Source organism: Paraburkholderia sp. (genome assembly GCF_035948235.1).
Classification (GTDB): Bacteria; Pseudomonadota; Gammaproteobacteria; order Burkholderiales; family Burkholderiaceae; genus Paraburkholderia.
The window spans coordinates 1-57,671 of the sequence record NZ_DASZJJ010000341.1; the positions used below are offsets into that span (position 1 = coordinate 1).

At 63.8% G+C, this 57,671-nt stretch carries 44 protein-coding genes, 1 tRNA gene and 1 pseudogene (1 of these 46 running past the window's edge); 26 read left to right on the plus strand and 20 right to left on the minus strand.

The genetic code is table 11. From position 1 onward, the window contains the following. Nucleotide 1: 1 nt before the first annotated feature. The 7 genes from VG320_RS30020 to VG320_RS30050 form a co-directional block, all read right to left on the minus strand. On the minus strand, nt 2-1,042 hold the full coding sequence (locus VG320_RS30020) for an ABC transporter ATP-binding protein (protein WP_327203716.1): 1,041 nt from the start codon (nt 1,040-1,042) through the stop codon (nt 2-4). Next, entirely contained in the window at nt 1,039-1,962 is a 924-nt protein-coding gene (locus VG320_RS30025; protein WP_327203717.1) for an ABC transporter permease, read from the minus strand. The genes VG320_RS30020 and VG320_RS30025 overlap by 4 nt, the downstream gene beginning before the upstream one ends. Then, on the minus strand, nt 1,959-2,783 hold the full coding sequence (locus VG320_RS30030; RefSeq protein ID WP_327203718.1) for an ABC transporter permease: 825 nt from the start codon (nt 2,781-2,783) through the stop codon (nt 1,959-1,961). Before VG320_RS30030 ends, VG320_RS30025 begins: the two co-directional genes overlap by 4 nt. 37 nt (nt 2,784-2,820) lie before the next feature. After that, nucleotides 2,821-3,852: an ABC transporter substrate-binding protein gene (locus VG320_RS30035; RefSeq protein WP_414696168.1), complete on the minus strand. Its 1,032-nt coding sequence runs from the start codon at nt 3,850-3,852 to the stop codon at nt 2,821-2,823. An 84-nt stretch (nt 3,853-3,936) separates the two neighbouring features. Then, nucleotides 3,937-4,989 carry a substrate-binding domain-containing protein gene (locus VG320_RS30040; protein ID WP_327203719.1) on the minus strand — a complete coding sequence of 351 codons (1,053 nt, stop codon included), beginning with the start codon at nt 4,987-4,989 and terminating at the stop codon, nt 3,937-3,939. Nucleotides 4,990-6,061: 1,072 nt separating this feature from the next. Continuing rightward, nucleotides 6,062-6,358: a hypothetical protein gene (locus VG320_RS30045; RefSeq protein ID WP_327203720.1), complete on the minus strand. Its 297-nt coding sequence runs from the start codon at nt 6,356-6,358 to the stop codon at nt 6,062-6,064. A gap of 249 nt (nt 6,359-6,607) precedes the next feature. Next, a complete protein-coding gene (locus VG320_RS30050; RefSeq protein ID WP_327203721.1) occupies nt 6,608-6,856 on the minus strand; it encodes a hypothetical protein in 249 nt (82 codons plus the stop codon). A 483-nt stretch (nt 6,857-7,339) separates the two neighbouring features. Between VG320_RS30050 and VG320_RS30055 the strand changes: the two genes are divergently transcribed. The 5 genes from VG320_RS30055 (at nt 7,340) to VG320_RS30075 (ending at nt 10,942) form a co-directional block, all read left to right on the plus strand. Beyond that, nucleotides 7,340-7,954 (plus strand): glutathione S-transferase, encoded by a 615-nt coding sequence (locus tag VG320_RS30055; protein WP_327203722.1) that lies wholly within the window; start codon nt 7,340-7,342, stop codon nt 7,952-7,954. 190 nt (nt 7,955-8,144) lie between these two features. Then, nucleotides 8,145-8,354 (plus strand): hypothetical protein, encoded by a 210-nt coding sequence (locus VG320_RS30060; protein ID WP_027814986.1) that lies wholly within the window; start codon nt 8,145-8,147, stop codon nt 8,352-8,354. A 331-nt stretch (nt 8,355-8,685) separates the two neighbouring features. Beyond that, on the plus strand, nt 8,686-10,095 hold the full coding sequence (locus VG320_RS30065) for an FAD-containing oxidoreductase (protein WP_327203723.1): 1,410 nt from the start codon (nt 8,686-8,688) through the stop codon (nt 10,093-10,095). Continuing rightward, nucleotides 10,092-10,424: a cupin domain-containing protein gene (locus VG320_RS30070; RefSeq protein WP_327203724.1), complete on the plus strand. Its 333-nt coding sequence runs from the start codon at nt 10,092-10,094 to the stop codon at nt 10,422-10,424. Before VG320_RS30065 ends, VG320_RS30070 begins: the two co-directional genes overlap by 4 nt. A 41-nt stretch (nt 10,425-10,465) precedes the next feature. Then, nucleotides 10,466-10,942: a metallophosphoesterase family protein gene (locus VG320_RS30075; RefSeq protein WP_327203725.1), complete on the plus strand. Its 477-nt coding sequence runs from the start codon at nt 10,466-10,468 to the stop codon at nt 10,940-10,942. A 75-nt stretch (nt 10,943-11,017) separates the two neighbouring features. Here VG320_RS30075 and proP read toward each other — a convergent pair whose 3' ends face one another. From proP to argA, 3 genes are all read right to left on the minus strand, one after another. Beyond that, a complete protein-coding gene (proP, locus tag VG320_RS30080) occupies nt 11,018-12,472 on the minus strand; it encodes a glycine betaine/L-proline transporter ProP (protein WP_414696169.1) in 1,455 nt (484 codons plus the stop codon). Between the two features lie 665 nt (nt 12,473-13,137). Beyond that, nucleotides 13,138-13,413, minus strand: coding sequence for an oxidative damage protection protein (locus tag VG320_RS30085; RefSeq protein ID WP_183722845.1), 276 nt, complete (start codon nt 13,411-13,413; stop codon nt 13,138-13,140). A gap of 61 nt (nt 13,414-13,474) precedes the next feature. Continuing rightward, nucleotides 13,475-14,878: an amino-acid N-acetyltransferase gene (gene argA, locus VG320_RS30090; protein WP_327203727.1), complete on the minus strand. Its 1,404-nt coding sequence runs from the start codon at nt 14,876-14,878 to the stop codon at nt 13,475-13,477. Between the two features lie 23 nt (nt 14,879-14,901). Between argA and hrpA the strand changes: the two genes are divergently transcribed. From hrpA to VG320_RS30115, 5 genes are all read left to right on the plus strand, one after another. After that, nucleotides 14,902-19,608 (plus strand): ATP-dependent RNA helicase HrpA, encoded by a 4,707-nt coding sequence (hrpA, locus tag VG320_RS30095; protein WP_327203728.1) that lies wholly within the window; start codon nt 14,902-14,904, stop codon nt 19,606-19,608. Between the two features lie 163 nt (nt 19,609-19,771). Continuing rightward, complete coding sequence (locus tag VG320_RS30100; protein ID WP_327203729.1) at nt 19,772-20,812, plus strand: beta-propeller fold lactonase family protein; 1,041 nt, start codon at nt 19,772-19,774, stop codon at nt 20,810-20,812. Nucleotides 20,813-20,846: 34 nt separating this feature from the next. After that, entirely contained in the window at nt 20,847-21,875 is a 1,029-nt protein-coding gene (locus VG320_RS30105; RefSeq protein WP_327203730.1) for a sterol desaturase family protein, read from the plus strand. 144 nt (nt 21,876-22,019) lie between these two features. Beyond that, nucleotides 22,020-22,862: an EI24 domain-containing protein gene (locus VG320_RS30110; protein WP_327203731.1), complete on the plus strand. Its 843-nt coding sequence runs from the start codon at nt 22,020-22,022 to the stop codon at nt 22,860-22,862. 54 nt (nt 22,863-22,916) lie between these two features. Next, nucleotides 22,917-23,726, plus strand: coding sequence for a competence/damage-inducible protein A (locus VG320_RS30115; protein WP_327203732.1), 810 nt, complete (start codon nt 22,917-22,919; stop codon nt 23,724-23,726). Between the two features lie 127 nt (nt 23,727-23,853). On the opposite strand, the gene VG320_RS30120 is transcribed toward VG320_RS30115, so the two are convergent. Then, nucleotides 23,854-24,318: a rhodanese-like domain-containing protein gene (locus VG320_RS30120; protein ID WP_327203733.1), complete on the minus strand. Its 465-nt coding sequence runs from the start codon at nt 24,316-24,318 to the stop codon at nt 23,854-23,856. Between the two features lie 591 nt (nt 24,319-24,909). Here VG320_RS30120 and glnA point away from each other — a divergent pair. From glnA to VG320_RS30140, 4 genes are all read left to right on the plus strand, one after another. Then, nucleotides 24,910-26,325 (plus strand): type I glutamate--ammonia ligase, encoded by a 1,416-nt coding sequence (gene glnA / locus VG320_RS30125; RefSeq protein WP_103704033.1) that lies wholly within the window; start codon nt 24,910-24,912, stop codon nt 26,323-26,325. A 212-nt stretch (nt 26,326-26,537) separates the two neighbouring features. After that, nucleotides 26,538-27,680: a nitrogen regulation protein NR(II) gene (gene glnL / locus VG320_RS30130; protein WP_327203734.1), complete on the plus strand. Its 1,143-nt coding sequence runs from the start codon at nt 26,538-26,540 to the stop codon at nt 27,678-27,680. Nucleotides 27,681-27,764: 84 nt separating this feature from the next. Then, the gene (gene ntrC / locus VG320_RS30135) at nt 27,765-29,345 is read left to right on the plus strand and encodes a nitrogen regulation protein NR(I) (RefSeq protein WP_327203735.1); all 1,581 of its coding nucleotides are present in this window, start codon (nt 27,765-27,767) and stop codon (nt 29,343-29,345) included. Between the two features lie 117 nt (nt 29,346-29,462). Continuing rightward, complete coding sequence (locus VG320_RS30140; protein ID WP_327203736.1) at nt 29,463-31,544, plus strand: prolyl oligopeptidase family serine peptidase; 2,082 nt, start codon at nt 29,463-29,465, stop codon at nt 31,542-31,544. 70 nt (nt 31,545-31,614) lie between these two features. Here the strand turns inward: VG320_RS30140 and xth are convergent, their stop codons facing one another. Then, complete coding sequence (gene xth, locus VG320_RS30145; protein ID WP_327203737.1) at nt 31,615-32,400, minus strand: exodeoxyribonuclease III; 786 nt, start codon at nt 32,398-32,400, stop codon at nt 31,615-31,617. A gap of 228 nt (nt 32,401-32,628) precedes the next feature. Between xth and VG320_RS30150 the strand changes: the two genes are divergently transcribed. Further along, the gene (locus VG320_RS30150; RefSeq protein ID WP_327203738.1) at nt 32,629-33,240 is read left to right on the plus strand and encodes a 2-hydroxychromene-2-carboxylate isomerase; all 612 of its coding nucleotides are present in this window, start codon (nt 32,629-32,631) and stop codon (nt 33,238-33,240) included. Between the two features lie 45 nt (nt 33,241-33,285). Here VG320_RS30150 and VG320_RS30155 read toward each other — a convergent pair whose 3' ends face one another. Further along, on the minus strand, nt 33,286-34,257 hold the full coding sequence (locus VG320_RS30155; protein ID WP_327203739.1) for a nitronate monooxygenase family protein: 972 nt from the start codon (nt 34,255-34,257) through the stop codon (nt 33,286-33,288). A 185-nt stretch (nt 34,258-34,442) separates the two neighbouring features. Here VG320_RS30155 and VG320_RS30160 point away from each other — a divergent pair, with 185 nt between their 5' ends. Further along, nucleotides 34,443-34,985, plus strand: coding sequence for a PadR family transcriptional regulator (locus tag VG320_RS30160; RefSeq protein WP_327203740.1), 543 nt, complete (start codon nt 34,443-34,445; stop codon nt 34,983-34,985). 133 nt (nt 34,986-35,118) lie between these two features. Next, nucleotides 35,119-35,195 (plus strand) — tRNA-Met (locus VG320_RS30165). 254 nt (nt 35,196-35,449) lie between these two features. On the opposite strand, the gene VG320_RS30170 is transcribed toward VG320_RS30165, so the two are convergent. Beyond that, nucleotides 35,450-36,145 (minus strand): aspartate/glutamate racemase family protein, encoded by a 696-nt coding sequence (locus tag VG320_RS30170; RefSeq protein ID WP_327203741.1) that lies wholly within the window; start codon nt 36,143-36,145, stop codon nt 35,450-35,452. A gap of 202 nt (nt 36,146-36,347) precedes the next feature. Between VG320_RS30170 and VG320_RS30175 the strand changes: the two genes are divergently transcribed. Beyond that, on the plus strand, nt 36,348-37,634 hold the full coding sequence (locus VG320_RS30175) for an amidohydrolase family protein (RefSeq protein ID WP_327203742.1): 1,287 nt from the start codon (nt 36,348-36,350) through the stop codon (nt 37,632-37,634). Nucleotides 37,635-37,703: 69 nt separating this feature from the next. Here VG320_RS30175 and VG320_RS30180 read toward each other — a convergent pair whose 3' ends face one another. From VG320_RS30180 to fixL, 4 genes are all read right to left on the minus strand, one after another. After that, entirely contained in the window at nt 37,704-39,800 is a 2,097-nt protein-coding gene (locus tag VG320_RS30180; protein WP_327203743.1) for a M3 family metallopeptidase, read from the minus strand. 258 nt (nt 39,801-40,058) lie between these two features. Continuing rightward, nucleotides 40,059-40,913, minus strand: a complete 855-nt coding sequence (gene folD, locus VG320_RS30185; RefSeq protein WP_327203744.1) for a bifunctional methylenetetrahydrofolate dehydrogenase/methenyltetrahydrofolate cyclohydrolase FolD — start codon at nt 40,911-40,913, stop codon at nt 40,059-40,061. A gap of 318 nt (nt 40,914-41,231) precedes the next feature. Next, nucleotides 41,232-41,888, minus strand: coding sequence for an oxygen response regulator transcription factor FixJ (fixJ, locus tag VG320_RS30190; RefSeq protein WP_103704021.1), 657 nt, complete (start codon nt 41,886-41,888; stop codon nt 41,232-41,234). Then, on the minus strand, nt 41,885-44,401 hold the full coding sequence (gene fixL, locus VG320_RS30195) for an oxygen sensor histidine kinase FixL (RefSeq protein WP_327203745.1): 2,517 nt from the start codon (nt 44,399-44,401) through the stop codon (nt 41,885-41,887). Before fixL ends, fixJ begins: the two co-directional genes overlap by 4 nt. Nucleotides 44,402-44,695: 294 nt before the next feature. Between fixL and aceE the strand changes: the two genes are divergently transcribed. From aceE to lpdA, 3 genes are all read left to right on the plus strand, one after another. Beyond that, nucleotides 44,696-47,392 (plus strand): pyruvate dehydrogenase (acetyl-transferring), homodimeric type, encoded by a 2,697-nt coding sequence (aceE, locus tag VG320_RS30200; RefSeq protein ID WP_327203746.1) that lies wholly within the window; start codon nt 44,696-44,698, stop codon nt 47,390-47,392. A gap of 77 nt (nt 47,393-47,469) precedes the next feature. Continuing rightward, entirely contained in the window at nt 47,470-49,143 is a 1,674-nt protein-coding gene (aceF, locus tag VG320_RS30205; RefSeq protein ID WP_327203747.1) for a dihydrolipoyllysine-residue acetyltransferase, read from the plus strand. Nucleotides 49,144-49,231: 88 nt separating this feature from the next. After that, entirely contained in the window at nt 49,232-51,004 is a 1,773-nt protein-coding gene (gene lpdA / locus VG320_RS30210) for a dihydrolipoyl dehydrogenase (protein WP_327203748.1), read from the plus strand. 308 nt (nt 51,005-51,312) lie between these two features. On the opposite strand, the gene VG320_RS30215 is transcribed toward lpdA, so the two are convergent. Beyond that, nucleotides 51,313-51,885 carry a phasin family protein gene (locus VG320_RS30215; protein ID WP_327203749.1) on the minus strand — a complete coding sequence of 191 codons (573 nt, stop codon included), beginning with the start codon at nt 51,883-51,885 and terminating at the stop codon, nt 51,313-51,315. 762 nt (nt 51,886-52,647) lie between these two features. Between VG320_RS30215 and pbpG the strand changes: the two genes are divergently transcribed. The 3 genes and pseudogenes from pbpG to VG320_RS30230 all read left to right on the plus strand — a co-directional run bounded on the left by pbpG (nt 52,648) and on the right by VG320_RS30230 (nt 54,845). Then, nucleotides 52,648-53,823 carry a D-alanyl-D-alanine endopeptidase gene (pbpG, locus tag VG320_RS30220; protein ID WP_327203750.1) on the plus strand — a complete coding sequence of 392 codons (1,176 nt, stop codon included), beginning with the start codon at nt 52,648-52,650 and terminating at the stop codon, nt 53,821-53,823. Between the two features lie 234 nt (nt 53,824-54,057). Next, nucleotides 54,058-54,309: pseudogene (locus tag VG320_RS30225) on the plus strand (hypothetical protein). An 11-nt stretch (nt 54,310-54,320) separates the two neighbouring features. Further along, nucleotides 54,321-54,845, plus strand: coding sequence for a DNA-binding protein (locus VG320_RS30230; protein WP_327203751.1), 525 nt, complete (start codon nt 54,321-54,323; stop codon nt 54,843-54,845). Nucleotides 54,846-54,888: 43 nt separating this feature from the next. Here VG320_RS30230 and VG320_RS30235 read toward each other — a convergent pair whose 3' ends face one another. Further along, complete coding sequence (locus VG320_RS30235; RefSeq protein ID WP_027814948.1) at nt 54,889-55,689, minus strand: IclR family transcriptional regulator; 801 nt, start codon at nt 55,687-55,689, stop codon at nt 54,889-54,891. A gap of 202 nt (nt 55,690-55,891) precedes the next feature. On the opposite strand from VG320_RS30235, the gene VG320_RS30240 reads away from it, so the two are divergent. Continuing rightward, nucleotides 55,892-56,614 carry a (Fe-S)-binding protein gene (locus VG320_RS30240; protein ID WP_327203752.1) on the plus strand — a complete coding sequence of 241 codons (723 nt, stop codon included), beginning with the start codon at nt 55,892-55,894 and terminating at the stop codon, nt 56,612-56,614. Nucleotides 56,615-56,652: 38 nt separating this feature from the next. Further along, nucleotides 56,653-57,671 carry the 5' portion of a lactate utilization protein B gene (locus VG320_RS30245; RefSeq protein ID WP_327203753.1) on the plus strand. Its footprint extends 421 nt past the window's final position, so 1,019 of the gene's 1,440 nt are visible here — the first part of the coding sequence; it begins with the start codon at nt 56,653-56,655; the stop codon falls past the right edge of the window.

Consider the following 57,671-nt stretch of genomic DNA (forward strand, 5'->3'; position numbering starts at 1 on the left):
ATTACGCGAGCGCGATGAGCGCTTCTGGCGCGATGGCAAGGCCCACGGCGGTGCCGCGCGCAAGTTCGACGCGGCCTGCGACATCGACGAAGAGCGCATCGGGCGCCGCGCCGCCGATGGTCAGCCGCGTGCGCTCGCCAAGAAAGGTCGATTGTTCGATTACGCCGCGTAGCGGAGCGTGGGCTGGATCGGCGAGGGTGGCGTCCTCGGGGCGAAAGAAGAGTTCTGTGGTGTCAGCCGAATGCGCCGTGTGGGTGTCGAGCTTGCCGCCCGTGGTAACGAGCGCGCCGTCGCGCCATTGTCCCGCGATCCGGTTGAGCGTGCCGACGAACTGCGCGACCGCGCGGCTCGCGGGCCGGTAATAGATCTCGCGCGGCGTGCCGATCTGCTCGATGCGTCCGGCGCTCATGACGACGACGCGATCGCCCAGTTCCATCGCTTCGGCTTGATCGTGCGTGACGTACACGGTGGTTACGCCCAGTTCGCGCAGCAGCGTGTTCATTTCGCCCCGCAGCGTATCGCGCAGACGTGCATCGAGGGCCGTGAGCGGCTCGTCGAGCAGCAGCACACGCGGACGCCGCGCCAGCGCGCGGGCAAGCGCGACGCGCTGGCGCTGGCCGCCCGAAAGCTGGCCGATGGGTTTGTCGGCATGGGCTTCCAGACGCATCATCGCGAGCAGTTCGTCCACGCGCTCGCGCGCGGCGGCGGCGCTCACGCGCGCAATCTTCAGACCGTAGCCGATATTGCCGCGCACGTTCAGGTTCGGGAACAGCGCGTAGTTCTGGAACACCATGCCGACCTTGCGACGCTCGATCGGCAGGGCGGTGACATCGTCGTCGCCGAAAAGCACCTGGCCGCCCGCGTCGGGTGTTTCCAGACCGGCGATCAGGCGCAGCGTGGTGGTCTTGCCGCAACCCGACGGGCCGAGCAGCACGAGCGTCTCACCCGCGCCGATCGACAGGTCGAGCGGTTCCAGCACACGCGTGCCGCGAAAGGTCTTGCAGCACTGCGTGAGCGTGATCGGCATTGAATCGAGTTTCATTGGGAATCCTGATGAATGCGCTTTCTGCCGCTATTTTTTCGGCTGCCGGGCGTGTGTGCGCCGAGCCATTGCATCGCCACGAGCAGTGGCATGGTCATCACGAAGAAGAGAATCGTGTAGGCGCTGCCGATTTCGATACGCATCGACGCGTAGGTATCGGCGAGGCCGACGGGCAGCGTTTTCGTGTCGGGCGTGTGCAGCATCCAGGTGAGGTTGAACTCGCCGATGGAGAGCGTGAGCACCGCGAGCGCGCCCGCCAGGATGCCGGGTCGCGCATTAGGCAGCACGATCGTGAAAAAGCGCTGCACGAAATTCGCGCCGAGGCTCGCTGCGCCTTCCTCCAGCGTGCGCAGATCCGCTGCGGCGCAGACGGCGCTCACGGGCCGCACCATGAACGGCAACGTGAAGATCACATGGCCGACCACGATAAAGGCCGCGCTCATGCGAAACGCGGAGAAACCGCCGTACACCACCAGCAGCGCGAGCGCGGAGGCGAGGCCGGGCAGCGCCACCGGCATCACGAGCAGTTCCTCGATCAGGCGCGAGACGCGCGTGCGGCTGCGCGCAAGCGCGTAGCCGGCGGGCACGCCCGCGACCAGCGTGATCGCAAGCGTGGCGGCGGCCACTTCGAGCGACAGGAAAACCGAGCCGTGGTATTGCGTCCACACTTCGTCGAGCCAGCGCAGCGTGAGGCCGCTCGCGACGCCGCGAAAGTAGTTCACGGTAAGGCCCGCGACGATCGACATGACCACCGGCACGACGAGAAACGCGCAGGTGGCGAGCGTGACAAACCACTGCGCCGCTGCGAGCCACGCGCGCGCGGAGGGCGGAGCGAGGCGCTTTCGTGCGCGCGATGCGGTCGGCGTGACGGCGGATCTCACGCGGCCGTCATCGACTTCGTTGCGTGGCACCGCGCTCATGCCGTCGCCGCGACGGACGCGCCTGTGAGACTGCGTGCAACCGTCAGCACGACCCAGGTCACGACGCCCAGCACGATCGAAAGGCCCGCCGCCGTCACCATGTTGGCGTTGAGCGTGAACTCGGTATAGATCGTCATGGGCAGCACGTCGATATCGGTGGCGAGCGTAAAGGCCGTGCCGAATGCGCCCATTGCGGTCGCGAAGCACACGGCTCCGGCGGCGATCAGTCCCGGCGTGAGCGCCGGCAGGATCACGTCGCGCGTCACGCGCCACGGCGACGCGCCCAGCGAGCGCGCCGCCTCTTCGAGCGACGCGTCGAACTGGCTGGCGCTGGCCATCACCGTGACGATCACACGCGGAATCGAGAAGTACAGATAGCCCAGGAACAGCCCCGCCATCGAATAAGCAAACACCCAGCGCTCGCCCGCGAGGCGCAGCGCGAGCGCGCCGATCAATCCCTGGCGCCCCGCGAGCATGATGACCATGAAGCCCACCACCACGCCCGGAAACGCGAGCGGAAATGTCAGCAGCGCGACCAGCACGCGGCGCGCGGGGAATTCGCGGCGCGCGAGCAGCATGCCGCAGACGGTGGAGAGCACGAGTGTGGCCAGCGTAACCGCAGCCGAGAGCAGCACGGTTTCCAGCAGGCTCGTCATATAGCGGCCATTCGTCAGGAGTGCGCGATAAGTCGCGATCAGATGACCATCGGCGCTGACCTGAACGAGCGCGACCATCGGCAGCAGCCAGAAAGCGAGGAATACCGCGAGTGCGGGCGCGACGAGCGCCACGCGCCAGCGCAGCGGGAAGGTGAGGTCGTGCATGGACGATAGATGTGGATGAAAGTAAGCGCAGCGCGGTCTAGTGCATGATCTGCAGATAACGCTCGCCGAAGGTCTGCTGCTGGCCCGCCATCTTCGCGAAATCGACGGGCTTCGCGCGCGCATAGTCGCTTGCGGGCAGGAACTTCGCGGCTGCGTCGGGCGAGAGCGCGCTCGCGCGCACGGGGCGCAGATAGGCATTGGCCCACAGCTTTTGTCCTTGATCGGAGAGCACGAAATCCAGCACTTTCCTGCCGTTTTGCGCGTGCGGCCCATTCTTCACGAGGCTCATCACATAGGGCACGGAAATCGTCCCTTCGGTAGGAATCACGAATTCGACGTTGGCGTGATCCTTATATTTCGCGCGATAGGCGTCGAAGTCATAGTCGAGCAGGATCGGAATCTCGCCCGAGAGCACGCGCGCGTAGGCGGTTTGCTTCGGCACGATCGGCTGGTTCGCCTTGAGCTTGCTGAACCAGTTCAGGCCGGGCTGGAAATTGTCGAGCGTGCCGCCGAGCGCGAGGTTCACGGCCACTGCACCCGCGTAGCCCACAAAGGCGCTCGACGGATCGAGGTAGCCGATCATGCCTTTGTATTCGGGCTTGAGCAGGTCCGCCCACGAGCGCGGCACCGGCCGGCCGTCGAGCGCGTCCTTGTTGACGAAAAAGCCCAGCGTGCCCGAGTGGATGGCGAACCAGTAGCCCTGCGGGTCCTTGAGGTTCGCGGGGATGTCGTCCCAATGCGCGGGCTTGTACGGTGCGATCACGCCCTTGTCCTTCGCCTGGAACGCGGACGATATGCCCAGATAGACGACATCGGCGACCGGGCTTTTCTGCTCGGCCATCAACTGCGCGATCGACTGGCCTGAGTTCTTGTTGTCGAACGGCACGCGGATGCCGGTCTGACGCTGGATCGCCTGAATCTGGCTCGCCCAGTCGGCCCATTCGGGCGGGCAGTTGTAGCAGATGGCGGTTTCGTCGGCGTAGGCAGGCGTCGATGTAACGACGCTGCTGGCCAGCGCGAAAGCGAGGCTGAGCGCCGTGCTGGCGGCGAGGGCGAAGCGGCGTATCACGTCGGGTCTCCTGGTCGGATGCGGTGCGAGGATGTGCCGAACCCCTGTGCGAGGCCCGGTAATGACTTGCGGATGCTGCCGTGTCTAGATGAGTGCGTCGCCGCGCGTTACGCCGCGTGCCGCCATGCTGCCCGTCGCGATGGCCGAGATCGTGCCGCCTTCGCGCAGCGTGTGTTCAAGCGTGAGGTCGAGCGTCGGGCCCGCGTATTCGCCGCTGATGCGCGCCATCAGACGCTGCCACGCGGCGCGGCCAATCTCGCCGTTAGGCGTGCCGATGCTCGCCAGCGGCGGCGCGAGCAACTCGCCCATCGCAAGGCCGTCGAAGCCGAGTATCGACATGTCCTGCGGCACCCGCAGGCGCGCGCGGCGCAGACCGCGCATCACGACCATCGCCAGCAGGTCGTTGCTGCAGAACAGCGCCGTGGGGCGCGCGGGGCCCGTGCTCAGATGCGCGAGCACCGATGGCGCGAGGGCTTCAGCGTTGAAATCGATCTCGAGCGCGGGTGCGGGCGTGAGGCCGGCCTGTTCCATTGCGTGAGCGTAGCCGGCGTAGCGCTGGCGCGCGCGGTCGGAGGCGGCGAGCGTGCCAGCGAGCATCAGAATGCGCCGGTGGCCGTGCGCAATCAGCATGCGCACGCCGTCGCAGGCGGCCTGGTGGTTATCGACGGACACCGAGGGGCGGCGCGTCGTGTCGTTGTGCATGAGCACGTAAAGCGGGCCGTCGGCGTCGAGTTCGTCGAGCAGCGGGTGGGTATCGGCGTCGGCGACCGTCAGGATCAGGCCCTCTACCCGTTGCGCGCGCAACGTTTCGATCGCGTGGCGTTCGCGCTGGGCGTCGTACTGCGTTGTCATCAGCATGAGGCGAAAGCCCTGCGCCGAAGCGAGTTCGTCGATGCCTTGCAGGCACTCCGCGAACACGGGATTGGCAAGCGTGGGCAGCACCACGCCGATCAGGCGCGTGCGCTCGCCGCGCAACTGGCGGCCAATCGGATTAGGGCGGAATTTGAGCGCATCGATCGCTTCGCGCACCTTGGCGAGCGTGACCGGATTGACCGTATGCGGTGCGTTGATTGCCCGTGAAACGGTGGCAATCGAAAAACCAGCGTGTGCAGCGACATCCTTGATGGTTGGCGTCATGCGGGCGGCCCGGGCGTTGTAAACGTTTTCGATGCGGCCGATTATGGAAAGCGCATGTGACCGGGCGATGACGCGGTGGCCTCTGAAGGCTTGGGAGGGCGCGTGCGGCAGTGGTAGAATCCCGTCCGCCCTGCCGGCGTGATGAAATTGGTAAACATAGCGGACTTAAACACAGATTGAGTGCCCAGCCGGAAACGGCCGGTGCAGAACCCCTCAAATTCGGCGAAACCCCTGGGACCAGGCGGCGCGAAAGCGCCCGGTGCCGAGGCGACGCCGAGCCAAGCCGGCTGGCGCGCAAGCGTCGGCATGGAAGGTGTAGAGACTAGACGGGGGGCGCCTAAGGTTCGAAAGCCCGTGCGGCTGCAATGCACGAGGTTTCCCGGCTACGGCGAAGGCATAGTCCAGCGCACGAACGCCGCTTGTGTCCGATACGGTTTTGTACGTTCGATACATAAGCGCGCGGCGTCTAAAGACGTAGTGTGACGAAAATCCGCCGCCTCACGGCTTACCGGTTCAAGTCCGGTCGCCGGCACCAGGGCCACCCTGAACATGCTTCGCAAGAAGCCCTGAAACCCGCGATAGCGCAAAGCTTCGCGGGTTTTTTGTTGTGCGTTTCAGTGTCGATCTGCGGGAGTGGCGCCGCAAACGTTGGCCGTTTGGCGCGAGAGAGCGCGCATGCGCAAACGCGAGAGATACGCGGCCGTTTTGCGGGCGCGCGGTGGGCGCGTGAAGAGCGGCAGCACCGATCGGCGGCAATCCAGCCGCGAACCGGATCAGGCCGCGCAGCGCCCGATTATCGGCCGATCTGGCCGGTACGCGGATTCACCAGCCGGGCAAAACCGAACAAGGCGGCAATGGCGAGCGGCGAAGCGATATAGAAAGCGGTCAGCATGATACGAACTGAGACGAACCGTAACAAAATGTGTCATCAGTGTAGCTTGCCGATGCGATTTGAGTATCAGGGAGAACGACAACAAACTGTTGCGCAACTGCAGGGTTGGAGCGAGGAGGCGGTGGGAGTCAGGCTGGAACGCTTGATGGGCGGGGCTTTGCGCGATCTGGAGCGGGGCAGCTAGATGCAGTCGAATACCACCTCTACTGTCTGGGCGGTGACGCCGCGTAGCCCTTCGCTGTGGACTTCGACGGTATGCATCTCTTGTTTGCGCTTGTGGCAGTAGGCTTGCGCTTCCTTGATGCCAGCGCTGCGCACGCGATTCCATGAAACGATGTCCCACCGCGCGCGGCTCGTCACGGAAAAATGTCCATCCTGTCTTGAATTGATACCGGTCACCGACGTGCACGCCGTCAGCATGCCGAGCCCGAGCAACAGGATGCTACCTTTCATAGATTCCCCTTGATTGCGCACCATTGTCGCCGCCAAACATCGGCATTGGCAACCCGAAAGAAAGGTTAGCAGACGTTAAGGTCGCAATGAGTCAAGCGCGCGCAGCAAGGGCGCCGCCGGCGGAAGGAAGGGGAATGTTCGTGCCCGTCGCGGTATGCCGCAAGGGGCGAGAAAAGCCGCTGATCGTCGGATCGCGGCTTTATTCGAAATGCGAATCAGACGCGCGCTAAAACGATTGCCTTAGTGGGAAGCGCGCGCGATTCGCCGTGGAAATCAGTCGTGACCGACTACAGAGCCGACCTGTGCCTGACCGGAGACAAGGCACGAAGACATGAAGTTTTCGCCCTGACTGCGCGCGCCAATTGAGCTAAAACCGCGCGCCAGCGCTTCGAGCCGAACCAGTTCAGAACCCTTCGCGCAGGAGACCGCGCCGCGCTCGTGCGCCTGCACACGAGTCAGGACACGATTCCCGACGAGCAGTGCAAGGATGATGACGATGCCAATGTTGAATACCTGTCTCATGATTTCGCCTCCTGTACGTTCAGACTAGCGCAGGCTATTAAGCAATGAATCCAGGAGTTTCCCGGCGATGCGCTGCAGCACATGCGGCGCATAAATCGACCTTGATTTTCTGCGTAAAGATGCTTCGGCATCCTGCTTTTATGAGGGCCGATCCGCTTTGCCTTATGCAGTAAGGCGATGGCGCCGGAAACCTGATGACAGACCGGCCATTGCGACGCAGCAATGTCGCGTCGCGTCACGCGGTTTGTCTGCTAACCAATGTAATCCCGGACAGAAATAATCGTGCGTGGCAGATCGACACGGCGTTTTTGCCGGCGATTTTGAGGTTTGATTTCGATTAGATTTTTATGACCGTACCAGTTGGGAAAAGCCATCGGGATGAAATCTCATCAATCTTGAATTGGATCGCACAATGCTGCACCATCGATGGTCCGGTCCTCTTTTTTGCCATCTTTTTCCCGGTTCTCTCAGGCGAGGTGAGTAATGCAACTGATTGGCATGATGGATTCTCCCTACGTGCGCCGCGTCGCGATCGCGCTTCATGTGCTCGGCTTGCCGTTCGAGCATCGCAGCGTGTCGGTGTTCAGGCAGTACGACGAGTTCGCGCAGGTCAACCCGGTCGTGAAGGCGCCCACGCTGGTCGATGACGATGGCACGGTGCTGATCGATTCCACGCTGATCCTCGACTACCTCGACCACAAGGTGCCGGCCGCGCAGCGTCTGCTGCCGGAAGAACGCCAGGAGCGTACCTTTGCGCTGCGCGTGAACGGTTTTGCGCTGGCGGCGATGGAAAAGACGATCCAGCAGGTCTACGAGCGCCAGTTGCGGCCCGAGGAGCGCCAGCACGAGCCCTGGTTCGAGCGCGTGAACGCGCAGATGCACGCGGCCTGGGGCGTGCTCGACAAACTCATCGAAGGGCGGCAGGGCTGGCTGTGCGCGGGGCGGATCACGCAGGCCGATATCACAGCGGCCGTGGCGTGGCGCTTCACGCAATTCGTGCTGCCCGGCGCCGTCGATCCGGCCCGATATCCCGCCGTTGCCGCGCTTTCCCTGCGCGCGGAGGCGTTGCCGGAATTCGTTGCGACGCCGCTGGAGTGACGCTGGGGTAGTTCGAGGCCGCGCCGCTAGCCGCAAACCCTTGTCCTGCCGCCCGAACAGCGATTGTTCGACTTTGGCGACAAGTGACTTCGCGCGCAGGCCATTTATCGGCGGACGCTACATTCCTAGAATGGCTTCCATGTTAATGCCGCTGCGTCACGTCGACGCGGCGGCCGCAGTGGGAGCCGTCATGAAAGACTTTATCGAACGACAACTGTATCAGCCAGCACTGGTCCTGCCGATGGTGGACCTGATGCAGCTGATGGTGTCGCTCGACTTCAACATGGGCCAGATCGGGCTGCTGGTCGCGACGCGCGGTGCGCGTGCGGCGTTCCAGCGCTCGCGCGACCTCTGGTGCGCGAGCCATGGCTGCGCAGCGCCTGGCGAAAGCGTGCACTGAGCGATCTCACTGAGCGATCTTCAAAACCGCGCAGGCGGCAACGACCCCACACACCACGCAGATTTCACGTTTCCCCCCCGACGCGCAGCGGCATCGCCCGTTTGCTGTTGTGCTGTCACCCTGTAGGCCACCCCATGATCCGGGGTGGCTTTTTTTTGCATTTTTCTCGCGCTTTTTCTCGATTTCCGATCCGAAACTCGCCCGGCCGCGCTCGCGTGGCCCGTGACGCCGCCGGCGTAACATGACGCGAACGTAGTGACACCCCGGGCACGCATACCACGCACGGCACGCGCCGTGCGCGCACCAAGTCCTTCACGACAGGGAGAGCGGCATGGCACAGCGATTCGATGCAATCGTGATCGGCACGGGACAGAGCGGGCCGCCGCTGGCGGTGCGGCTTGGCGCGAGCGGGCGCAAGACGGCGATCATCGAACGCGCGGCGTTCGGCGGCACCTGCGTGAATGTCGGCTGCACGCCGACCAAGGCCTATGTGGCCAGTGCGCGCGCCGCGCATGTCGCGCGGCACGCGGCGGACTACGGCGTGCGCATTGGCGATGGCGTGGGCCATTGCGATGTAAGTGTCGATCTTGCCGCCGTGAAAGCGCGTAAGGACGCCATCATCGGCGCGTCGCGCGACGGCGTCGAGCGCTGGCTGCGCCAGGCGAAGAACGTCACGGTGCTGCAGGGGCACGGTCGCTTTACGGGGCCAAATACGGTCAGCGTCATGTCCGAAGGCGGCCATATCGAAGCGCTCGAAGCCGACGAAATTTTCATCAATACCGGCACCCGCGCGGCGGTGCCGCCGGTGCCCGGGCTCGAGCGCATCTGGTACGAAACGAATTCCACGATTCTTTCGCTCACCGAATTGCCCACGCATCTCGCGATCTGCGGCGGCAGCTACGTGGCGCTCGAATTCGCGCAGATGTTCCGCCGCTTCGGCAGCCGCGTGACGGTGCTGGTGCGCGGCGAGCGCATTCTCACGCGCGAGGACGACGACGTCGCCAAAGGCGTGCAGGACGTGCTGGTGCGCGAAGGCGTGGAGTTTCGCTTCGGAAACTCGCCGCAAGGCGTCGAGCCGCTGGGCGCGACGCCTGGGCACGGCATCCGCATCACGCTCGGTGGCGAGACGCTCGACGTTTCGCATCTTTTGTTCGCGACCGGGCGCATTCCCAATACCGACGATCTCGGCCTCGAAGCCGCCGGTATCGAGCGCGACCGGCATGGCCTGATTCCCGTCGACGGGCAATTGCGTACGCGCGTCGCCGGGGTTTGGGCGCTCGGCGACGTGAACGGACGCGGCGCTTTCACGCACACCTCCTACGACGATTACCAGATCGTCGCCGCCAATCTGCTCGACGGTGCGAACCGCAGCGCCGATACGCGCATTCCGGCCTATGCCGTGTTCGTGGACCCGCCACTGGCGCGCGTGGGCGCCAGCGAGCGCGAAGTGCGCGAAAGCGGCAAGCCCGCGCTGATCGCCACCATGCCGATGTCGCGCGTGGGCCGTGCACGCGAGCGCGGCGAGACCGATGGCTTCATGAAGGCGCTGGTCGATGTGCAGACGAAGCGCATTCTTGGCGCGACGATCTTCGGCATTGAAGGCGACGAGGCGATTCATACCTTCATCGACACGATGACGGCCGATGCGCCGTACACCACGCTGCAATTTGCGATGCACGTTCATCCGACCGTGAGCGAACTCGTGCCGACCTTGCTCGACGGTTTGAAGCCGCTCGTATGAGCGCGCCAGGCAATCTGTTCGAAGGCATCGACGCGGGGGCGCAGGAGGAAGTGTTCGAGCGCCTCGTCGCTCAGTCGGGCGTGCTGATCGAGCGCATTGTCTCGACGGGGCAGGCGAGTCCCGATGGCTTCTGGTACGACGATCCGCGCGACGAGTGGGTGGTGTTGCTCGCGGGTGCGGCGGAACTGGAATTCGAGGCGTCAGGCGGCCCGCGGGCGCGCCTGAAGCCAGGCGACTACGTACACATTCGCGCGCATTGCCGGCATCGGGTGGCGTGGACGGACCCGCGCGCGCCGACGGTCTGGCTCGCCGTATACTTCGACGCTTGAGCCACGCGTCGTGCGCTTTTCCCTGATCATCGAAGTCGTCCATGCCCCAAACACCGCTACGCGTCGCGCTGGTTTCCGATACGCACAATCTCGTGCGCCCCGAGCTTTTGACGTTCGTGCAGGGCTGCGACGCGATCATCCACGCAGGCGACATCTGTGCGCCCGAAGTGCTCGACCAGCTTGGCCGCATCGCGCCCTTGACGGCGGTGCGCGGCAACAACGATCGCGGTGCGTGGGCCGATGCGCTGCCGGTGCAGACCGTGGTGGAAATCGGTGGCGTGTCGATTGTCGTCGTGCACGAGTTGCCCGATCTGCGCGGCGATCCCGCTTCGCAGGGCATCGCCATGGTCGTGAGCGGGCATTCGCACAAGCCCGCGCAGGAAACGCGCGACGGCGTGCTCTATGTGAATCCCGGCAGCGCGGGGCCGCGCCGCTTCAAATTGCCGATCAGCGCCGCGATGCTGACGATTGGAAACGGCGGCGTATTGCAGGTTGAGCACACGTTGCTGATCAATTGATCGCAGCGCGCAAACGCAAAAAAGGCCAGCACGAAGCTGGCCTTTTTCACGACTTTCCGATCGGAAAGTTTTGACTTACACGCGTGCCGGCATGGCCGCGTAGTCGTCGTCCATCTCGCGGGCGAGACGCACGCCGCGCAGCACCGCATGGGCTTCGGCGCGGGTGCTCACGCTAGGCGCCGAACCCGGCAGCGGGCGACGCGCCGTTTCATGCAGCGCCAGCACCGAGATGATGCCGACCACGGCCGCGCCCATCAGATAGTACGCGGGCATCATCAGGTTTTGCGTGTGCTCGACGAGCCAGGCCGCGACCAGCGGCGTGGTGCCGCCAAACAGCGAAACCGACACGTTGAAGCCGATGGCGAGCGCGCCGTAGCGGATCGCGGTCGGGAACAGCGCGGGCAGCGCCGAGGGCATCACACCCGTGAAGCACGACAGCAGCGTGCCCAGAATCAGCAGGCCGAGGAACACCGGCACCAGCGCGCCCGTCTGGATCAGCGTGAGCGAGGGAATCGCCAGCACGATCAGGCCGACACAGCCCGCGAGCATCACCGGCTTGCGGCCGATCGCGTCCGACAGGCGGCCGAAGGCCAGCGTCATCGGGATCATCAGCACCATCACGGCGAGCACGACGAACAGACCGTGCGTTTCGTTGAAGTGCAGCGTCGCCGACAGATAGCTCGGCAGGTACGAGAGCGCCATGTAGTCGGTCACGTTGAAGATCAGCACGAGACCCACGCACAGCAGGAAGGGGCGCAGATGTTGCGTGAGCAGCGAGTTCATCGTGAGCTTCGGACGCGCAGTCTCTTCGGCTTCGCGCAGCTCGGCTTCCTTCTTGAACGCCGGCGTTTCTTCCAGCTTCATACGGATGTACAGACCCACGATGCCAAGCGGCCCCGCGATCATGAACGGCACGCGCCAGCCCCAGTCGAGCAGTTGCTGGTGCGAGAGCAGGGCCGTCAGCACGGCCACCGTGCCCGCGCCGAACACATAGCCGATCAGCGTGCCGCACTCCAGGAAGCTGCCCATGAAACCGCGGCGCTTGTCGGTGGCGAACTCGGCGATGAAGGTCGCCGCGCCGCCGTACTCGCCGCCGGTCGAGAAGCCCTGCACCAGACGCGCGACCAGCAGCAGTATGGGCGCTGCAATGCCGATCGAGTGATACGACGGGATCAGGCCGATCGCGAACGTGCCGCAAGCCATCATGATCATCGTCATCGCCAGCACGCGCTGGCGGCCGATACGGTCGCCGAGCGGCCCGAACACCATGCCGCCAATCGGGCGCACGAGGAAGGCGGCGGCAAAGGTGCCGAAGGTGGCGATCAACTGTGCCGAAGGGTTGCTCGACGGGAAAAATACCTGGCCGAGCGTGACGGCGATGTAGCTGTACACGCCGAAGTCGAACCATTCCATGGCGTTACCGAGTGCCATGGCGCCGACGGCGCGTTTGAGGAGGCTTTTGTCGACGATCGTAATGTCGTCGATTGTCAGGTCGGTCTGGGCCGACGAGCCGGAAGTGGAAGCGGTCAAGGTCTGCATCTCCAATGACTGCGACGAACTCCATCAGAGCTCGCCACGGTTGCCGGAGAGTGCCGTTTCGCGATAGCGGCCGTTGTCGATGACAACCTTGGGCTGCAAAGTCGGGCTGCGGGCCGCGCGTGAACGCCGCAAATGGAGCGTCCGGTCCGGCTGCGAGGCAGTCGGCGCGCGAATGGCATGCTGAATGTCGCGAAACGACACTCGATCGAATTGTGCGTATGCGTTGCGCCTGCGTGGCCTTGTTGGGGGGCAGGGCACATGTGACGCTGGACCAGCACGAGGGTGCCCGGTGAAGCGTCGCTGAAACGAAAAAGAATGTCCGTGTGGCGGATCGTTCTTCTTGTATGAAAACACTCAGACGGAAGGCGGTTTTGGGTGCCGGTCTGAATGCAATTGATGGCTAATGCCTGTTGAAAGAAGCGACATGATAGCACGATAACTGAAGATCGTGCAAACGGCCCCTTCGACGGGGTTCTTGCGGGCGGCCGCCAGGCCTTGCGGGACGGGGGATTGCGGCGATTCGGGCGGCCGTTCTAACGGGCCGTGAATCCGCATGAAGCGCATAAAAAAACCGCGCTCGACGGCGCGGTTTTTGCGGGGTTTCGCGTGCCGGAATCCCGTCGGGGACGGATCGGGTGGCACGGCTTCGAGGAAGCTTAAGCTTGGGTCGGCGGCACGTAGCCCGAAGCCTGATCGGCGCCGTCACCGAAGAAGTACTTTTCGGTCTGCTTCATCAGGTACTGGCGCGCGCGCGGGTCGGCCATGTTCAGGCGGTTCTCGTTGATCAGCATGGTCTGCTGCTTGAGCCAGCCTTGCCACGCTTCCTTCGAGACGCTTTCATAGATGCGCTTGCCGAGTTCGCCCGGCAGCGGCGGGAAATCGAGACCTTCGGCTTCCTTGCCGAGCTTCGCGCATTGGATCATACGGGCCATGCTGTGCTTCTCCTAAGTCGTATGTGTGGGTGACAGTCGCTTCATCCGCAGATGAGGGCGCTCAGAGCTGTTTCATCAGCACGAGCGATTTGCGCTGCCAGTTATAGAGGCGGCGGCGGTCTTCGGGCAGGTCGTCGACCGTGGCCTTGACGAAGCCGCGCTTGAGGAACCAGTGTTCGGTGCGCGTGGTGAGCACGAAGATGCGCGTGAGGCCGCGTGCGCGGGCGCGCTGCTCGATCCGGCGCAGCAGGCGCTCGCCGTCGCCGGAGCCTTGTGCTTCGGGCGACACCGTGAGGCACGCCATTTCGCCGATGCGTTCCTGCGAGTACGCGTAGAGCGCCGCGCAGCCGAACAGCACGCCATCGTGCTCGATTACCGAGAAATGGTCGATGTCGCGCTCGATCTGGTGACGGCCGCGCCGCACCAGCGTGCCGTCCGTTTCGAGCGGTTCGATCAGCGTCAAAATGCCGCCGACGTCGTCGGGCGTGGCTTCGCGCAGGCTTTCCAGGTTCTCGTACGAGATCATGGTGCCCACGCCATCGTGCAGGAACAGTTCGAGCAGCAAACCGCCGTCGAGCGCATAAGGAATGATGTGCGCGCGGCCCACGCCGCCACGGCAGGCGCGAATCGAATGCTTCAGATAGAAACCGGCGTCGCCCAGCACCGTGCCGCTTTCCTGCAGCTTGTAGGCGTCGTCGAGCGACATTTCGCGGATCAGTTCGCCTTCCTCGCCGATCAGACCCTGCGTTTCCGTGAGGAACACGATCTTGTCGGCGCGCAGCGCGATGGCGGCAGCGGACGCTACATCTTCCATCGACAGATTGAACGCTTCGCCTGTGGGCGAGAAACCGAGCGGCGAAAGCAGCACGAGCTTGCGGCTGGCGAGCGAGTGACGGATCGAATCGGCGTCGATCTTGCGCACCACGCCGGTGTGCTGGAAATCCACGCCGTCGAGAATGCCGACCGGGCGCGCCGTCACGAAGTTGCCGGACACCACGCTGATGTGCGCGTGCGCCATCGGCGTGTTCGGCAGACCCTGGCTGATGGCGGCTTCGATATCGAGACGCACTTCGCCGGCGGCTTCCTTGGCGGATTCGAGCGCGCGGGCATTGGTGATGCGCATGCCGTGCGAGAACTCGGATTCGACGCCGTGCAGGCTCATCTGTTCTTCGACCTGCGGGCGCGAACCGTGCACCAGCACGATCTGGATGCCCATGGCCTGTAGCAGCGCGATGTCGGCGACGAGCGCGTTGAGCAGGTTCTGGTGCACCACCTCGCCGCCGAAACCGACGACGAAAGTCTTGCCCTGGAATGCGTGGATGTAGGGCGCGACCGATCGCATCCAGTCGACGAATTGCGCGTGCTGCGCGGCCTGCTGGGCAGCATGCTCTGAGGCGGATTCCGCGGCGGCGGCGGAAGCCGGCGCATTCGCGGTGGCGGGGACGAGGTCGGTTTGGGAATTCATGCCCGGGATTATAATGCGCCCCCATGTCGAATGTACCCAAAAGACCTGCCTCGGCGCAGGGCAGCAACACCCCCGGCGGGAAAGACGCGGCGCACGGCGGCGCGCAGGAAAAACGCGCGTCGCAAAAGTATGGCGATGGGCAGAATCTCGCGTCGACGGACCGGCTGGCCGCGCTGATGAAGGGCGGGGCGCTGGGCGGCGCGCGCGTGCAGGACAAGCGCGCGGCCACGCCGGCGCAGGCCGCGCCGGTGCGCCCGCAGAAGCCGGCGCAAACGCAGCCGCCGCAAACGCCGCAAACGCCGCAAAGCGTTGCGCCCGCGAAGCAGGGCGAGCAAGCGCAAGCCGCAGCGAAACCCGCGCCGCAGGGGCAGGGCAAAACGCGCGATGAGCGACGCGTGAGCGAAGTCCGTGCTGAAGCTAATGAGCGCGCGAACGCGCCGGCCGCCGTCGCGCAAACCGCGGCACAAACCACCACGCCCGGCGAAGCGCAGCAAACGCGCGGGCAACGCCAGCAGCCACGCGAAGCCGGCGCGCAGTCGCAACCCGCGCGCAATCCGCAGCCGCGCGCGCAACAGCCGCAACGTCAACCGCAGCAAGCACAGAAGCAAGCACAGCAGCCGAAGCCACCGCGCCAGAACGCGCCGCGCCCGGCGAAACCGCAATCCGATCGCCCGCCGCGCGCAGAAAAAGCCGCCGCCGAAGCCAATCGCGAGTCACAACCGCAGCAGCGTGCCCCGCGCCCCGAGCGTGAACCACGCGAACCGCGCGAAGCCCGCGCCCCGCGTGCTCCACGCGCACCGGTCACGCCCAACCCGATCCCGCCGATCACCTTCCCCGAAGCGCTGCCGGTTTCCGGCCGCCGCGAGGAAATTGCGCGCGCGATCGCCAATAACCAGGTCGTGATCGTCAGCGGCGAAACCGGCTCGGGCAAAACCACGCAGTTGCCGAAAATCGCACTCTCGCTCGGGCGTGGCCTCGGCGCGGGCGGCAGCGGGCTGATCGGCCACACGCAGCCGCGCCGGATTGCGGCATCGGCGACCGGGCGGCGCATCGCCGAAGAACTCGGCACGCCGTTTGGCGAAGTGGTCGGCTACAAGGTGCGGTTTACCGACAATCTGTCGCCGGGCGCGTCGGTCAAACTCATGACCGACGGTATTCTGCTCGCCGAAACGCAGACCGATCCGCTGCTAAAAGCCTACGACACGCTGATCATCGACGAAGCGCACGAGCGCAGCCTGAACATCGATTTTCTGCTGGGCTATCTGAAGGAAATCCTCGTCAAGCGGCCCGATCTGAAGCTGATCGTCACCTCCGCGACCATCGACGCCGACCGTTTCGCACGCCACTTCGGCAGCGACGAAAAGCCCGCGCCCGTGATCGAAGTGAGCGGGCGTCTGTATCCGGTCGAAGTGCGCTATCGCCCGGTGCAGGAAGACAGCCCGGCGGTGAAGAACGCGCAGGGCACCGCGCCGCGCGAAAGCAAAAAGTCGCAACGCGACACGGATCGCGATCTGATGGACGCGATCGTCGACGCCGTGGACGAGTTGTGCCGCGAAGGCTCGGGCGACGTGTTGGTGTTCCTGCCCGGCGAGCGCGAGATTCGCGACGCCGCCGAGGCGCTGCGCAAACACCATCCGCCGCACACGGAAATCCTGCCGCTGTTCGCACGTCTTTCCGCGCAGGAGCAGGAGCGCGTGTTCAAGTCGTCGAACGCGCGCCGTATCGTGCTCGCGACCAACGTGGCCGAAACTTCGCTCACGGTGCCGGGCATCCGCTACGTGGTGGATACGGGCCTTGCGCGCGTGAAGCGCTATTCGTACCGCAACAAGGTCGAGCAACTGCAGATCGAGTCGATCTCGCAGGCCGCCGCGAACCAGCGTGCGGGCCGTTGCGGGCGCGTGGCCGACGGTATTTGCATCCGCCTCTACGAGGAATCCGACTACATCGCGCGGCCGCGTTTCTCCGATCCGGAGATTCTGCGCTCGTCGCTCGCGGCCGTGATTTTGCGCATGAAGTCGCTGCATCTCACCGCAATCGAGACGTTCCCGTTTATCGAGCCGCCGCCGGGCCGCGCCATTGCGGACGGCTATCAACTGCTCAACGAACTGGGCGCCGTCGATGACGACAACGCGCTCACGCAGCTTGGCCGCGAACTCGCGCGCCTGCCGCTCGATCCGCGCGTGGGTCGCATGATTCTGGCCGCGCGCGACGAGCAGTCGCTGCGCGAAGTGCTGGTGATCGCGAGCGCGCTTTCCGTGCAGGATCCGCGCGACCGGCCGATCGAGGCGCAGGAGCAGGCCGACCAGGCGCATCGCCGTTTCGCGGACGAGCGCTCCGAATTCCTCCAGTGGCTCAAGATCTGGGCGTGGTTCGAGGACGCCGTCGCGCACAAGAAGTCGAACAAGCAACTGGTCGATTCCTGCCGCGCGAATTTCCTCTCGCATCTGCGGCTGCGCGAGTGGCGCGACGTGCATTCACAATTGTTGACGGTGGTGCGCGAGCACGGCTGGCGCATCAACGAATCCGACGCGACTTACGAGCAGATCCATCACGCGCTGCTGACCGGGTTGCTCGGCAATATCGGCCTGAAAGCCGAGGACGAGCCGCATTTCCTCGGCGCGCGCAGCATCAAGTTCCATTTGTGGCCGGGTTCGGCGCTGGTCAAGAAGGCGGGGCGCTGGGTCGTGGCCGCCGAACTCGTGGAGACGAGCCGCCTCTACGCGCGCTGTATCGCGAAGATCGAGCCGGAATGGCTCGAAAAGGTCGGCGCGCATCTGCTGAAGACGTCGCTTTCGGAGCCGCATTGGGAAAAGCGCGCGGCGCAGGTGAGCGCATTCGAACGCGGTGTGCTCTACGGCCTCCCGGTGTATCAGCGCCGCCGCGTGGCGTTCGGCAAACAGGACCCGGCGCGCGCGCGCGAGCTGTTCATTCGCGGCGCGCTGGTGGAAGGCGAATTCGACACGAAGCTGCCGTTCTTCGCGCACAACCGCAAGCTGCTCGCCGATATCGAGCAGCTCGAACACAAGTCGCGCCGCCAGGACGTGCTGGTCGACGACGAGCTGATTTTCGGTTTTTACGATCAGGCGATTCCCGAGGGCATTTACTCGGGTGCGCCGTTCGAGCGCTGGTATCGCGACGAGGTGAAGAAGAGCGGCGAATCCGAGGACAAGCTGCGTCTGCTGTATCTCTCGCGCGACGATCTGATGCGCCACGAGGCGGCCGGCGTGACGACCGAGCTGTTCCCGAAGCGCATGACGATGTCGGGCGTGGCGATGGCGCTCACGTATCACTTCGAGCCGGGCTCGCCGCGCGACGGCGTGACGCTTGCAGTGCCGCTCTACGCGCTCAACCAGGTCGACGCGCGGCGCTGCGAATGGCTCGTGCCGGGCATGCTCAAGGAGAAGGCGCAACTGCTGCTGAAGTCGCTGCCGCAGAAACTGCGCCGCCATTGCGTGCCGCTGCCCGAGTACGCGGCCGGTTTCGCCGATCGCGTGGGCGGCGAGCGCTTCGGCGCGGGCGGGCTGCTCGAAGGGCTCATCCTGGATGTGCGCGAGCAGAAGCAGCTTCAGTTGAAGACCTCGGACTTCAAGCTTGAGACGCTGCCCGCGCATCTGTTCATGAACTTCAAGGTGATCGACGAGCACGGTCGCCAGCTTGCGATGGGCCGCAACCTCGCACAGTTGCGCGCGGAACTCGGCGCGCAGGCGCAGCAGCAGTTCCAGAAGCTCGCCAGCGCCACCGCGCTGGCGGCGCTGGAAACGCGCGCACAGGGCGAGGGCGCTGCAACAGCAGAAAATTCGCCATCATCGCAGCAGGCCGCGCCAAAGAAGCCCAACGCTCCGCAAACGCCTGCGCCCGGCGATGCACCCGCCACCGCGCTGTACGAAAACCTCACCACGTGGAATTTCGGCAAGCTGCCCGAGCTGCTGGAAATCCGCCGGGGCGGCCAGACGCTATTCGGTTATCCGGCGCTGGTCGACCGCGGCTCGCATTGCGACGTCGAGGTGTTCGATTCGCCGGAAGAAGCCGCGCGCATCCATCGCGCGGGCTTGCGGCGTCTCTTTGCGCTGCAGTTGCGCGAACCGATCCGCTATCTGGAGAGAAACCTGCCGGGTCTGCGCGAAATGGCGATGCAGTTCATGGCGCGTGCCACCCAGGAAGAATTGCGCGATCAACTGGTCGAACTCGCGCTCGATCGCGCCTGCCTGCAAGACCCGCTGCCCGACGACGACGCAAGCTTCCACGCGCGCAAGGACGAAGGGCGCGGGCGCCTCTCGTTGCTGGCGCAGGAGATTGCGCGGCTGGTCGGCCAGATTCTTGCGGAATATGCGTCGCTGGCGAAAAAGCTCGTGCAGGCCAAGGCCTTTGGCGCACCGGCTGCGGACATGCAGGCGCAGGTCGATGCGCTCATCAGCAAGCGTTTCATTCTGGACACGCCGTACGCGCAACTGGTGCACTTCCCGCGTTATTTGAAGGGCGTGGCGCTGCGCATCGACAAGCTGCGCGCCGATCCGGCCCGCGACGCACGTCAGGCCGCCGAGTTCCAGCCGCTCGCGCAGCAGTATCAGCGCGCGCTCTCGCAACGCGGCGGCGTGTTCGATGCGCGTCTGAGCGAATTCCGCTGGCTGCTCGAAGAATTGCGCATTTCGCTCTTCGCGCAGGAATTGCGCACGCCGATGCCGGTGTCGGTCAAGCGGCTCTACAAGGTCTGGGAATCGATGCAGCGCTGAAGGTGCGAGCGCGTCACGTCCGCATTGCGGGCCATAACAGTTGATCGAAATTGTTCGAAAAAGGGGCGCCCGTTGCGCCCCTTTCATATTTCAGTGGCCCTACGTCAACCTTGCGAACCTGCAGGCGTTCTACAATCACAGATCTGCCAGGGAACGACACTTCATGCGTACAAACGAATTCCGCCGTACCGCTGCACGCTTCGCGAAACGGGCTGCCATGTTTGCCTGCTCCGCACTCGTCGGCGCCGCGCTCACCACGGTGATGCCGAGCATCGCGCACGCGAACAACATCATCGTGCTCAATTCGGGTGAGGCCACACTGAGCCTCATCGACGACAAGACGCATGAACTCGTCGGCACGGTGCCCACCGGCAAGGAGCCGCATCACCTGTTTCCCACGCCGGACAATAGCTCGCTGATCGTCGCGAATTCGGTGTCCAACAACCTGTTGTTCGTCGATCCGAAAACCGGCAAGCCGCAGCGCTGGATCGAGAACATCGAAGATCCGTATCAGCTCGGTTTTTCGCCTGACAACAAGTGGTTCGTGACCACCGGCCTGCGCCTCGATCGTCTGGATATCTATCACTACGGCGGCGCGGGGAATTTCACGGTCGCCAAACGCCTGCCGCTGTCGGCCATGCCCAGCCATCTTGCGTTCACGAAGGACAGCAAGATCGTGTTCGTTTCGCTGCAGGTGTCTGGCGAAATCGCGGCGGTCGATCTGGCCTCGCAGCAGGTGCTCTGGAAGATGAAGGTCGGTCCCGCGCCCGCCGGCCTGTGGATGACACCCGGCGAAAAATACCTGCTGGTCGGCATGACGGGCGCCGATTACGTGGCGGTAGTGGACTGGCGCAACCAGAAGATCGTCAAGACGATCCAGGTGGGCAAGGCGGCGCATAACTTCCGCTCGATGGTGGATGGCCGCCACGTGCTGGTGTCGAGCCGCGTCTCGAACGTCATCAGCATCATCGACGAGGAATCGCTCGAAAAAGTGGGCGAGATCAACGGTCTGATGCCCGGACCCGACGACATGGAACTCTCCGCCGACAAGCGCTGGCTGTGGGTGACGTTCCGCTTCGCGAAGCATATCGGCCTGATCGACATGCAGACGAAGAAGCTCGTGAAGACGATTCCCGTGGGCCGCTCGCCGCACGGCATCTACTTCTACGACCGCGCGCCGGTCATGTCGCCCAACGGCGCATAACTTTCCGCATCACTTCCTTTAAGCGCCGCTACCCATGTTCGCCATGCTCGCTTCCTGCGCACACTGGGTAGCCGCCGGCGCCGATAACTTCGTCTCCTGGCTCCAGACGCTTCTGTACGTGAACGTCCTGCAGCCGGCGTTGTTCGACGCCGGCTTCATGGATGTCGACGAAGACACCTTCGACGCCCTCTACTGGGTGATCGTCGGCGTGCTGGAAATGGTGGCGATGTACGCGTTGCTGCGTCCGCTCGAAGCGCTCATGCCCGCCGAAAAATGGGGCGACCGCAAGGGCGTGGGTGTGGATGCCGTCTATACCTGGGTCACGCGCCTGGGCATCCTCAATCTGTTTTTCTTCTTCGCCATGCAGCCCGCGTTCGACCGCGCGCAAAGCTGGCTGCGCCTGCACGGCGTGATGAGCGTCGATATCGACAATCTCTGGCCCGGCGTGACGACAGTGCCAATCGTGGCCTTCGCGATCTATCTGGTCGTGCTCGACTTATTTGGCTACTGGTATCACCGGCTTTCGCACCGTTACAGCCTCTGGTGGGAGTTGCATGCGGTCCATCACAGCCAGCGCAAGATGTCGTTCTGGTGCGATAACCGCAACCATCTGCTCGACGTGCTGGGGCAGTCGTGCATGTTCGCGGGCATCGCGCTCGTGATCGGCGTGCCGCCGGCGCAGTATGTCGTGCTGGTGGCGCTCACGAATTTCGTGCAGAACGTGCAGCACGCGAATATCCGCCTGCATTTCGGCTGGCTTGGCGAGCGGCTGCTGGTGAGCCCGCGCTTTCACCGGCGGCATCACGCCATCGGTTACGGCCATGAGGGCACGACCTACGGCTGCAACTTCGGCGTGCTGTTCCCGTGGTGGGACATGCTGTTCGGCAGCGCATCGTTTAACGAGCGCATCGAGCCTACGGGCATCCGCGACCAGCTCGAAGGCGCGCGCTACGGCGAGGGGTTCTGGGCTCAGCAAGGGCTCGCGTTCTCGCGCATCGCGCGGCGGCTGGCGGCGTGGCGTCAGAGCAGGGCGGCAGCCCGCGATGGCGGCCGCGCCATCTGATCGGTCTTTCCCGGGCTTCCTGGTCACGCCGGTCAGGCGCGCGGTGGTTTATGCTGTCGTTTTGTCGCACTGAACCCGCACCGATTTTTCCGGCTCCGTGATTTCCCTGCGTCTTTCCGGTGCTTTAGCCACTTTCCCGCTCGCATGAACGATCTGTTGCGCTCGTTTGGCCGCGCGCTTGCCAGCGCGTTTCATCCCTCGATGCTGTTCCTCACCTTCGTGCCGTTTTTCGTGGCGGCGGCTGTGTGGGGTGGTCTTCTGTATGCCTTCTGGCAACCGCTGATCGACGGCGTGCGTGGCACGCTCGACGTGTGGCCAGCCACCGGCTATCTCTATCACGCGTTCGACTGGGTCGGCTTCGGCTCGCTGCGCAGCATGATCGGGCCGTTCGTCGTCATCATCCTGACGATTCCGCTCATCGTCATCACAGTGTTGCTGTTGATCGTCGCGATCGCGATGCCGCGCGTGATCCGCCATCTGACCACGCGCCAGTACGCCGCGCTCGAAGCGCGCCGTGGCGGTAGCTGGTTCGGCAGCCTGCTGCATTCGCTCTGGACGACCTTGCTGTGCCTCGTGCTGCTGGTCGTCACCTTGCCGCTGTGGTTCATTCCGCCGTTCTGCGTGCTGGTGCCGCCGCTGCTGTGGGGCTGGCTGACCTATCGCGTCATGACCTACGACGCGCTTGCGCTGCACGCAAGCAGCGAGGAGCGCCGCGAACTGGTGCGCCGCCACCGCCTGCCGCTGCTGGCGATCGGCGTGGCAAGCGGCCTGCTTGGCTCGCTGCCCACCGCGATCTGGGTGGCGTCCGCGTGGATGCTGCTGTTTTTCCCCGTGATCGCCGCGCTGACGATCTGGATTTACGCGTTCATTCTGGTGTTCACGGCACTCTGGTTCGGTCATTACTGCCTGCGCGCGCTGCAGCGCCTGCGCACCGACGCGTCGCGCCATCCGGGCCACGAGGGGCATGATGTGAGCATCGTGCACTGACGTTCCCGGCATCGGCGGATCATTTACAAGCCCATTCATACGACGAGGCAACACATGGCATTTGGCGTCATCATCATCGGCGACGAAATCCTTTCGGGGCGCCGCACCGACAAGCATCTGCCGAAAGTCATCGAACTGCTCGGCGCGCGCGGTCTCGCGCTCGACTGGGCCGAGTACGTCGGCGACGATCCCGCGCGTATCACCGCAACGCTCAAGCGCTCGTTTGCTTCGGGCGACATCGTGTTCTCGACGGGCGGCATCGGCGCGACGCCGGACGACCATACGCGCCAGTGCGCAGCGGCGGCGCTAGGCGTGCCGCTCGCGCTGCATCCGGACGCCGAAGCCGCGATCCACGAACGCATTCGCGACATGCACACGGGCAACGATCCCATCAACTTTGGTTCGCCCGAGAATCTGCACCGTCTGCAGATGGGCACGTTCCCGCAGGGCTGCGAGATCATCCCGAACGGCTACAACAAGATTCCGGGCTTCTCGATCCAGAACCACTACTTCGTGCCGGGCTTTCCGGTGATGGCGTGGCCGATGATCGAATGGGTGCTCGACACGAAGTACGCGCATCTTCATCACCAGATGCCGCACGCGGAAAAGTCGCTGCTGGTGTTCGAACTGCCCGAATCGACGCTCACGCCGTTGATGGAAAGCATCGAGCGCGATTTCCCCGGCGTGCGCGTATTCAGTCTGCCGAGCGTGGGCGACAGCGAGCGCGGCGGCATTTATGCGCGCCGCCATATCGATCTGGGCGTGAAGGGCGAGCCGGAAGCGGTGGCGGCGGCCTTCGTGAAGCTGCGCGAAGGCGTGCACCTGCTGGGTGGCGATGTGGTGGAGCCGCCGGAAGCGGCGTAGGCGCTCAGATAAGCCGCAGCAAAAGCCGCATCATCGGCTTGTCATATGCGGCGCTCAAAGTGGCCCGTCAGGATTGCGCTGGCGGGCCTTTTTTCTGGCGAAGCGGATGGAGCGCTGCGGCGTGGTTTCAGGCGCCCAGCCACGGCAGGCCGCGGAAGCACCAGCCGCTGACGGTCTTGCGATGGCCTTCGCTGTTCTTGTCGCCTTCGAAGCCTTCCAGCAGGTCGTAGGCGTGCGTGAAGCCGGCCTTGGCGGCTTCGATGGCCGCGAGCTTGGAGCGCGCGGCGCTGCGGCACAGAAACAGGATGGGCGTGTCGGCGTCGGCCACGCTCTTGAGCTGGGTAATGAACTCGGCGTTGGGCACGCCGCCCGGATAGCGTGTCCACTCGACGTGGGCGTACTGACCGTCGCCGACCACGGGGCGGCCGACCCAGTCCAGCTCGGCGCGCGTGCGCACATCGACGAGCTTCACTCGCGTGTCGAGTTGCAGAAGCTCGAACGCCTCGGCGGGCGAAACCGCGCCCGCGTAGGGCAACTGGTTCCCGGCGCGGCGCGTGTCGGCCTGGGCGTACAACTGTTCGAGCGTACTCATGACGGCGGATCTCCTTGTCTGGTCTACACGTGTCGTCCACGGCAGAGCGGAAAATTCGACCCGGGCCGTTGACGTCAAAGATGAAAGGATTATTCTAGCGCGCTGCAGGAGTGCGGGCAGGGGGCGGCTTTGGCGCATTGAAGACTGCCGGAGCGGACCCGAAGCGCGCCTGAAGTGCGCCCGCTGTGCGCCACTGCGGCAAATTTGCGCCGCATTGGTGCGAAGCTGGCGTTATGCACCATAATGGAGTGAGAATCGCGCGCCAAATCCGGGATTGCACGGAGTTGGTGCCTGAAGACGGCTCAGGGTTCGGGCAAGTGCTCGGGCGTGGGGCGGGAGATACCCGCGTGTTCCCCGTAGTTGGCTCGTGGTTGCCCCTTGGGGCCGCATCCGCAACTTTTTGCGCCAGTCTGGCGCAAACATGGCACGGAAGCTGCTTTGTATGTCGCGATCGTTTCGCACCCGGCCTGCGGGAGGTTGGCAGAAGCCAGCCGAAAGCTCGCCGAAGGCAGCACACAGCGGCAACCGGCGAGATCAGAAGATTGGGCAGGCGGCAGCGTTCGCCGAAATCGTTAATCAGGAGAATAGGTTATGAGTAAATCCGTGGCCGACGTCATGCAACTCGTCAAGGACGAAGACGTCAAGTTTGTCGACTTCCGTTTCACCGATACGCGCGGCAAGGAGCAGCACGTTTCGGTTCCGCTGTCGGCATTCGACGAAGACAAGTTCGAGTCGGGTCATGCATTTGACGGTTCGTCGATCGCCGGCTGGAAGGGCATCGAAGCCTCGGACATGCTGCTCGTCCCGGACGCGAACACGGCGTTCATCGACCCGTTCTACGAAGAGTCGACCCTCGTGCTGACCTGCGACGTGGTCGAACCGGCTGACGGCAAGGGCTATGAACGCGATCCGCGCTCGCTGGCAAAGCGCGCTGAAGCGTACCTGAAGAGCACGGGTCTGGGCGACACGGCTTTCTTCGGTCCGGAGCCGGAATTCTTCATTTTCGATTCGATCCAGTGGAACACGGATCAGTCGGGCTGCTTCGTCAAGATCGGTTCGGATGAAGCACCGTGGTCGTCGGGCCGTGAAATCGAAGGCGGCAACACGGGTCACCGTCCGGGCACCAAGGGCGGCTACTTCCCGGTCGCGCCGGTCGACACGTTCCAGGACATCCGTTCGGAAATGTGCCTGCTGCTCGAACAGATCGGCATCCCGGTCGAAGTGCACCACCACGAAGTCGCTGGTCAAGGCCAGAACGAAATCGGCACGAAGTTCTCGACGCTGGTTCAGCGCGCGGACTGGACGCAGCAACTGAAGTACATCGTCCACAACGTGGCGCACACGTACGGCAAGACGGCAACGTTCATGCCGAAGCCGGTCGTTGGCGACAACGGTTCGGGCATGCACGTTCACCAGTCGATCTGGAAGGACGGCCAGAACCTGTTCGCAGGCAACGGCTACGCTGGTCTGTCGGAATTCGCGCTGTTCTACATCGGCGGCATCATCAAGCACGCTCGCGCGCTGAACGCCATCACGAACCCGGGCACGAACTCGTACAAGCGTCTGGTTCCGCACTTCGAAGCACCGGTCAAGCTGGCTTACTCGGCACGCAACCGTTCGGCATCGATCCGTATTCCGCACGTCTCGAACCCGAAGGGCCGCCGTATCGAAACGCGCTTCCCGGATCCGCTCGCTAACCCGTACCTGTGCTTCTCGGCACTGATGATGGCAGGTCTGGACGGCGTGCAGAACAAGATCCACCCGGGCGAAGCCGCTGACAAGAACCTGTACGACCTGCCGCCGGAAGAGGATGCAAAGATCCCGACCGTGTGCGCCGGCCTCGACCAGGCTCTGGAAGCGCTCGACAAGGATCGCGAGTTCCTGACGCGCGGTGGTGTGTTCACCGACGGCATGATCGACGCGTACCTGGCGCTCAAGGAAAGCGAACTGCAACGCGTGCGTATGACCACGCACCCGGTCGAGTTCGAACTGTACTACTCGCTGTAATCGACGATGGCGCTTCGCTCGCAACCGCGCAGCGAAGCGTCTGTCCGACGTCGGCGAAACGGTCACGAAGGGACGGCGGCGCCGTCCCTTTTTTGTTGGCGTTTCCTTTGCGCGAAGCGAGTCAATCGCCGCCGCTGCATCGACGTCGTCGTGCCAACCATCATCGACATGGACTGCCAGCCGGCGCGCCACGTGGCCACCGGCGCCGAAACATGGTGCTCAAGAATCTGATCAAGGCAAGAAAAGGCCACGCGGATGCGCTCTCGGACGATGCGCCGCTCGTCGACTCGGGTTTGCTGCCAGGCTTCGAGGCGCTGCCCACGGTCGTGCTCGTGCTCGACAAGCGCACATTGCGGGTGGCCTTCGCGAATCCCTCGGCCGAGGCGATGCTCGATCTGTCGCGGCGCCAGCTCGCGCAGATGGCATGGTCCGATCTGTTCTCCAACGCCGACGAACTGCTGCAGACGATTGCCTCGATCGCCGCGCATCGCTTCCACGCGACGCGTCTTGACGCGACGCTGGAGCGGCCCGGCCGCGAATCGTTGCACGTGCATGCGATCGTGGGCTTCCTGGAGAGCGCACCCGATTACGTGCTGCTCGAACTCTTCGAGAACGAGCGGCATCTGAAGAGCGATCGCGAGGAGCGCATTCACGACCTCGCGACCGTCAACAAGCATCTGATCCGCAATCTCGCGCACGAGATCAAGAACCCGCTCGGCGGGATTCGCGGCGCGGCCCAGTTGCTCGAATTCGAGCTGGGCACGCTCGAGCGCGGCGAGCTGCGCGAGTACACGCAGGTCGTCATCAAGGAGTCGGACCGCCTGCAGACGCTGGTGGACCGGCTGCTGGAGCCGCACCGTCATCCGCATATTGTCGGCGACGTGAATATTCATGAGGTCTGCGAGCGCGTGCGCGCCCTGATCCTCGCGGAATTCCCGCGCGGCCTGACGATCGAGCGCGACTACGACGTGAGCGTGCCCGACCTGCGCGGCGACAAGGAGCAACTGATCCAGGCGCTCCTGAACATCGTGCGCAACGCGGCGCAGGCGCTGCGCGAACGCATTTCGCAAGGCGATGCGCGCATCGAATTGCGCACGCGCGTCGCGCGCAAGATCACGATTTCAAAACGCTTGTGCAAGCTGGCATTGGACTTGCATATCATCGACAACGGACCCGGCATTCCCGAGGACATCCGCGATCGCATCTTCTATCCGCTCGTCTCGGGACGCGAGGATGGCAGCGGTCTCGGCCTCACGCTCGCGCAGACTTTCGTGCAACAACACGACGGGCTGATCGAAGTGGAAAGCCGGCTTGGACATACCGAGTTTCAGATCCTGCTGCCGCTCGACGCGTGAATGCGCATGAGCCAATTTGAACAAAGCTGAACCTGTTTCCCGATCTACCGCTACCGCACGCCACCAGGACTTCTGACCGACCTTATGAAGCCGATCTGGATAGTTGACGACGACCAATCGATTCGCTGGGTGCTTGAAAAAGCGCTCGCCCGCGAAAATTTCGCGACCCGCAGCTTTTCGAACGTGCGCGACGCCGCAGCCGCGCTCGACCACGACAGCCCGCAGGTGCTCGTCTCCGACATTCGCATGCCGGGCGGCTCAGGGCTCGAGCTGCTGCAGACTGTGCGCGAGCGTCTGCCGGGACTGCCCGTCATCATCATGACGGCGTTCTCCGACCTGGATAGCGCGGTTGCCGCGTTCCAGGGCGGTGCATTCGAGTATCTCGCCAAGCCCTTCGACGTGGACAAGGCGGTCGAGCTGATCCGCCGCGCCGTGGACGAGAGCATGCGCGGCGAGCAGCACTGGGACGACCGTCCCGCTGAAGCCCCGGAAATGCTGGGCCAGGCGCCCGCGATGCAGGACATGTTCCGCGCCATCGGCCGGCTCTCGCATTCGGCCGCGACCGTGCTCATCACCGGCGAGTCGGGCACCGGAAAGGAGCTTGTTGCGCGCGCCTTGCACCGACATAGCCCACGCGCGAACGGTCCGTTCATCGCGCTAAACACCGCCGCGATTCCGAAGGATCTTCTGGAATCCGAATTGTTCGGCCACGAGCGCGGCGCATTCACGGGCGCGCAGGCGATGCGTCAGGGCCGCTTCGAGCAGGCCGAGAACGGCACGCTGTTTCTCGACGAAATCGGCGATATGCCGTTCGATCTGCAGACGCGTTTGCTGCGTGTGTTGTCGGATGGCCAGTTTTATCGCGTGGGCGGCCACAATCCGCTGCGCGCCAATGTGCGCGTGATCGCGGCTACGCACCAGAATCTGGAAACGCGGGTGCGCCAGGGCCTGTTCCGCGAGGACTTATATCACCGCCTTAACGTGATCCGTTTGCGCCTGCCCGCGCTGCGCGAGCGCAGCGAGGACATTCCGCTGCTCACGCGCCACTTCCTGCAAAAGAGCGCGCGCGAACTGGGTGTCGAGCCCAAGCGCGTGTCCGACGAAGCGCTGGCGTATATGTCGTCGCTGCAGTTTCAGGGCAACGTGCGCCAACTGGAGAATCTCGCCAACTGGCTCACGGTGATGGCGCCCGCGCAGACCATCGAAATCAAGGACTTGCCGCCCGATCTGGTGCCCGCGCACGTTGCGGCCACGGAAGGCATGCACGCGCTGGCGGGCGACGGCGCGACGGCGGGTGCGGTGGCCGCCAATGGCGTGCTTGCAGGCGCGGCGGGCGGCTTGTCGACCGGTGCCGCAAATGGCATGGGCAATATGCCGGGCGCCACGGGTGCCATCGGCGGCGCGTTGCCGGGCGGTTTTGGGTCCGTCAACGGCGTGGCCCCTTCGCCGGTGAGCATCTGGGAAAGCGGCCTGCGCACCGAAGTGGCGCGCCTGCTGCGTGAGAACAGCGCCGATGTGATGGACGAACTGTCGCGCCGTTTCGAAGCCGCTGTGATTCGCGAAGCACTCGACTTCACGCGCGGGCGCAAGGTGGAAGCCGCCGAGCGTCTTGGCATCGGCCGCAACACCATTACTCGCAAGATCCAGGAACTCAATCTGGAATGAGCGCGCTGTGCGCAGTGGCCGCTGCGGCCGCTGCGCACCTTGCCGGCAAGCAGGCATGCGCGGACCTTCGCGCGCGCTGGGGCATAATCGACGCTGTTTTCCTGTCGATGATCCACTATGCCCGTGACTTCCCCTTGGCCCGCCGAGGCCGATCCCTTCCTGTCCCTCGAAGAGCTAGACGATCCCGCCGCGATGGCATGGGTCGAGCAGCAGAACGCGCGCACGCGCGCAGCGTGGCAGGGCGGCGCGCGTTTCGAGGCGCTGGAGAAGCGTCTCGCACAGGCCTATCTGCCGCGCGAGCGCCCCGTGATCCCGACCCGCTGGCAGGACTGGGCCTACGATCTCTGGGAGGACGAAGACAATCCCAAGGGCCTGTGGCGCCGCGCGAAATGGGCCGACTGGCGCGCGCATCGTCCGCAGTGGGAAAGCCTGATCGACTTCGATGCATTGGGTGAAGAGGAAGGCGTGCCCTGGGTGTGCGCCGGCATCGACATTCTCTATCCCGACGGCGATCGCGCGCTGATCCAGCTTTCCGACGGCGGCGCGGACGCCGTCACGGTGCGCGAATTCGATCTCGAACGGCGCGTTTTCGTCGACGGCGGCTTTGCCATCGAAAAAGAAGGCAAGCACACGATCTCGTGGATCGATCGCGACACCGTTTATGTTGGCTGGGACCACGGCAAGAAGACGCTCACGCGTTCGGGTTATCCGCGCGAGGTGCGCCGCTGGAGTCGTGGCGCGCGTCTGGCGGATGCTGTCGTGGTGTTCCGCGGCGAGTTCGACGACATCAGCGTGGAAGGCGATTACGATCCGATCGAGCAGCGTCACGACGTGGTGCGCAGCGTCGACTTCTTCGATTCATATTCGTATCGTCTCGATGCGAAAGGGCAGTGGCAGCTCTACGACGTGCCTTCGCATGTGGCCGTGGGTGCGTGGCAAGGCTGGCTGCTGCTCGAACCGCGCCTCGACTGGACGCTGGGCGCGCATACGTATGCGGGCGGCTCGCTGCTGGCGATCCGCGAAGACGCCTTTGTCGCGGGCGATCGCAATCTGACGGCGCTCTTCACGCCCACGCCGGTGACGTCCGCGTGCGACTGGACCTATACGAAAAACGTCTTGATCGTCTCGTGGCTCGACGACGTGCAAAGCCGCACGATGCTCTGGCAGCCGCACCAGGCCGATGGCGCGTGGACGTGGCAGTCGCGCCTGTTCCCGGGCCGCGCCAGCTCGCAGGTCGAAGTGTCGCCGATCGAAGACACGCTCAACGACGAAGTCTTTGTCGATGTCGACGATTACCTGCTGCCGCCCGAGTACTGGCTCGCCGACCTCGCGAAAGAGGACCTGCAGACGTGGGAACTGCTCGATCGCTGGCCCACGCAATTCGATGCGTCGCCGCTTACGGTGATCCGCTCGCATGCACGCTCGGCCGACGGCACGCAGGTGCCGTTCACCGTGATCGGCCCGCGCGCCGCGCTCGAAGGCGGCGCGCGTACGCCGCTGCCTTGTCTGCTGGAAGGCTATGGCGGCTTTGCGATTTCGCTCACGCCGCAATATCTGGTGGGCTCGGGTATCGGCTGGCTGGAGCAGGGCGGCTTGATCGCCATCGCGCATATTCGCGGCGGCGGCGAATATGGTTCGTCGTGGCATGTGGAGGCGCAGCGCGAGAACCGGCAGCGCTCGTTCGACGACTTTATCGCGGTCGCGCAGCAACTCGTTGCTGACGGCTTTACGAGCGCGCCGCAACTTGGTATTCGCGGCGGCAGCAATGGCGGCCTGCTGGTCGGCGCGTGCATGGTGCAGCGGCCTGAACTATTCGGCGCGGTGATTTGCGAAGTGCCGCTGCTCGATATGCAGCGCTATCCGCTGCTGCACGCGGGCGCATCGTGGATCGACGAATACGGCGATCCTGAGGATGCCGAAGAATCGCGCGCGCTCGCGGCGTACTCGCCGTATCAACGCGTGAAAGCCGGCGTGGCGTATCCGGACGTGCTGTTCACGACGTCGACCAGCGACGATCGTGTGCATCCCGCCCATGCGCGCAAGATGGTCGCGCGCATGCAGGAGCAGGGCCACGCGAACGTCTGGTATCTGGAGAACACGGATGGCGGCCACGGACCGGGCAGCGATGCGCTGGAGCGCGCGCAGTACGACGCGCTGGTGTTCCGCTTCCTGTGGACGACGCTGGCGGGAAAGTGGTAATCCCTGGGTGATACTCAGGTGATAGGGACGGGCGGCGCGCTTCGAGCGGCCGCCCGTTTTGATTTCAGATTCAGCCCGCGAGATTGAGGTCCGCGACAACGGGCGTGTGATCGGACGGCTGCTCCCACTTGCGCGGCACCTTGTCGATCTCGCACGACACGAGCGACGGCGCAAGCGCGGGCGAAAGCAGGATGTGATCGATCCGCAGCCCGGCGTTGCGGCGGAACGCGAACATGCGGTAATCCCACCAGCTGAACATCTTTTCGGGCTGCTCGAACTGCCGGTACGAATCGACGAAGCCTAGTGCGATGAGCCGTTCGAACTGCGCGCGCTCTTCGGGCGAGACCAGATTCTGGCCTTCCCACGCCTTCGGATCATGCACATCCCGATCTTCGGGAGCGATGTTGTAATCGCCGAGCAGCGCGAGCTTCGGATACTGCTGCATTTCCTGCGCGAGCCAGTTGTGCATCGCGTCGAGCCACGCAAGCTTGTAGGCGAACTTCTCGGTGCCCGGCGCCTGGCCGTTGGGGAAATAGGCGCTCACGAGGCGCACGCCGTCCACCGTCGCCGCAATCACGCGCTGCTGCGGATCTTCGAAGCCGGGAATGTTGCGCACGACCGTGACGTCGTCGACGCTCAAGCCGTCGCGCACGACAATTGCCACGCCGTTATAGGTCTTCTGGCCCGCGAACCAGCTGCGATAGCCGTGTGCTTCGAGTTCGGCGCGCGGGTATTTGTCGTCGGTGAGCTTGAGTTCCTGCAGGCAGAGGGCGTCGACCTTGCTTTCGCCGAGCCAGTCGATGACGTGCTGAAGACGGACTTTCAGGGAGTTGACGTTCCAGGTCGCGATTTTCATGGATGGATGAACCGGTAAGTGTGCGGGGAATCGATACCGCACTATAGCCGCTCGGGCGGCGTCGGGCCAGGCGGCGGCCTGGCGCTGGCTCCGAACCGGCCCCGACCGATGGCGAGTCATAACGCTGACGCTACAATCGTCCTGCCGATTGCGTGCGCCCGGACTGGCCTTAAGTTCGGATTGCTGATGATGGGATCAGGCGCACCATAAACACATGGAGGAGCGACGATGAGCGATGTCAACGTGCAATTTCTGTTCGATTTAGGCAGTCCCAACGCCTACCTTTGCCACAAAGTGATCCCGCAGATCGAGGCGCGTCAGGGCGTGCGCTTTGAATATGTGCCGATCCTGCTGGGCGGCCTTTTCAAGCTGACTGGCAACCGTTCGCCTGCGGAAACGACCGCTGGCATCGAAAACAAGCGCAAATACCTGTTCCTGGAGATCCAGCGCTTCATCGCGAAGTACGGCCTCACCGCCTATCGCATGAATCCGCATTTTCCCGTCAACACGCTGGCGCTGATGCGTGGCGCGGTGGTCGCGCAGCGCGAAGGCGTCTTCGAGCGCTACGTCGATCGCATGTTCGCGCATATGTGGGAGCAGGGGCTGAAGCTCGACGACCCGCAGGTGCTGCGCGCGACGCTCGACGCCGATGGTTTCGACGTGGCGCGCTTCGAGACTGCAATGGCCGATGCGCAAGTCAAAGGCGCGCTGCTCGCGAATACCGAAGCCGCCTTCAAACGCGGCGCATTTGGCGCGCCGACGTTCTTCGTCAACGATGAAATCTTCTTCGGCAAGGATCGTCTGCGCGACGTCGAAGAAGAGATCGAGCGTCTGAAATAGAAACGGGGAACGCATGCGCGAGTCATGCGTTCCCGTCTGCTGCGATCAGACGACGGCTTCAGCGACCACGCCCAGGCGTTCGCGCGCCGCCTCATATTCGCGCTTCAGGCGCGCGATCAGATCGGCGGCCGGCACCACGCCCTTCACCGCGCCGATGCCCTGGCCCGAACCCCAGATGTGCTTCCACGCTTTCGCGCCGCTCGACGCGAAGCTCATCTTCGACGGGTCCGATTCCGGCAGCGCGTCCGGATCGAGGCCGCTCGCCACGATGCTCGGGCGCAGATAGTTGCCGTGCACGCCGGTGAAAAGATTCGAATAGACGATATCGGCCGCGCTGCTCTCGACGATCATCTGCTTGTACGCCTCGACCGCATTGGCTTCCTGCGTGGCGATGAACGCCGAGCCGATATAGGCGAGGTCCGCGCCCGCCGCCTGCGCCGCGAGGATCGCATTGCCGTTGCCGATCGCGCCGGAGAGCAGTAGCGGGCCGTCGAACCATTCGCGGATCTCGTGGATCAGCGCGAACGGCGAGAGCGTGCCCGCATGGCCGCCCGCGCCGGCGGCGACGGCGATCAGACCGTCGGCGCCTTTCTCAATGGCCTTCTTCGCGAAGGTGTTGTTGATCACGTCATGCAGCACGATGCCGCCCCAGGCGTGAATCGCGTGATTCACTTCCTCGCGCGCGCCCAGCGACGTGATGACGATCGGCACCTTGTATTGCGCGCAGATGCCCAGGTCGTGCTCCAGACGGTCGTTGGACTTGTGGACGATCTGGTTCACGGCGAACGGTGCAGCCGGCTGATCGGGATGCTTTGCGTTGTACTCGGCTAGCTCGGTCGTGATTCGGTCGAGCCACTCGCCCAGTACGTGTTCGGGACGGGCGTTGAGCGCGGGGAACGAGCCGACCACGCCCGCCTTGCACTGCGCGATCACGAGATCGGGATTCGAGATGATGAAAAGCGGCGAGCCGACGACGGGAATCGACAGGCCGCGGCGCAGGACGGCGGGCAAGGACATGCGTATCTCCTGGACTGAACCGGCGTCCACGCAACCCTTGTGACCCCAAGGGAGGAAGACGCCGACGTGTTATGGGTGCCGACAAACATAGCAAAGCGCCAAATACTATGCAACTGGTTGCATAGTATCGGCGCTCGGGGAATAACCGGGGCGGTATCGCTCAAGGCGTGGTTTAGAATCGGCGCATGTCTACGCCCCACGCCATCCTCATTGCCCTGCTGGAAAAACCGTCGTCCGGCTACGATCTTGCGCGGCGCTTTGATCGTGCGATTGCTTATTTCTGGCAGGCCACGCACCAGCAGATTTACCGCGAACTGGGCCGCATGGTCGACGCGGGATGGGTGACGGTGGTCGAAGAGGATGCGGCCGCTACCGCGACGCGCAAAAAGGTTTATCGTGTGTTGCCGGTCGGGCGCGAGGAGGTGGCGCGCTGGGCGCGCGAAACGCGTCTGGGTGTGGATGACCGCAATCTGCTGCTGCTAAAGTTGCGCGCCGATGCGGTGATCGGGCCGCTGGGCCTCGCGGACCAGGTGCAGCAGATGATCGTCGATGCGCGCGAACGTCTCGATACCTATCGCGCCATCGAGCAGCGCGACTTCGGTGCGCCTTCGCTCACGCGTGGCCAGCAGTTGCAGTACGCGATCCTCAAGGCCGGCATCCGCACGCAGGAGTCGTGGCTCGAATGGGCTGAAGAACTGCCGTCGCTGCTGGGCGAGGGCAAACTATAAAATTCGGATTCCAGATTAATTTTGTCGAATCTGCTCACTTGCGCGCGAGAATGTCATGCTCAGCTAGAAGGGCTTTTGAAAATAAGCGTTGACTTCATGACGGCCTCACCCTATAATCTTTTTCTTCGACGGACGCGGGGTGGAGCAGTCTGGCAGCTCGTCGGGCTCATAACCCGAAGGTCACAGGTTCAAATCCTGTCCCCGCAACCAAAGCTGTTCGTCAGAAGCAATCAAGGGTTACAACGCATCGGCGTGTAACCCTTTTTTGTTTTTTGCGCGATGCGATTCCTCTCTAGCGTTTATCGCTACGTCATACGCTCTCGTATCACGCCGATAGTTGCCTGCTGGTCATTCACGGGAGCCGCAACGAGCGTGCGGAACACGGCACGTACTATTACGCATTCGACGGCAAGCGTTTCAATCTGCGTGCATCGACGGACGTATCGACGCAGTAAGCGCGTCAGTCAGGCCTTCAACGCCCAATCCACCGCCGCCTTCGCATGCAGGGCGGTGGTGTCGAACACCGGCAGGGACGAATCCGCCGCGCTAATCAGCAGCGTGATTTCCGTGCAGCCAAGTATCACGCCCTGCGCGCCACGCTCAGCCAGCGCATCGATCACGCGCTGATACACCGCACGCGATCCATCTTTCACAATGCCGTGGCACAACTCGTCGTAGATGATGCCGTGCACGTTATCGCGCTCGCCGGCATCGGGCACGATCGCTTCGATGCCGTGCACTTCGCGCAACCGCCCCACATAAAAATCCTGTTCCATCGTATAGCGCGTGCCCAGCAGTCCAACGCGCGTCACACCGGCCGCGCGCAACGCCTCGCCCGTCGGATCGGCGATATGCAGGAAGGGGATAGCGATGGCCGCTTCGATCGCCGCTCGCACGCGATGCATCGTATTGGTCGCGAGCAGCACGATATCCGCGCCGCCGCGCTCCAGTTGGCTTGCCGCCTGCGCCATCAGCACGCCCAGCGCGTCCCAGTCGCCCGCGCGTTGCAAGGCTTCGATCTCGGCGAAATCGACCGTCGCCATCAGGCTGCGCGCGTTGTGATGGCCGCCCATGCGCGCCTTCATTTCGCTATTGAGCAGGCGGTAGTACTCCGCCGACGATTCCCAACTCATGCCGCCAATCACACCGATTGTCTTCATTGCGTGTACGCGCGTGCGCGAAAGGTTGAAGTGTCCGCACGAGTATAGGCTTGCTGTTTAAGCTGTACAGGTACGGTTGCGTGCGGGTGTCACGATACGGCGAGGGGACAGATTCCGGACAGTCAGGTACGCACCAACTGGCCGCTGATTTCTGGCACCGATAGAATCGGAACACAACAAGACGCCAGCAAAGGAGTCGCACATGGACCTGATCATTCGCCGCGCCGTGCTTGCGCATGGGCATCCCGCCGGGCATCCCACGGTCGATATCGGCATCGAGGCGGGCCGTATCGCCGCTGTCGAAGCGCGCCTGGACGCGCAGGCGCGAGAAGAAATCGATGCCGCGGGTTCGCTTGTGAGCGCGCCCTTCATCGACGCGCACTTCCATATGGACGCGACACTTTCCTATGGACTGCCGCGCGTGAATGCGTCGGGCACGTTGCTGGAGGGCATTGCGCTGTGGGGCGAGCTCAAGCCGCATCTGACCCAGGAGGCGCTGGTCGAGCGTGCGCTCCAGTACTGCGATTGGGCCGTCGCGCGCGGGCTGCTGGCGATCCGCTCGCACGTCGATGTCTGCGATCCGCGGCTGCTGGCCGTCGAGGCATTGCTTGAAGTGAAGCGCCGCGTCGCGCCGTATCTCGATCTGCAACTGGTGGCCTTTCCGCAGGATGGCGTGTTGCGCAGTGCGGGTGCGTTCGACAATCTCAAACGCGCGATCGCGATGGGCGTCGATGTGGTCGGTGGCATTCCGCATTTCGAACGCACCATGGCCGATGGCGCGGAATCGGTGCGGCTGCTGTGCGAATTCGCCGCGGAAAAGGGCCTGCGCGTCGACATGCATTGCGACGAGTCCGACGATCCGCTCTCGCGCCATATCGAAACGCTTGCGGCGCAAACGCATCGGCTCGGCCTGCATGGCCGCGTGACCGGTTCGCATCTCACGTCGATGCATTCAATGGACAACTACTACGTGAGCAAGCTGATTCCGCTGATGCGCGAATCCGGCGTGGCGGCGATCGCCAATCCGCTCATCAACATCACGCTGCAAGGACGCGCCGATACCTATCCGAAGCGCCGCGGCATGACGCGCGTGCCTGAACTGATGGCCGCGGGCGTGACCGTCGCGTTTGGCCACGATTGCGTGATGGACCCGTGGTACAGCTTCGGCTCGGGCGACATGCTCGAAGTCGCGCAGATGGGCCTGCATGTGGCGCAGATGACGGGCGTGGAAGCGTCACGGGCCTGTTTCGATGCGGTGACGGTCAATCCCGCGCAGATTCTCGGCCTCGAAGGCTATGGCCTCGCGCCGGGTTGCGCGGCGAATCTGGTGGTGCTCGACGCACGCGATCCGATCGAGGCGATCCGGCTGCGCGCGGCGCGCCTCGCGGTAGTGAGCCGGGGCAAGGTGGTGAGCCGGCAACCCGCACAGCGCGCGACGCTTGCGCTCGAAGGCCGTCCTGATAGCGTCGATTTCAAGCTGCATCGATAAAGCGCCGCGCGCATAAAAAAACCGCGCATCAAAGTGCGCGGTTTTCAGCTTTTCAGGCGACTCGGACGCTTAATGCGCCGGCGGCTGCTCCATGCCGTTGTGACGCAGCAGCGCGTCGATATTCGGCTCGCGGCCGCGGAACGCCTTGAACGATTCCATCGCCGGGCGGCTGCCGCCCACTTCCAGAATCTCCTGGCGATAACGCGTGCCGGTGGCCGGATCGAGCACGCTCGACTTCGCGGCCGCGGCGGCTTCCTCGAAGGCCGCGTAGGCGTCGGCGGACAGCACTTCGGCCCACTTGTAGCTGTAGTAGCCCGCCGCGTAGCCGCCCGCGAAGATGTGGCTGAACGTATTCGGCCAGCGTGAGAACGGCGCCTGCGCAATCACGTGATAGCGCTCGTTGATTTCGCGCGCGAGGTCGTTGACGGTCTTGCCCTTCGAAGCGTCGAAGTCCACATGCAGCGCCATGTCGAACATCGAGAACACGATCTGGCGCAGCGTGCCCAGACCGCTCTGGAAGTTCTTCGCGGCGATCATCTTGTCGAACAGTTCGCGCGGCAGCGGCTTGGCCGTTTCGACGTGCGAGGTCATTTCGGTCAGGACGTCCCACTCCCAGCAGAAGTTCTCCATGAACTGCGAGGGCAGTTCGACCGCGTCCCACTCCACGCCGTTGATACCCGACACCGACAGTTCGTCCACGCGCGTGAGCATGTGGTGCAGGCCGTGGCCGAATTCATGGAACAGCGTGATGACTTCGTCGTGCGTGAAGCAGGCCGGGCGGCCGCCCACCGGCGCCGAGAAGTTGCAGGTGAGGTAGGCCACCGGCGTCTGCACGCCGTTCGCGTCGAGCTTGCGACGCGAGCGTGCGTCGTCCATCCACGCGCCGCCGCGCTTGCCTTCGCGTGCGTACAGGTCGAGATAGAACTGCGCGACCAGCGTGCCGTCGGCGTTCTCGACGCGGAAAAAGCGCACATCGTCGTTCCAGACCGGCGCGCTGTCGTCGCGAATGCGCACACCGAAGAGCGTTTCCGTGACCTTGAAGAGGCCCTTGAGCACGAAGTCTTCAGGGAAGTATTGCTTGACCTCGTTTTCCGAGAACGAATAACGCTTCTGGCGCAGGCGTTCCGCCGCGAAGGCCATGTCCCACGGCTCGAGCTGCGTGAGGCCGAGTTCGCTGGAGGCGAATTCGCGCAGTTCCTGCCAGTCCTTTTCCGCATGCGGACGTGCGCGCGTGGCGAGGTCTTCAAGGAAGCTCATCACTTGCGCGGGCGTTTCGGCCATCTTCGGCGTGAGCGAGACTTCGGCGAAGTTGTTGTAGCCAAGCATCTTCGCTTCTTCGGCGCGTAGCTTCAGTTGCTCGTCGACAATTGCCGTGTTGTCCCATTCGGGTTTGCCGCCGCCGTAGACCGGGCCCAGTTCCGATGCGCGCGTGACATAGGCGCGGTACATCGTCTCGCGCATCGCGCGGTTTTCCGAGTACTGGAGCACCGGGAAATACGAGGGGAAGTGCAGCGTGAACTTGTAGCCTTCCTTGTTCTCACGCTCGGCGGCTTCGCGCGCGGCGGCGATCACGTCTTCGGGGAGGCCTGCCAGTTCGCTTTCGTCCGTGGCGTAGAAGGCGTAGGCGTTGGTGGCGTCCAGCACGTGGTCCGAGAACGCCTTCGCGAGCGCGGCCTGACGTTCCTGCAGCTCGGCGAAACGCGGCTTCTGGTCTTCGGGCAGCTCCGCGCCCGAGAGGCGGAAGTCGCGCAGGGCGTTATCGAGAATCTTCTTGCGCTCGCTCGTGAGCAACTGGAACGAGTTGTGATTCGTGATGGCCTTGTACTTTTCGTACAGGGCGAGATTCTGGCCGACGCTTGACCAGAACTCGGTCACGCGCGGCAGGTTTTCGCCATAGACGGCCCGCAGTTCGGGCGTGTCGGCGACGGCGTTCAGATGGCCGATCACACCCCAGGCGCGCGAGAGCGGTTCGGTGACGCGCTCGACCGGTTCGACCACGTCGCTCCATTGCGCGGGCGTCATCGGCTGGGCCGCGCGTTCGACGGCGGCGCTGGCGTTGGCGAGCAGCACGTCCAGCGCGGGCGTCACGTGTTCGGGACGGATCTCGCCAAAGCGCGGCAGGCCGGAAAAATCGAGCAGCGGATTATCGGAGGAAGTAATTGCCATGATGCGTCCTGTTCCTTCTGTCGCGGTTGATTCGCATGCGATTTTCGCACTGTGTGGGGCCGGAGCGCAGCGCACGCCCCGATAAAACGGTTATTGGGGCGCGGTATGCACTTTCCAACCGGGTTATCCGAGCAAATTAACAGAAGTCGGGGCGGGGTGGCGGGATCGGCGCACCGTTGGAGCACCGCCGCGCCCCAAAAAGCAAAGCGGCCCGCATGGGGCCGCTTTCTTTCTACCTGGCGGGGATCGACGCTGCGCTTACGCGCCTGCCGCGCGCTCCGCCGCTTCGATCGTGTTGACGAGCAGCATCGTGATCGTCATCGGGCCAACGCCGCCAGGAACCGGCGTGATGAAGCCGGCCTTGTCCTTCAGGCCCGCGAAATCGACGTCGCCGCACAGCTTGCCGTTGTCGTCGCGGTTCATGCCCACGTCGATCACGGTCGCGCCCGGCTTGATCATGTCGGCGGTCAGGACGTTGCGCTTGCCCACGGCGGCCACCACGATGTCGGCGTCACGCGTGTGCTTCGCGAGGTCGCGCGTCTTGCTGTGGCAGATCGTGACGGTTGCACCCTTTTCGAGCAGCAACAGCGCCATCGGCTTGCCGACGATGTTCGAGCGGCCGATCACCACGGCGTTGGCGCCTTCGAGGGGAATGCTGTACTCCTCGAACATCTTCATCACGCCGTAGGGCGTGCAGGGACGGAACAGCGGCTGGCCCGTCATCAGCGCGCCAGCGTTGGCGACGTGAAAGCCATCGACGTCCTTTTCGGGCGCGATCGCTTCAATGACCTTGTGGCTGTCGATGTGCTTCGGCAGCGGCAACTGCACGAGGATGCCGTGGATCTTCGGGTCGTTGTTCAGTTCGTCGATGCGCTTGAGCAGATCGGCTTCCGAAAGCGTTTCCGGATAGCGGTCGTAGGACGAATGCAGGCCGTTGTCCTCGCACGCCTTGATCTTGTTGCGCACATAGACTTCGCTGGCCGGGTTGTCGCCGACCAGCACGACCGCGAGGCCCGGCTGATGGCCGCGGGCGGTGAGGGCGGCAGCGCGCGTGGCGACGTCGGCGCGCAGTTTCTTGGAGAGGGCAACGCCGTCGATGAGAGTGGCAGTCATGGTCGGTCGAGAATCGAGTGTGGCAAAGCTGGGAGCGCGCCCGCGTGGACGGGAGGGCGATTGCGCGTACACCACGGTTTGAAGACCCGGCGTCGCGCACAGCGGGCGCTGCTGCGAAGGCCGACATTATAACCGGCAGACGGGCGTGACTTGTCGCGCCAGGACTGATCGATGGCCGGACGGGACAGGAATCAAGCGTGGGGTGAGGCTAGCGCGGCGGTCCGCGCTGAAGTGATGCGCGCCGCGATGTGGGGACACCAGGGAAATCGCAGACCTCGCATCGGCATGAACCGCCGCGAGGCCCGGAGAACGGCAGGATTATTGTTGCGGCTGTTGTGCCTGCTGCGGCTTGTTGGAGAGCGCGAGGCGAAGCAGGTCGGCGACCGTGTTCACGTTGAGCTTTTCCATGATGTTGGCGCGGTGCGCTTCCACGGTCTTGATGCTGATGCCCAGGTCGTCGGCGATCTGCTTGTTCAGGCGGCCGGCGATGATGCGCTCCAGCACCTGATGCTCGCGCGCCGTGAGCTTGCCCAGACGCTCGGCTGCCGCGCGCTGCTGCTGCACGTTGGTGCTTTCGCTGCGGGCCTTTTCCAGCATGCGCTCGACCAGCTTGCGCAGTTCGGCTTCGTCGAACGGCTTTTCGATGAAGTCCATCGCGCCTTTCTTCATGGTGGACACGGCCATCGGCACGTCGCCGTGACCGGTCACGAAGATGATCGGCAGCGAGGCGTTGTCGGCGATCAGGCGCTCCTGCAACTCGAGCCCGCTCATACCCTGCATGCGCACGTCCAGAATCAGACAGGCGATCTGGCCGGCCTGCTGCGCGGGCTGATAGGCGTCGAGGAATTCTTCCGCGCTCGTGAAGCACTGAACGCGATAGCCATTCGCTTCAAGCAGCCAGCGCAGGGAGTCGCGTACGGCTTCATCGTCGTCCACAACAAAGACGGTTTCCTGGGTGGTGACTGGGCTGTTCATGGCTCTCCCGTAACGGTTTGTGGAGTCGGTTCGTCGGTGCCGTCCCTCGAAGGCTGATCCGATTCGCCGATGGGCAGACTGCAATGGAACGTGGCGCCGCTGATGTGGCCGTCAGCTTCAATGTTATTGACCACCCACAGGCGCCCGCGATGCGATTCGATGATCGAGCGGCAAATATTCAGCCCCATGCCCATGCCATCGGACTTGGTGCTGTAGAACGGTTCAAACAGGCGCTCGGCGGTGGCTTCGTCCACGCCCGGGCCCTGGTCCACCACGCTGATGCAGACGTTGCCGCCTTCGCGCTTCACGATTACGCGGATCACCGGATCCACCGCATTCGGGCGCGCGTCGGCCATGGCTTCGGCGCCGTTTTTCAGGAGGTTGACGAGCACCTGCTCGATCAGCACCGGATCGACGTAGATCACAGGCATGCGCGAGCGCATGTCGGTCACGATGCGGATACGGCGCTTGCGCGCTTCGATTTCGGCCAGACCCACGGCGTCGGCGACGATGTCGGCCACGCGCGCGGCCTGGCGCTTCGGTTCGGAGCGCTTCACGAATTCACGGATGCGCTTGATGATCATACCGGCGCGCACGGCTTGCTGTGCCGTTTTCTCGAGCGCGGGCAAGAGGTTTTCGGGCGCGCCGCGGCCCGACTTCACCAGCGCGACCGTGCCCGAGGCGTAGTTGTTGATGGCGGCGAGCGGCTGGTTCAGCTCGTGCGCGAGCGACGAAGCCATTTCGCCCATCGTCATCAGGCGGCTCGTGAACTGCAGCTTTTCGTCCTGCTGGCGGGCCAGTTCCTGCGCCTGCTTGCGCGTGGTGATGTCGGTCGCGATCTGCATCTGCGCGAGATGGCCGTCCACCCACTGGATGTACTGGCGGCGCACTTCGAACCACTTCTGGATGCCTTCGACGTAGATTTCCTGCGCGTCGGCGGCGCTGTCGGTGAGTGCCGTGGCCGGCAGGCCCGCGTAGGCGTCCACCATATCGATCGAATCCGAAGACGCGCTGGCCGAATCGAAGCCGCCGCCGCCCGCCAGTTCCAGATGGCCATCTGGACGAATGCCGAACAGGTGACGGTAGTAGCGGTTGGCGAACAGGAGTTCGGCTTCGTCGGCGGCCAGCACGGAAACCGCCGCGTCGAGGCTTTCCAGCACCGTCGTGAAGCGCTCGTGGGCGGCCGCGAGTTCTTCGCGCGCGCGCTTGGGTTCGGTGATGTCGGTCATCGACGACATCCAGCCGGTCTGGCGGCCCGAACTGTCGATCAGCGGCGAAACGTACAGGCGCGCATGGAACTGCGAGCCGTCCTTGCGGCGCACGCGCAGCTCGAACCCCGAGGAGGGCGCCTTGCCGCGCAGCGTCATGTCGAGCTGGCGCTGCATTTCGGGGTAGGCGTCGCGCGGCCAGTAGGGGAACGGCGCGTTCTTGCCCACCAGATCGCTTTCATCCCAGCCCGTCATGCGACAAAACGCCGGATTGACGTGCGTGATCCGGCCATGCATGTCGAGAACGCGCATGCCGATCAAAACCGAGTTTTCCATCGCGCGGCGGAAGAACGCTTCCGCATAGAGCGCCTGCTGCGCCTCGAAGCGCTGGCGCGTGTGTTTCCACAGGCTCCAGAGGCTCCACAGCACGAAACACGACAGCCCCGCGACCAGCCACACGAGTGTGTTGTTCGTGAAGTTGGTCATCTGCGGATACGAGTACACACGCACCGACACGCCCTGGCCCGGCGGATCGAGCGGCAGGTCGTAGTAGACGTCGCGCGGCAGGCGCGGACGTGTGGACGTAGTGGCGAGTTCGCGGTTGTTCGCGTCGAGAATCGAAATCTTGTACTTGGCCGACAGCTCGGGCGGGATGTCGTGCTTCAGGATGCCTTCGACCGAGAACACGGCCGCGATCGTGCCGAGAAATTCCCGATCGCGGTATACCGGTGTCTGCAGCGTGATGTAACCGTTGCCGACGTCGTCGTAAATGAGCGGCGAATAGACCTGGCGGCGCGACGAGCGGGCTTCGGCGAAAGCCGCCTTTACGGCCTCGTCCATCTGCGAATCGTTGGGCTTGGCCAGGCGCTGGCCGAACACCGGCATGGCCGTATTGGGCCAGCGCGGCTCCTGCTGGCTCGTGTACCAGTTCAGGTAAAGGATTTCCGGATGACCCTGCATGATGTCCGTGGTGGACGTCTGGAAATACTGCGGGTCGGAGTGTCCGGTGGCGAGATCGCGCGAGAGCGCCTGCAATTGCTCCTGCGCGCCCGTCATGGACAGGCGGATCTGTTGCTGGGCCCAGGCGACGTTGCGGTAGAGCGTGTCTTCCTGCTGTTGCTGCTCGCGGCGGTTCAGGCTCCACAAGATCAGGCTCATGACGATCAGGAACACCAGGATCGACAGGAGCGGCGTCAGCAAATAGGAATTCGACCACCACGGTCCGTGGTGCCAGCGGGACGGCGACGTGTCGCCGGGCGAACCGGGCGGCCGCGCCGAGCGTGCGAAAAGCCGTTCGGTCAACATGGCAAGGATTGTAGCTCAGCGTAAGACACGGAAATGCCGCGAAAAAAGCGATAAATCGCCGATAAACCGGTTCAAACTGGCCGATATCGACACAGGGGCGCGAACGATTCAGCGTGCGCTGCAACAATTTTTCGCATTATAAAATCCCATCCCGCAATTCGAAAATTTCCTTGCGCGAACGCGGACGGGCTAATTACAATCGCCCGCAAAGCTGCTGCGGTCGGCCCGGTCACGTTCCTCGCGTCCGCCCGCATGGTCCGATCAACAGCGTTCCCCTACATCCAGGAGACGAGCATGTCCGCTGTACCCGACGAAGTCCTGAAGTACGTTGCTGCTGACAAGGACGAGGATCCCCAGGAAACCGCCGAATGGCTGGAGGCGCTCGATGGCGTCATCTCCAAAATCGGCCCCGACCGCGCTCACTACCTGATCGAGAAGCAGATCGAATTCGCCCGCGTGCATGGCGAACATCTGCCGTTCTCGGCCAACACCCCGTACATCAACACGATTCCGGTCGTGGCCCAGGCGAAGAACCCGGGCGACCAGGATATCGAGCACCGCATCCGCTCGTACACGCGCTGGAACGCCATGGCGATGGTCCTGCGCGCGGGCAAGCACACCAACGTGGGCGGCCATATCGCCTCGTTCGCGTCGGCGGCTACGCTCTATGACGTCGGCTACAACCACTTCTGGCACGCACCGTCGCCGGAACACGGTGGCGACCTGATTTTCGTGCAGGGCCACTCGTCGCCGGGCGTCTACTCGCGCGCGTTCCTGCTTGGCCGTCTGACCGAAAACCAGCTCGACAACTTCCGTCAGGAAGTGGGCGGCGAGGGCATTTCGTCGTACCCGCACCCGTGGCTGATGCCGGACTTCTGGCAGTTCCCGACCGTCTCGATGGGCCTCGGCCCGATCATGGCGATCTACCAGGCCCGCTTCATGAAGTACATGCAGGCGCGCGGCATCGTGAAGACCGAAGGCCGCAAGGTCTGGGCCTTCCTCGGCGACGGCGAAACGGATGAGCCGGAATCGCTCGGCGCGATCGGCATGGCCGGCCGCGAGCGTCTGGACAACCTCGTGTTCGTCATCAACTGCAACCTGCAGCGTCTGGACGGCCCGGTGCGCGGCAACGGCAAGATCATCCAGGAACTCGAAAGCGAGTTCCGTGGCGCCGGCTGGAACGTCATCAAGGTCATCTGGGGTTCGCGCTGGGACGCGCTGTTCGCACGCGACAAGACGGGCGCGCTGATGCGCCGCATGATGGAAGTCGTCGACGGCGAATACCAGACGTATAAGTCGGAGTCGGGCGCGTATGTTCGCGAACACTTCTTCAATACGCCGGAACTCAAGGCGCTGGTCGCCGACTGGTCCGATGACGACATCTGGAACCTGAACCGCGGCGGCCACGATCCGCACAAGATCTACGCGGCGTTCCACGAGGCATCGAACTCGAAGGGCCAGCCGACCGTCATCCTCGCGAAGACGATCAAGGGCTATGGCATGGGCGAAGCCGGCCAGGCCATGAACATCACCCACCAGCAGAAGAAGATGCAGGTGGATCAGCTCAAGAAGTTCCGCGACCAGTTCCGCCTGCCGATCACGGACGAGCAGATCGTCGACGTGCCGTACCTCAAGTTCGAGGAAGGCTCGAAGGAACTCGAATACATGCGCCAGAAGCGCATGGATCTCGGCGGTTATCTGCCGGCTCGCCGCCAGAAGGCCGAGTCGCTGCCGGTGCCGGCGCTCGACGCTTTCGAGCCGCTGCTCAAGGGCACGGGCGAAGGCCGCGAGATTTCGACCACGATGGCGTTCGTGCGTATCCTCAACATCCTGTTGAAGGACAAGGCAATCGGCAAGCGCGTCGTGCCGATCGTGCCGGACGAGTCGCGTACCTTCGGTATGGAAGGTCTGTTCCGCCAGATCGGTATCTGGAATCAGCAAGGCCAGAAGTACGTGCCGGAAGATTCCGACCAGCTGATGTTCTACAAGGAATCGGAAACCGGTCAGATCCTGCAGGAAGGCATCAACGAAGCCGGCGGTATGTCGGACTGGATCGCTGCCGCGACGTCGTACTCGACGCACGGCGAGACGATGATCCCGTTCTACATCTTCTATTCGATGTTCGGCATGCAGCGTATCGGCGACCTGGTGTGGGCCGCTGGCGACATGCGCTCGCGCGGCTTCCTGCTGGGCGGCACGGCCGGTCGTACGACCCTGAACGGCGAAGGCCTGCAGCACGAAGACGGCCACTCGCTCCTGTGGGCCGCTTCGGTGCCGAACTGCGTGAGCTATGACCCGACGTTCGGTTACGAACTCGCCGTCATCATGCAGGACGGTCTGCGCCGCATGGTGCAGGACCAGGAAGACGTGTTCTATTACATCACCGTGATGAACGAAAACTACGAGCACCCGGCGATTCCGCAGGGTGAGGCCGTAGCCGCCGACATCATCAAGGGCATGTACGCGTTCCGTAAGGGCGACGCCAAGGCGAAGGGCCCGCGCGTTCAGCTGATGGGCGCAGGCACGATCTTCAACGAAGTGATCGCCGCCGCCGACCTGCTCAAGAACGACTGGGGCGTCGAAGCCGACCTCTGGAGCGTGCCGAGCTTCACGGAACTGGCCCGCGAAGGTCACGAAGTCGAGCGTTACAACCTGCTGCATCCGACCGAGCCGCGCCGCGAATCGCACGTCGAGAAGCTGCTCAAGGGCACGGAAGGCCCGATCATCGCGTCGACCGACTATGTTCGCGCGCTGGTCGACCAGATCCGCGGTCTGGTGCCGCGCAAGTTCGTGGTGCTCGGCACCGACGGCTTTGGCCGTTCGGATACGCGTGAGAAGCTGCGTCACTTCTTCGAAGTCGATCGCTACTGGACGACGGTTGCGGCGCTCAACGCGCTCGCGGATGAAGGCAAGATCGAGCGTAAGGTGGTTGGCGAAGCGATCGCCAAGTACAACCTCGATCCGTCCAAACCCAACCCGATGACCGTCTAACGCATCACCCCTGTGCATCGCAAGCGCGCCTCCCCGAAGCGGGGAGGCGTTCTTATGCGGCCCCGGAGACACTAACAATGAGTCAAGCGATCGAAGTCAAGGTGCCGGACATCGGCGATTACACGGACATTCCTGTGATCGAGGTGCTGGTGAAGGCGGGTGATTCCGTCGAGAAAGAGCAATCGCTCATCACGCTGGAATCCGACAAGGCGACGATGGATGTGCCGAGCCCCGCGTCGGGCACGGTCAAGGAAGTGAAGGTCAAGGTCGGCGACAACGTGTCGGAAGGCGTGTTGGTCCTCGTGCTGGAAGCCGCTGGCGCTGCTGCGCCTGCCGCTGCCGCACCGGCCGCGAAGGAAGAAAAGGCGGCCCCGGCTGCCGCGCCTGCGCAAGCCGCAGCGCCCGCACCGGCTGCTGCCGCGCCTGCTGCAAGCGGCGGCGTGCAAAGCGTCAAGGTTCCCGATATCGGCGACTACAAGGGCGTGCCCGTCATCGAGATCGGTGTGAAGGTGGGCGACCGTGTCGAGAAAGAGCAGTCGCTCGTCACGCTGGAGTCGGACAAGGCCACGATGGACGTGCCGAGCCCGGTGGCCGGCGTCGTGAAGGAAATCAAGGTCAAGGTCGGCGACGAAGTGTCTGAAGGCACGGAAATCATCGTCCTCGAAGCCGAAGGTGCCGCTGCACCCGCAGCCGCACCGGCTGCCAAGGCTCCGGTCGAGCAGCCGTCGGACGCGCCGCAGGCCGCGAGCGCCAAGGCCGCGCCGGCCGCGCCGTCGGCACTCGCGCAAGCGCCGATCATCCCGGCAGGCGAAGGCGGTTCGCGCCGTGCGAGCCACGCGTCGCCGTCGGTGCGCAAGTTCGCGCGCGATCTGGGCGTCGATGTCGGCCGCGTCACGGGTACAGGTCCGAAGGGCCGCATCACCCAGGACGACGTCACGGCGTTCGTGAAGGGCGTGATGACGGGCGCGCTGGCGGCTCCGACTGCGGCTGCAGCCCCGGCTGCCGGTGGCGGCGCAGGTCTGAACCTGCTGCCGTGGCCGAAGGTCGACTTCACGAAGTTCGGTCCGATCGACACGCAACCGCTGTCGCGCATCAAGAAGATCTCGGGCGCGAACCTGCATCGCAACTGGGTCATGATCCCGCACGTCACGAACAACGACGAAGCGGACATCACCGACCTCGAAGCGCTGCGCGTGCAGCTGAACAAGGAAAACGAGAAGGCCGGCGTCAAGTTCACGATGCTCGCGTTCGTCATCAAGGCCTGCGTCGCCGCGCTCAAAAAGTTCCCGGCGTTCAACGCGAGCCTGGACGGCGACAACCTCGTCTTCAAGCAGTACTACCACATCGGTTTTGCTGCCGACACGCCGAACGGCCTGGTCGTCCCGGTGATCCGCGACGCCGACAAGAAGGGTCTCGTCGATATCGCGAAGGAAATGGCGGAACTGTCGAAGCTCGCGCGCGACGGCAAGCTCAAGCCGGACCAGATGCAAGGCGGCTGCTTCTCGATCTCGTCGCTGGGCGGTATCGGCGGCACGCATTTCACGCCGATCATCAATGCGCCGGAAGTGGCCATTCTTGGCCTCTCGAAGAGCGCCATGAAGCCGGTGTGGGACGGCAAGCAGTTCGTGCCGCGCCTGACGCTGCCGCTTTCGCTCTCGTACGACCACCGCGTGATCGACGGCGCCGCTGCCGCGCGTTTCAACGCGTACCTCGGCCAGATCCTCGGCGATTTCCGCCGCGTGATCCTGTAAAACCGCTCCGACCGGTCAGCACCGTCGCGCCGCATCTTCCGGATGCGCGTCGCGGCGGGCGCGGCCGGTCGTTCCTGAAGGGGACACCATGAGTCTCGTCGAAGTGAAAGTGCCGGATATCGGCGACTTCAAGGACATCGACGTCATCGAAGTCAACATCAAGCCGGGTGACGTGATCGAGAAAGAGCAGTCGCTGCTCTCGCTCGAATCGGACAAGGCCACGATGGAAGTGCCCAGCGAAGTCGCGGGCACCGTCAAGGAAGTGAAGATCAAGGCCGGCGACAAGGCGTCGCAAGGCACCGTCGTCGCGATCGTCGAGGTGTCGGAAGGTGCGGCGGCCCCCGCTGCTGCGCCGAAGACCGAGGCACCGAAGGCCGAAGCGCCCAAGGCGGCTGAAGCACCCAAAGCCGCAGCACCGGCACCGCAAGCTGGCAGCTTCAGCGGCAGCGCCGACGTCGAATGCGACATGCTCGTGCTCGGCGCAGGCCCTGGCGGCTACTCGGCGGCGTTCCGTTCCGCCGACCTCGGCATGAAGACCGTGCTGGTCGAGCGTTACGCGACGCTGGGCGGCGTGTGTCTGAACGTCGGCTGCATTCCGTCGAAGGCGCTGCTGCACACGGCGCTGGTGATCGACGAAGCCGCTGCGCTCGAGTCGCACGGCATCTCGTTCGGCAAGCCGCAGATCGATCTCGATAAACTGCGCGACTTCAAGTCGGGCGTCGTCAAGAAGCTCACCGGCGGTCTGGCCGGCATGGCCAAGGCGCGCAAGGTCGAAGTCGTAACGGGCCTGGGCACCTTCCTCGATCCGTACCACATGGAAGTGGCGGGCGAGGGCGGCAAGAAGATCGTCAAGTTCAAGCAGGCTATCATCGCCGCGGGCTCGCAAGCCGTGAAGCTGCCGTTCATGCCGGAAGATCCGCGCGTGGTCGATTCGACCGGCGCGCTCGAACTGCGCCAGATCCCGCAGAAGATGCTGGTGATCGGCGGCGGCATCATCGGTCTGGAAATGGCCACCGTCTATTCGACGCTTGGCGCGCAGATCGATGTCGTGGAAATGCTCGACGGCCTGATGGCCGGCGCCGACCGCGATCTCGTGAAGGTCTGGGAGAAGTACAACGCGAAGCGCTTCGCGAATGTCATGCTCAAGACCAAAACCACGAAGGCCGAAGCGAAGGACGATGGCATCTACGTCACGTTCGAAGGCGAAAAGGCTCCGGCCGAAGCGCAGCGCTACGACCTCGTGCTGGTCGCCGTGGGCCGCTCGCCCAACGGCAAGAAGATCGGCGCGGACAAGGCTGGCGTGGCGGTGACGGATCGCGGCTTTATCGAAGTCGACAAGCAGCAGCGCACCAACGTGCCGCACATCTTCGCGATTGGCGATGTGGTCGGTCAGCCGATGCTCGCGCACAAGGCCGTGCATGAAGGCCACGTCGCAGCGGAAGCGGCGCATGGCGAGAAGGCTTACTTTGACGCGCTGCAGATTCCGTCGGTGGCTTACACCGATCCGGAAGTGGCGTGGGCGGGCAAGACCGAAGAGCAGTGCAAGGCCGAAGGCATCAAGTACGGCAAGGCAGTGTTCCCGTGGGCCGCTTCGGGCCGCGCGATCGCCAATGGCCGCGACGAGGGCTTCACCAAGCTGATCTTCGACGAAGAGACGCATCGTGTGATCGGCGGCGGTATCGTCGGCCTGAACGCCGGCGATCTGATCAGCGAAGTCTGCCTCGCCGTGGAAATGGGCGCGGATGCGACCGATATCGGCAAGACGATTCACCCGCACCCGACGCTGGGCGAATCCGTCGGCATGGCCGCCGAGCTGTACGAAGGCGTCTGTACCGACCTGCCGCCGCAAAAGAAGAAGTAAATTCGTGCCGCGCCGCTCTCCAGAAGGAAGCGGCGCGCGTGAAAGCAGCAAGAATGAAAAAACGGCGCACCCCGCGAGGAGTGCGCCGTTTTCTTTTGGTCAGCGCGATGTTGCTGCGCGAGCCGCAGTAATGCGAGAGGCGCCGGAGCGTAAAAAAAGATTCCCGGCCGCCGGCGACCGGGCAAGCGACATGCCGGGCGGCATGTCGGAGCGTCAGATCCGGCGCCAGGCGCGCGCGAGGTTCAGGCGGGAACCTGCAAGCGGCTCGCGGCGCGCCCGGTCAATGCACGGTGAGCTTTGACTTAAGCTCAGGCCGGCTTCTTGGCAGTGGCGGCAGCCGAGCGCGAAGCCTGCGCAGCAGCCTTGCTGGCGGCGGCGGTGGCAGCATTGAAGTTGCTTTCGGCCATTTCGACGGCTTGCTTGGTGGCCTTGTGAACCGTTTCGTACGTCGTGTTGGCGGCGTTGATGGCCGACTTGATCACGGCGACAGCGGTTTCCGAACCGGCCGGTGCGTTCTTCGCGACGTTGTCGACGAGCGACTGAACCTTGCGGTTCTGTTCTTCGTAGTGCGCTTCGGCGACCTTCGCGAACTCAGCTTGCGTAGCCGAGGCGATTTCATAGACGTGGCGGCCGTACGACAGGACCTTTTCGGCGAGCGGCTGGGCGTAGCTCGACTGCAGTGCGAAGAATTCCTGCGCATCCTTCGCCGACAGCGCGCGTTGCGCCTGTTCCTGCGATTCCGCCAGATTCGAGCGAACGGCCTGAAGGTTCAATTCGACGAGCTTTTCCACGCCTTCGAATGCCTTGCCGGTCAGACCGAACAGGGTTTCGAGGTTGGCTTTGTGTGCGGCGACGAATTGCTCAGGGGTCAGCAGACTCATGTTTACGCTCCTGGATGGTTGGCGGCCTCGTAGGGTGGGTCGCCTGGAGTAAGTGGCAAGACGCTGGTGATCTGCCTGACGCCGGGTGCAGCCTGGTGCGCCTTTGTGCGTCGCAGCATTGAACCTGATTTTAGGTCGGCTCAGTCGAATGTCAAGGACTTTTGATGCGGCGCACAAATGCATTAAAGTTTTATTAAACAAACACTTATGCTAGTGGCATGAGGGTGCGAACGGTATTTGCGCTGAGCTGCGGCATGATGTCCGCCGATCATTTTGCTCTACGCCTTGCCTGACAAGGATGCGCATATGCGCGCTGGTTCTGGCAAGATTGAGTCTGACGGCGCGTTGCGGAGTTTTTTTAGGTGCGCCGTCGGGCTCCGTCAGGTCTGTCAGGGAATGCACCAGGGTGCGTCCACCAGATTCCTGTATGGAACGTTAAGTCTCTATTGCAGTCGAACTGCGCGTCGCGTGGTTCGGCGGCACGGATGTCAGAGCAACGTCCTCGGTATTTATCCCACATAAAGTTATCCATGACGCGCGCCGTTAATGCGTAGGCGACAGCAAACGTTGTCGGCGCAAGGCGCGGCAGGGTGGGGCCGTCCGGTCGATTGTCTGACTCCATCGAATGCGAGAAGTACATTGGTCTGCTCAATCAAGAACCAGATTTCGGTTTAACGAGTAGCCATAAGTGCTTCAATTTGCGAATTTTTCGTGGTTTTACTACACTTGGCGAACGATCCCGCCGCTTCATCCAGAACACCAATGAAATCCGACAAGCTCCTGTCGTTCAAACTGGTGCCCTCATCGGTTGTCAGCACCGCGCTGTCGGTGGCTGTTTCCGTGGCCATCAGTGCGACGCTGCTAGCGCCCGAGGGCGCTTTTGCTGCGTCGCAGAACACCGCCGCCGCTAAAACGGCGAAGGCCAAGAAGGCCACCAAGAAGGCTGACGTCGCACCCGCGAAGGTTGCGAAGAAGGCGGGCGCAACCCGCACCGTCGCCGCCAAGGACGACGATGCGCGTCCGACGGCGAAAAAGCGCCGCGTCAGCTACACGATGAATGGCCGGCACCACACGGCGGTGCGCCGCGTGGCGTTCGAGCCGCGTCAGCCGACCGTCGGTCAGGCGTTCGGCCTGCATGAGACGCCAGACTCGCTGATGCTGCGCTCGGGCGTGGCCTACGTGGTCGACCAGAACTCGCTCGAACCGCTCTTCGACAAGAATTCGCACGCCGTGGTGCCCATCGCCTCGATCTCGAAGCTCATGACCGCGATGGTCGTGCTCGACTCGAAGGCGCCGCTCACCGAGCAGATCGAAGTCACCGACGAAGATCGCGATTACGAGAAAAACACCGGTTCGCGTCTGTCGGTCGGCTCGGTGCTCTCGCGTGAAGACATGCTGCACATCGCGCTGATGGCGTCGGAAAACCGTGCGGCTGCGGCGCTCTCGCGCTACTACCCGGGCGGCCGTCCGGCCTTCATCGCGGCGATGAACGCGAAGGCGAAGCAACTCGGCATGACCGATACGCATTTCGAGAATTCGACGGGTCTGACGAGCCACAACGTCTCGACCGCGCGCGATCTCGTGAAGATGGTGAACGCGGCGTACCAGTACCCGATGATCCGTCAGTTCTCGACCGATCACAGCTACGATGTGTACACGGGCAAGCGCACGCTTGCCTACAACAGCACGAATGCGCTGGTGCGTAACTCGTCGTGGGACATCGGCCTGCAGAAGACCGGCTTCATCAACGAAGCGGGTGAGTGCCTCGTCATGCAGTCGACGATCCATGGCCGTCCGGTCATCATGGTCCTGCTCGATTCGAGCGGCAAATATTCGCGCTTCGCCGACGCGACCCGTGTGCGCACGTGGCTCGACAACGGCGGCGCGGACCAGCAGCCGCGCATCACGAGCGCGGACGCGGGCGGTCCGGGTACCTGACCCGCCACGCCAGCCATACCCATCAGTTTTCCGAACGCCCCGCTTTTGCGGGGCGTTTGTTTTTGTGGCCACCAACGGCGCGTCCTACGCCATCCGGCCGACTGTTTGCCGTGCGATGCCATCAGCAGAATCGTCAGTGTTTCAACGCGCGTTGCCTGTCCAGGGAACGCGAACTGCCGCCACTACGGTTGTCAATTGACAACCGTAGTGGCGGCGCATACACTGGGTTTGCCAATGAGACGATCGCATCCGAAGAAAGAGATCGAGGCTGCGCTGACTTACGCCGAATCAAAAGGTCGGTTAGTACGACCAGGCAAAGGCAACGGTCATGCGTGAGGAAGAATGTATTGCTCCGCTAACCAGGTGGACTGCCGGTGCGGGGAATTCTGTATCACGAGCATCTGGAGCACGCCGCGCAACGCAGGCAATCACGCACATCTGCTGAAGCGCGTGGTCGATAACTGCAAGGTGCAGCGCGCTACATAGCAGGAGTGACAATGAACTACGTTTTTACGCTCAAGTATCAACTGTCGGCCGAAGACTGCGATCAGGAACAACTGATCGAGCGACTCGCGCAGGCAGGCTGCGACGACGCGACCATCGGCGTGGGTCTGCCGGGGCGCATCGCACTGGCATTCGCACGCGAGAGCGAGAGCGCGTGGGCTGCCATCTACACGGCGTTGCAGAACGTGAAGGAAGCGGTGCCGTCGGCGCGTCTTGTCGAAGCCGCACCGGATTTCGTCGGCTTGACCGATGTGGCCGATCTGACTGGCATGTCGCGGCAGAACATGCGCAAGCTGATGCTCGCGCACTTTGCCGATTTCCCGCAGCCGGTGCACGAGGGCAGTCCGTCGCTCTGGCATCTGGGAGACATCCTGACCTGGCTCAGCGCGCGTGAGGGCTACAGCATCGACGCCACGTTGCTCGACACGGCGTGCACGGCGAAGCAGGTCAATCTGGCGAAGGACGCGCGCGAGGTCGATGCGCGCGTCAAGCGTCAGCTGGCCGAGCTTGTGACCTGAAGATGGGGGCGATGGGTTTGAGGCAAGCCCGGGAAGCAGCGCCTCAGGCCGGCTGCACGTGACCTTCGGCCGGTTCGGCGTGGTAGCCGAGCGATTCCGAAATCGTGAGCGCCGTCTTGCTCAGTTGCCCGAGCCACGAATCCTGCAGACGATCAGCGGGAGCGGAAAGCGACAGGCCCGCCACCAGTTTGCCCGTATCGTCGTAAATACCGGCTGCGATGCAGCGCACGCCTAGTTCGAGTTCCTCGTTGTCGCGTGCACAGGACTCCTGGCGCACATGCGCGAGTTCGCGCTCAAGGCGGCTCAGGTCGGTAATGCTGTTGCGCGTATGGCCCGAAAGACCGGTGCGCGTGGCGTAGGCGCGCACGCGCGTCGCTTCGTCGGCGGCCAGAAAGAGTTTGCCGACCGAGGTCAGATGCAGGGGCGCACGCCCACCAATCGCGCGCACCACCTGCATGCCCGAGCGCTCCGAGTACGCGCGCTCGATATAAACGATCTCGTCGCCCTGGCGTACGGAGAGATTTACCGTCTGGCCTGTGAGGCGATGGAGTTCGCGCATGGGCGAAAGCGCCGCGTCACGCACAGAAAGCCGCGCCTTCACGAGGTTGCCCAGCTCCAGCAGGCGCATGCCCAGGCGATAGGTGCCCGGGTCCGAGCGATCGACCAGGCGGCAGCTCACCATGTCGTTGAGAATGCGGTGCGCGGTGGACGGATGCAGTTCCGTGCGTTGCGCGAGTTCCTTCAGGCTGACTGGATCGGTATGTGCGGCGAGCGCATCGAGGAGGCGCATCATGCGCTCGATCACCTGAATCGAGGTCTTCGGATCTGGATTGGTGTCGGTCATGGGGGCGTATTCCGGATACAGATTCGTGTGACGCGGGGTGGGTGCGGCAAGCAGAAATTCATTGTATCTCGTATTGTGAAAAAAGTAAGCGTCTAACGGAAAGGGCCTGCTGCATTGCGGCAACGCTCGTCGGGGAACGTTCGGCGTTGGTGGGGAAGGCGAAACATCGGATAATCGGGGACGGTTTTCAGGAGGATTTCCCATGCGAGTCGGTCTGTTCGTCACCTGTCTCATCGACATGATGCGTCCAGAAATTGGCTTTTCCACGCTCAAACTGCTCGAAGAGGCCGGTTACGAAGTCATCGTGCCGCCCGCGCAAACCTGCTGCGGCCAGCCAGCGTACAACTCCGGCGAGCGCGCGCTGGCGCGCGATCTGGCTGAAAAGACGCTGCGTGAATTCGAACAGTTCGACTACGTGGTGGTGCCTTCGGGCTCGTGCGGCGGCATGATCCGCGTGCATTTCGGCGATCTGTTCCGTGACGATCCCGAACTGATGGCGCGTTACGGCAAGCTGCGCGAACGCGTTTTCGAGCTGACGGATTTCCTCGTGAATGTCGCGCGCGTGACGCTCCCGGAAGGCGAGTTCCGCGGGCCGGTGACCTATCACGATTCGTGTGCGGGCCTGCGCGAACTGGGCGTGAAGGCGCAGCCGCGCGAGCTTCTGGCGCAACGCGGCGTGCAGGTGCAGGAAATGAAAGACTGCGAACATTGCTGTGGCTTCGGCGGCACATTTGCAGTCAAATACGGCGCGATCTCAACCGCGATCGCCGACGAAAAATGCATGAACGTACAGGCGAGCGGGGCGGGCACGGTGGTGCTCGGCGACCTGGGCTGCATGCTGAACATCGAAGGGCGCCTGCGTCGCACCGGCGACCACAGCACGCGTGTGCTGCACATCGCCCAGGTGCTGGCCGGCGATATCTAGGCCAGCGGTCGTCACCACAACTCACGCCCTCACACGCCATGCAAGTCACCTCGATGCAGTTCAAGGCGCGCGCCGGTCAGAAACTGGCCGACCAACGCCTGCAGCACAACCTCAAGAAGCTCTCGACCAAGTTCGTGAGCGCTCGCGCCGAGGCGATCACGGCGATCGACTTTGAGGCCACGCGGGCCGCGCTCAAGGAGCGCCGCAATCGCGCGCTTGAGAATCTCGACGCCTGGATCGAGCAGTTCGAGGCCGAGGCCACCCGGCGCGGCGTCACGGTGTTGTTCGCGGAAACGGCGCGCGACGCGGCGAAACTGGTTGCCGACATCGCGCGCCGCCATGAGGTCCGCAAGGTCATCAAGACCAAGTCGATGGTGTCGGAGGAGATGCAGCTCAACTCCGTGCTGGCGGAAATGGGCGTGCAGTCCATCGAAACCGATCTGGGCGAATACATTCTCCAGATCAACAACAACGAGCCGCCGAGCCACATCATTGCGCCCGTCGTCCACAAGGATAAGGACGAGATCGCCGACCTGTTCGCGCGCACGCACGACAAGCCGCGCCTGACCGACATTCCCGACATGACGCGCGAGGCCCGTGAAGTATTGCGCCCCCATTTTCTATCGGCGGATATGGGGGTGACGGGCGGCAACTTCCTCGTCGCTGAAACAGGTTCGGTCGTACTGGTGACGAACGAGGGCAACGAGGGCATGTGCACGGTGATGCCGCGCGTGCATGTAGCGGTCACTGGCATCGAAAAGATCCTGCCAACGCTCGAAGACCTGGCCACGGCCATGCGCCTGCTGCCACGCTCGGCGACCGGGCAGGCCACCTCGAACTATTTCTCCATGCTCACGGGCCCCCGCGGCGCAGATGATCAGGACGGGCCCGAGCATATGTATGTGGTGCTCGTCGATGGTGGGCGCACCGGGCTGATCGGCGGTGAGTTTCAGGAAATGCTGCGCTGTATCCGCTGCGGCGCCTGCATGAACCATTGCCCCGTCTATCAGAAGGTGGGCGGTCACGCCTACGGCTGGGTCTACCCGGGGCCGATGGG

Bases quoted from the DNA above. Each gene is read 5' to 3' on its own strand.
- VG320_RS30020 (WP_327203716.1), bottom strand. From the start codon at position 1,042: ATGAAACTCGATTCAATGCCGATCACGCTCACGCAGTGCTGCAAGACC.
- VG320_RS30025 (WP_327203717.1), bottom strand. From the start codon at position 1,962: ATGAGCGCGGTGCCACGCAACGAAGTCGATGACGGCCGCGTGAGATCC.
- VG320_RS30030 (WP_327203718.1), bottom strand. From the start codon at position 2,783: ATGCACGACCTCACCTTCCCGCTGCGCTGGCGCGTGGCGCTCGTCGCG.
- VG320_RS30040 (WP_327203719.1), bottom strand. From the start codon at position 4,989: ATGACGCCAACCATCAAGGATGTCGCTGCACACGCTGGTTTTTCGATT.
- VG320_RS30045 (WP_327203720.1), bottom strand. From the start codon at position 6,358: ATGGTGCGCAATCAAGGGGAATCTATGAAAGGTAGCATCCTGTTGCTC.
- VG320_RS30050 (WP_327203721.1), bottom strand. From the start codon at position 6,856: ATGAGACAGGTATTCAACATTGGCATCGTCATCATCCTTGCACTGCTC.
- VG320_RS30055 (WP_327203722.1), top strand. From the start codon at position 7,340: ATGCAACTGATTGGCATGATGGATTCTCCCTACGTGCGCCGCGTCGCG.
- VG320_RS30060 (WP_027814986.1), top strand. From the start codon at position 8,145: ATGAAAGACTTTATCGAACGACAACTGTATCAGCCAGCACTGGTCCTG.
- VG320_RS30065 (WP_327203723.1), top strand. From the start codon at position 8,686: ATGGCACAGCGATTCGATGCAATCGTGATCGGCACGGGACAGAGCGGG.
- VG320_RS30070 (WP_327203724.1), top strand. From the start codon at position 10,092: ATGAGCGCGCCAGGCAATCTGTTCGAAGGCATCGACGCGGGGGCGCAG.
- VG320_RS30075 (WP_327203725.1), top strand. From the start codon at position 10,466: ATGCCCCAAACACCGCTACGCGTCGCGCTGGTTTCCGATACGCACAAT.
- VG320_RS30085 (WP_183722845.1), bottom strand. From the start codon at position 13,413: ATGGCCCGTATGATCCAATGCGCGAAGCTCGGCAAGGAAGCCGAAGGT.
- argA (WP_327203727.1), bottom strand. From the start codon at position 14,878: ATGAATTCCCAAACCGACCTCGTCCCCGCCACCGCGAATGCGCCGGCT.
- hrpA (WP_327203728.1), top strand. From the start codon at position 14,902: ATGTCGAATGTACCCAAAAGACCTGCCTCGGCGCAGGGCAGCAACACC.
- VG320_RS30100 (WP_327203729.1), top strand. From the start codon at position 19,772: ATGCGTACAAACGAATTCCGCCGTACCGCTGCACGCTTCGCGAAACGG.
- VG320_RS30105 (WP_327203730.1), top strand. From the start codon at position 20,847: ATGTTCGCCATGCTCGCTTCCTGCGCACACTGGGTAGCCGCCGGCGCC.
- VG320_RS30110 (WP_327203731.1), top strand. From the start codon at position 22,020: ATGAACGATCTGTTGCGCTCGTTTGGCCGCGCGCTTGCCAGCGCGTTT.
- VG320_RS30115 (WP_327203732.1), top strand. From the start codon at position 22,917: ATGGCATTTGGCGTCATCATCATCGGCGACGAAATCCTTTCGGGGCGC.
- VG320_RS30120 (WP_327203733.1), bottom strand. From the start codon at position 24,318: ATGAGTACGCTCGAACAGTTGTACGCCCAGGCCGACACGCGCCGCGCC.
- glnA (WP_103704033.1), top strand. From the start codon at position 24,910: ATGAGTAAATCCGTGGCCGACGTCATGCAACTCGTCAAGGACGAAGAC.
- glnL (WP_327203734.1), top strand. From the start codon at position 26,538: ATGGTGCTCAAGAATCTGATCAAGGCAAGAAAAGGCCACGCGGATGCG.
- ntrC (WP_327203735.1), top strand. From the start codon at position 27,765: ATGAAGCCGATCTGGATAGTTGACGACGACCAATCGATTCGCTGGGTG.
- VG320_RS30140 (WP_327203736.1), top strand. From the start codon at position 29,463: ATGCCCGTGACTTCCCCTTGGCCCGCCGAGGCCGATCCCTTCCTGTCC.
- xth (WP_327203737.1), bottom strand. From the start codon at position 32,400: ATGAAAATCGCGACCTGGAACGTCAACTCCCTGAAAGTCCGTCTTCAG.
- VG320_RS30150 (WP_327203738.1), top strand. From the start codon at position 32,629: ATGAGCGATGTCAACGTGCAATTTCTGTTCGATTTAGGCAGTCCCAAC.
- VG320_RS30155 (WP_327203739.1), bottom strand. From the start codon at position 34,257: ATGTCCTTGCCCGCCGTCCTGCGCCGCGGCCTGTCGATTCCCGTCGTC.
- VG320_RS30160 (WP_327203740.1), top strand. From the start codon at position 34,443: ATGTCTACGCCCCACGCCATCCTCATTGCCCTGCTGGAAAAACCGTCG.
- VG320_RS30170 (WP_327203741.1), bottom strand. From the start codon at position 36,145: ATGAAGACAATCGGTGTGATTGGCGGCATGAGTTGGGAATCGTCGGCG.
- VG320_RS30175 (WP_327203742.1), top strand. From the start codon at position 36,348: ATGGACCTGATCATTCGCCGCGCCGTGCTTGCGCATGGGCATCCCGCC.
- VG320_RS30180 (WP_327203743.1), bottom strand. From the start codon at position 39,800: ATGGCAATTACTTCCTCCGATAATCCGCTGCTCGATTTTTCCGGCCTG.
- folD (WP_327203744.1), bottom strand. From the start codon at position 40,913: ATGACTGCCACTCTCATCGACGGCGTTGCCCTCTCCAAGAAACTGCGC.
- fixJ (WP_103704021.1), bottom strand. From the start codon at position 41,888: ATGAACAGCCCAGTCACCACCCAGGAAACCGTCTTTGTTGTGGACGAC.
- fixL (WP_327203745.1), bottom strand. From the start codon at position 44,401: ATGTTGACCGAACGGCTTTTCGCACGCTCGGCGCGGCCGCCCGGTTCG.
- aceE (WP_327203746.1), top strand. From the start codon at position 44,696: ATGTCCGCTGTACCCGACGAAGTCCTGAAGTACGTTGCTGCTGACAAG.
- aceF (WP_327203747.1), top strand. From the start codon at position 47,470: ATGAGTCAAGCGATCGAAGTCAAGGTGCCGGACATCGGCGATTACACG.
- lpdA (WP_327203748.1), top strand. From the start codon at position 49,232: ATGAGTCTCGTCGAAGTGAAAGTGCCGGATATCGGCGACTTCAAGGAC.
- VG320_RS30215 (WP_327203749.1), bottom strand. From the start codon at position 51,885: ATGAGTCTGCTGACCCCTGAGCAATTCGTCGCCGCACACAAAGCCAAC.
- pbpG (WP_327203750.1), top strand. From the start codon at position 52,648: ATGAAATCCGACAAGCTCCTGTCGTTCAAACTGGTGCCCTCATCGGTT.
- VG320_RS30230 (WP_327203751.1), top strand. From the start codon at position 54,321: ATGAACTACGTTTTTACGCTCAAGTATCAACTGTCGGCCGAAGACTGC.
- VG320_RS30235 (WP_027814948.1), bottom strand. From the start codon at position 55,689: ATGACCGACACCAATCCAGATCCGAAGACCTCGATTCAGGTGATCGAG.
- VG320_RS30240 (WP_327203752.1), top strand. From the start codon at position 55,892: ATGCGAGTCGGTCTGTTCGTCACCTGTCTCATCGACATGATGCGTCCA.